Annotated in this window: 50 protein-coding genes, 1 tRNA gene and 5 pseudogenes (1 of these 56 running past the window's edge); 33 read left to right on the top strand and 23 right to left on the bottom strand. The window is 68.9% G+C overall.

Translation table 11 applies throughout. From position 1 onward, the window contains the following. Positions 1-672 carry the 3' portion of a COG1470 family protein gene (locus C1N81_RS06030; RefSeq protein WP_394427552.1) on the top strand. Its footprint begins 681 nt before the window's first position, so only the last 672 of its 1,353 coding nucleotides appear in the window; its start codon lies beyond the left edge, outside the window; it ends in the stop codon at positions 670-672. A gap of 437 nt (positions 673-1,109) precedes the next feature. Here the strand turns inward: C1N81_RS06030 and C1N81_RS06025 are convergent, their stop codons facing one another. Both C1N81_RS06025 and C1N81_RS06020 read right to left on the bottom strand, forming a co-directional pair. After that, entirely contained in the window at positions 1,110-1,820 is a 711-nt protein-coding gene (locus tag C1N81_RS06025) for an alpha/beta fold hydrolase (RefSeq protein WP_394427551.1), read from the bottom strand. A gap of 48 nt (positions 1,821-1,868) precedes the next feature. Next, positions 1,869-2,033: a hypothetical protein gene (locus C1N81_RS06020; RefSeq protein ID WP_394427550.1), complete on the bottom strand. Its 165-nt coding sequence runs from the start codon at positions 2,031-2,033 to the stop codon at positions 1,869-1,871. A gap of 329 nt (positions 2,034-2,362) precedes the next feature. Here C1N81_RS06020 and C1N81_RS06015 point away from each other — a divergent pair, with 329 nt between their 5' ends. The 4 genes from C1N81_RS06015 (at position 2,363) to C1N81_RS06000 (ending at position 6,372) form a co-directional block, all read left to right on the top strand. Beyond that, a complete protein-coding gene (locus C1N81_RS06015) occupies positions 2,363-3,181 on the top strand; it encodes a DUF1684 domain-containing protein (protein ID WP_394427548.1) in 819 nt (272 codons plus the stop codon). A 386-nt stretch (positions 3,182-3,567) separates the two neighbouring features. Beyond that, positions 3,568-4,443, top strand: coding sequence for an ABC transporter permease (locus C1N81_RS06010; protein ID WP_394427547.1), 876 nt, complete (start codon positions 3,568-3,570; stop codon positions 4,441-4,443). Between the two features lie 71 nt (positions 4,444-4,514). Continuing rightward, entirely contained in the window at positions 4,515-5,567 is a 1,053-nt protein-coding gene (locus C1N81_RS06005) for a taurine ABC transporter substrate-binding protein (RefSeq protein ID WP_394427546.1), read from the top strand. Beyond that, entirely contained in the window at positions 5,554-6,372 is an 819-nt protein-coding gene (locus C1N81_RS06000; protein WP_394427544.1) for an ABC transporter ATP-binding protein, read from the top strand. Before C1N81_RS06005 ends, C1N81_RS06000 begins: the two co-directional genes overlap by 14 nt. 300 nt (positions 6,373-6,672) lie before the next feature. On the opposite strand, the gene C1N81_RS05995 is transcribed toward C1N81_RS06000, so the two are convergent. The 7 genes from C1N81_RS05995 to C1N81_RS05965 all read right to left on the bottom strand — a co-directional run bounded on the left by C1N81_RS05995 (position 6,673) and on the right by C1N81_RS05965 (position 13,739). Next, positions 6,673-7,650 (bottom strand): AraC family transcriptional regulator, encoded by a 978-nt coding sequence (locus tag C1N81_RS05995; RefSeq protein WP_394427541.1) that lies wholly within the window; start codon positions 7,648-7,650, stop codon positions 6,673-6,675. 71 nt (positions 7,651-7,721) lie between these two features. Beyond that, complete coding sequence (locus C1N81_RS05990) at positions 7,722-8,630, bottom strand: zinc-binding dehydrogenase (protein WP_394427538.1); 909 nt, start codon at positions 8,628-8,630, stop codon at positions 7,722-7,724. 702 nt (positions 8,631-9,332) lie between these two features. After that, positions 9,333-10,286 carry an alpha/beta hydrolase family protein gene (locus C1N81_RS05985; protein WP_394427535.1) on the bottom strand — a complete coding sequence of 318 codons (954 nt, stop codon included), beginning with the start codon at positions 10,284-10,286 and terminating at the stop codon, positions 9,333-9,335. Positions 10,287-10,682: 396 nt separating this feature from the next. Next, positions 10,683-11,624, bottom strand: a complete 942-nt coding sequence (locus C1N81_RS05980; RefSeq protein WP_394427533.1) for an NADP-dependent oxidoreductase — start codon at positions 11,622-11,624, stop codon at positions 10,683-10,685. Positions 11,625-11,790: 166 nt separating this feature from the next. Then, complete coding sequence (locus C1N81_RS05975) at positions 11,791-12,621, bottom strand: helix-turn-helix transcriptional regulator (protein ID WP_394427531.1); 831 nt, start codon at positions 12,619-12,621, stop codon at positions 11,791-11,793. A 740-nt stretch (positions 12,622-13,361) separates the two neighbouring features. Further along, positions 13,362-13,607, bottom strand: coding sequence for an STAS domain-containing protein (locus tag C1N81_RS05970; RefSeq protein WP_394437761.1), 246 nt, complete (start codon positions 13,605-13,607; stop codon positions 13,362-13,364). 3 nt (positions 13,608-13,610) lie between these two features. Next, complete coding sequence (locus C1N81_RS05965; protein WP_394427530.1) at positions 13,611-13,739, bottom strand: hypothetical protein; 129 nt, start codon at positions 13,737-13,739, stop codon at positions 13,611-13,613. A 263-nt stretch (positions 13,740-14,002) separates the two neighbouring features. Here C1N81_RS05965 and C1N81_RS05960 point away from each other — a divergent pair, with 263 nt between their 5' ends. Continuing rightward, positions 14,003-14,446: an ATP-binding protein gene (locus C1N81_RS05960; protein ID WP_394427528.1), complete on the top strand. Its 444-nt coding sequence runs from the start codon at positions 14,003-14,005 to the stop codon at positions 14,444-14,446. A 93-nt stretch (positions 14,447-14,539) separates the two neighbouring features. Here C1N81_RS05960 and C1N81_RS05955 read toward each other — a convergent pair whose 3' ends face one another. The 3 genes and pseudogenes from C1N81_RS05955 to C1N81_RS05945 all read right to left on the bottom strand — a co-directional run bounded on the left by C1N81_RS05955 (position 14,540) and on the right by C1N81_RS05945 (position 19,367). Then, entirely contained in the window at positions 14,540-16,405 is a 1,866-nt protein-coding gene (locus C1N81_RS05955) for a SpoIIE family protein phosphatase (RefSeq protein ID WP_394427526.1), read from the bottom strand. A 904-nt stretch (positions 16,406-17,309) separates the two neighbouring features. Continuing rightward, a pseudogene (locus C1N81_RS05950) lies at positions 17,310-17,501 on the bottom strand (transposase); the annotation flags it as partial. A 504-nt stretch (positions 17,502-18,005) separates the two neighbouring features. Then, a complete protein-coding gene (locus C1N81_RS05945) occupies positions 18,006-19,367 on the bottom strand; it encodes an extracellular catalytic domain type 1 short-chain-length polyhydroxyalkanoate depolymerase (protein WP_394427524.1) in 1,362 nt (453 codons plus the stop codon). A gap of 639 nt (positions 19,368-20,006) precedes the next feature. Between C1N81_RS05945 and C1N81_RS05940 the strand changes: the two genes are divergently transcribed. From C1N81_RS05940 to C1N81_RS05910, 7 genes and pseudogenes are all read left to right on the top strand, one after another. Further along, positions 20,007-21,299, top strand: coding sequence for an NAD(P)/FAD-dependent oxidoreductase (locus C1N81_RS05940; protein WP_394427522.1), 1,293 nt, complete (start codon positions 20,007-20,009; stop codon positions 21,297-21,299). 8 nt (positions 21,300-21,307) lie between these two features. After that, a pseudogene (locus C1N81_RS05935) lies at positions 21,308-21,601 on the top strand (ISKra4 family transposase); the annotation flags it as partial. Between the two features lie 32 nt (positions 21,602-21,633). Further along, on the top strand, positions 21,634-22,167 hold the full coding sequence (locus C1N81_RS05930; RefSeq protein WP_394427520.1) for a CbrC family protein: 534 nt from the start codon (positions 21,634-21,636) through the stop codon (positions 22,165-22,167). Between the two features lie 326 nt (positions 22,168-22,493). Then, the gene (locus C1N81_RS05925) at positions 22,494-23,111 is read left to right on the top strand and encodes a TetR/AcrR family transcriptional regulator (RefSeq protein WP_394427518.1); all 618 of its coding nucleotides are present in this window, start codon (positions 22,494-22,496) and stop codon (positions 23,109-23,111) included. Between the two features lie 191 nt (positions 23,112-23,302). Continuing rightward, complete coding sequence (locus C1N81_RS05920; protein ID WP_394427516.1) at positions 23,303-24,325, top strand: NAD(P)-dependent alcohol dehydrogenase; 1,023 nt, start codon at positions 23,303-23,305, stop codon at positions 24,323-24,325. Between the two features lie 203 nt (positions 24,326-24,528). Next, a complete protein-coding gene (locus C1N81_RS05915) occupies positions 24,529-24,882 on the top strand; it encodes an antibiotic biosynthesis monooxygenase family protein (RefSeq protein WP_394425428.1) in 354 nt (117 codons plus the stop codon). Between the two features lie 467 nt (positions 24,883-25,349). Continuing rightward, the gene (locus tag C1N81_RS05910) at positions 25,350-26,147 is read left to right on the top strand and encodes a SigB/SigF/SigG family RNA polymerase sigma factor (protein WP_394425426.1); all 798 of its coding nucleotides are present in this window, start codon (positions 25,350-25,352) and stop codon (positions 26,145-26,147) included. A gap of 554 nt (positions 26,148-26,701) precedes the next feature. Here the strand turns inward: C1N81_RS05910 and C1N81_RS05905 are convergent. Next, complete coding sequence (locus C1N81_RS05905) at positions 26,702-28,384, bottom strand: ISAzo13 family transposase (RefSeq protein WP_394427512.1); 1,683 nt, start codon at positions 28,382-28,384, stop codon at positions 26,702-26,704. Between the two features lie 124 nt (positions 28,385-28,508). Between C1N81_RS05905 and C1N81_RS05900 the strand changes: the two genes are divergently transcribed. Beyond that, positions 28,509-29,332, top strand: a protein-coding gene (locus tag C1N81_RS05900) for an IS5 family transposase (RefSeq protein ID WP_394427514.1) whose coding sequence is annotated in 2 segments (ribosomal slippage) — positions 28,509-28,851 and positions 28,851-29,332 — 825 coding nt in all. Because the reading frame shifts where the segments join, the coding sequence is not laid out codon by codon here. A gap of 582 nt (positions 29,333-29,914) precedes the next feature. Next, complete coding sequence (locus C1N81_RS05895) at positions 29,915-31,597, top strand: ISAzo13 family transposase (RefSeq protein WP_394427512.1); 1,683 nt, start codon at positions 29,915-29,917, stop codon at positions 31,595-31,597. A 54-nt stretch (positions 31,598-31,651) separates the two neighbouring features. On the opposite strand, the gene C1N81_RS05890 is transcribed toward C1N81_RS05895, so the two are convergent. The 3 genes from C1N81_RS05890 to C1N81_RS05880 all read right to left on the bottom strand — a co-directional run bounded on the left by C1N81_RS05890 (position 31,652) and on the right by C1N81_RS05880 (position 32,867). Continuing rightward, a tRNA-Leu gene (locus tag C1N81_RS05890) sits at positions 31,652-31,725 on the bottom strand. A 96-nt stretch (positions 31,726-31,821) separates the two neighbouring features. Beyond that, positions 31,822-32,238: a hypothetical protein gene (locus C1N81_RS05885; RefSeq protein WP_394427509.1), complete on the bottom strand. Its 417-nt coding sequence runs from the start codon at positions 32,236-32,238 to the stop codon at positions 31,822-31,824. Positions 32,239-32,453: 215 nt separating this feature from the next. Beyond that, a complete protein-coding gene (locus C1N81_RS05880) occupies positions 32,454-32,867 on the bottom strand; it encodes a carboxymuconolactone decarboxylase family protein (RefSeq protein ID WP_394427507.1) in 414 nt (137 codons plus the stop codon). A 266-nt stretch (positions 32,868-33,133) separates the two neighbouring features. On the opposite strand from C1N81_RS05880, the gene C1N81_RS05875 reads away from it, so the two are divergent. Continuing rightward, positions 33,134-33,472, top strand: a complete 339-nt coding sequence (locus C1N81_RS05875) for a hypothetical protein (protein WP_394427504.1) — start codon at positions 33,134-33,136, stop codon at positions 33,470-33,472. Between the two features lie 243 nt (positions 33,473-33,715). Then, positions 33,716-34,456 (top strand): hypothetical protein, encoded by a 741-nt coding sequence (locus tag C1N81_RS05870; protein WP_394427502.1) that lies wholly within the window; start codon positions 33,716-33,718, stop codon positions 34,454-34,456. Positions 34,457-34,930: 474 nt separating this feature from the next. Here the strand turns inward: C1N81_RS05870 and C1N81_RS05865 are convergent, their stop codons facing one another. After that, positions 34,931-35,500: an SMI1/KNR4 family protein gene (locus C1N81_RS05865; protein ID WP_394427500.1), complete on the bottom strand. Its 570-nt coding sequence runs from the start codon at positions 35,498-35,500 to the stop codon at positions 34,931-34,933. Between the two features lie 309 nt (positions 35,501-35,809). Between C1N81_RS05865 and C1N81_RS05860 the strand changes: the two genes are divergently transcribed. From C1N81_RS05860 to C1N81_RS05820, 9 genes and pseudogenes are all read left to right on the top strand, one after another. Beyond that, entirely contained in the window at positions 35,810-36,100 is a 291-nt protein-coding gene (locus C1N81_RS05860) for a hypothetical protein (RefSeq protein ID WP_394427498.1), read from the top strand. Positions 36,101-36,236: 136 nt separating this feature from the next. Then, a pseudogene (locus C1N81_RS05855) lies at positions 36,237-37,105 on the top strand (TauD/TfdA dioxygenase family protein). After that, the gene (locus C1N81_RS05850) at positions 37,053-38,114 is read left to right on the top strand and encodes a radical SAM protein (RefSeq protein WP_394427496.1); all 1,062 of its coding nucleotides are present in this window, start codon (positions 37,053-37,055) and stop codon (positions 38,112-38,114) included. Before C1N81_RS05855 ends, C1N81_RS05850 begins: the two are co-directional and overlap by 53 nt. Beyond that, positions 38,111-39,205 (top strand): hypothetical protein, encoded by a 1,095-nt coding sequence (locus C1N81_RS05845; RefSeq protein ID WP_394427494.1) that lies wholly within the window; start codon positions 38,111-38,113, stop codon positions 39,203-39,205. Before C1N81_RS05850 ends, C1N81_RS05845 begins: the two co-directional genes overlap by 4 nt. Beyond that, positions 39,202-40,086, top strand: a complete 885-nt coding sequence (locus tag C1N81_RS05840; protein ID WP_394427493.1) for a TauD/TfdA dioxygenase family protein — start codon at positions 39,202-39,204, stop codon at positions 40,084-40,086. Before C1N81_RS05845 ends, C1N81_RS05840 begins: the two co-directional genes overlap by 4 nt. A 33-nt stretch (positions 40,087-40,119) precedes the next feature. Next, positions 40,120-40,920, top strand: a complete 801-nt coding sequence (locus tag C1N81_RS05835; RefSeq protein ID WP_394427491.1) for a TauD/TfdA family dioxygenase — start codon at positions 40,120-40,122, stop codon at positions 40,918-40,920. Next, the gene (locus C1N81_RS05830) at positions 40,917-44,798 is read left to right on the top strand and encodes an amino acid adenylation domain-containing protein (protein WP_394427489.1); all 3,882 of its coding nucleotides are present in this window, start codon (positions 40,917-40,919) and stop codon (positions 44,796-44,798) included. The genes C1N81_RS05835 and C1N81_RS05830 overlap by 4 nt, the downstream gene beginning before the upstream one ends. Further along, positions 44,795-46,051 (top strand): MFS transporter, encoded by a 1,257-nt coding sequence (locus C1N81_RS05825; RefSeq protein ID WP_394427487.1) that lies wholly within the window; start codon positions 44,795-44,797, stop codon positions 46,049-46,051. The genes C1N81_RS05830 and C1N81_RS05825 overlap by 4 nt, the downstream gene beginning before the upstream one ends. Positions 46,052-46,321: 270 nt before the next feature. Beyond that, complete coding sequence (locus tag C1N81_RS05820) at positions 46,322-46,738, top strand: hypothetical protein (protein ID WP_394427486.1); 417 nt, start codon at positions 46,322-46,324, stop codon at positions 46,736-46,738. A gap of 330 nt (positions 46,739-47,068) precedes the next feature. Here the strand turns inward: C1N81_RS05820 and C1N81_RS05815 are convergent, their stop codons facing one another. Together C1N81_RS05815 and C1N81_RS05810 are read right to left on the bottom strand one after the other, a co-directional pair. Next, positions 47,069-47,698: a cytochrome b/b6 domain-containing protein gene (locus C1N81_RS05815; RefSeq protein WP_394427484.1), complete on the bottom strand. Its 630-nt coding sequence runs from the start codon at positions 47,696-47,698 to the stop codon at positions 47,069-47,071. After that, entirely contained in the window at positions 47,682-48,335 is a 654-nt protein-coding gene (locus tag C1N81_RS05810) for a molybdopterin-dependent oxidoreductase (protein WP_394437759.1), read from the bottom strand. Before C1N81_RS05810 ends, C1N81_RS05815 begins: the two co-directional genes overlap by 17 nt. Positions 48,336-48,765: 430 nt before the next feature. On the opposite strand from C1N81_RS05810, the pseudogene C1N81_RS05805 reads away from it, so the two are divergent. Both C1N81_RS05805 and C1N81_RS05800 read left to right on the top strand, forming a co-directional pair. After that, a pseudogene (locus tag C1N81_RS05805) lies at positions 48,766-49,221 on the top strand (winged helix-turn-helix domain-containing protein); the annotation flags it as partial. Further along, a complete protein-coding gene (locus C1N81_RS05800) occupies positions 49,221-49,844 on the top strand; it encodes a transposase (RefSeq protein ID WP_394427482.1) in 624 nt (207 codons plus the stop codon). The pseudogene C1N81_RS05805 and the gene C1N81_RS05800, both read left to right, overlap by 1 nt. Before the next feature lie 556 nt (positions 49,845-50,400). Here C1N81_RS05800 and C1N81_RS05795 read toward each other — a convergent pair. Both C1N81_RS05795 and C1N81_RS05790 read right to left on the bottom strand, forming a co-directional pair. After that, complete coding sequence (locus tag C1N81_RS05795) at positions 50,401-52,143, bottom strand: endo-1,4-beta-xylanase (RefSeq protein WP_394427480.1); 1,743 nt, start codon at positions 52,141-52,143, stop codon at positions 50,401-50,403. 282 nt (positions 52,144-52,425) lie between these two features. Next, the gene (locus tag C1N81_RS05790; protein WP_394427478.1) at positions 52,426-52,821 is read right to left on the bottom strand and encodes a hypothetical protein; all 396 of its coding nucleotides are present in this window, start codon (positions 52,819-52,821) and stop codon (positions 52,426-52,428) included. A 209-nt stretch (positions 52,822-53,030) separates the two neighbouring features. Between C1N81_RS05790 and C1N81_RS05785 the strand changes: the two genes are divergently transcribed. From C1N81_RS05785 to C1N81_RS05775, 3 genes are all read left to right on the top strand, one after another. Next, entirely contained in the window at positions 53,031-53,387 is a 357-nt protein-coding gene (locus C1N81_RS05785; RefSeq protein WP_394427476.1) for a transposase family protein, read from the top strand. A 374-nt stretch (positions 53,388-53,761) separates the two neighbouring features. Then, positions 53,762-54,403, top strand: coding sequence for a hypothetical protein (locus C1N81_RS05780; RefSeq protein ID WP_394427473.1), 642 nt, complete (start codon positions 53,762-53,764; stop codon positions 54,401-54,403). Between the two features lie 150 nt (positions 54,404-54,553). Further along, positions 54,554-55,093, top strand: coding sequence for a barstar family protein (locus C1N81_RS05775; protein ID WP_394427471.1), 540 nt, complete (start codon positions 54,554-54,556; stop codon positions 55,091-55,093). 74 nt (positions 55,094-55,167) lie between these two features. On the opposite strand, the pseudogene C1N81_RS05770 reads toward C1N81_RS05775, so the two are convergent. After that, positions 55,168-55,884, bottom strand: a pseudogene (locus C1N81_RS05770) (transposase). A 46-nt stretch (positions 55,885-55,930) separates the two neighbouring features. Here C1N81_RS05770 and C1N81_RS05765 point away from each other — a divergent pair. Further along, positions 55,931-56,248 (top strand): DUF6221 family protein, encoded by a 318-nt coding sequence (locus C1N81_RS05765; protein ID WP_394427468.1) that lies wholly within the window; start codon positions 55,931-55,933, stop codon positions 56,246-56,248. A gap of 51 nt (positions 56,249-56,299) precedes the next feature. Then, positions 56,300-56,920, top strand: coding sequence for a hypothetical protein (locus C1N81_RS05760; protein WP_394427467.1), 621 nt, complete (start codon positions 56,300-56,302; stop codon positions 56,918-56,920). Positions 56,921-56,998: 78 nt separating this feature from the next. Here the strand turns inward: C1N81_RS05760 and C1N81_RS05755 are convergent, their stop codons facing one another. Beyond that, positions 56,999-57,640: an SMI1/KNR4 family protein gene (locus C1N81_RS05755; RefSeq protein ID WP_394427465.1), complete on the bottom strand. Its 642-nt coding sequence runs from the start codon at positions 57,638-57,640 to the stop codon at positions 56,999-57,001. Positions 57,641-57,671 lie beyond the last annotated feature (31 nt).

Here is a 57,671-nt window from a genome sequence, read left to right as displayed (position 1 = left end):
GACGCCGAGTTCGTGCAGATCCCCATCTTCCCGAAGTGGCTCCTTGCGGTGCTCGCCGCGCTGCTCGCGCTGGTGATCGCCTGGTTCACCCTGGTGCGGCCCGCGGTGCGCAGCACCGCCAAGGAGGCGGCCGACGAGGTGGTCCAGCCGCGCCCGACACCAGGCAGTCCGGACGACACCGGGAGCGGCACCGGCGCGGACAAGCAGCCCGGTGGCAGCGGCTCGGACACCCAGCCGGGCGGGGGCGGCGGCTCGGGCGACGGGGCCGGGCCCGGCACTGGCACCGGTACTGGTACGGGCACCGGGAGCGCGGGCGGACAGCAGAGTTCGGCTACGATCGACCTGGAGACCGCCGGCGGTACGAACAAGACCGGCACCTACACCGTGCCCGAGGGCAAGGTGTTCGGCATCACGGACATCGTCGTCGCCAACTTCCAAGGTGACGAAGGGGTGTTGACCATCAACTTTGGCGAGCGCAAGATCACGACGATCGCGCTGGAGACGTTCCGGAATCAGGATTACCACTGGGTCACCCCCATCAGGATCACTGAGAAGGACACGGTGACAGCCCAGGTGACCTGTGCGAAGCCGGGCACGCCCGCAACGGGTCGCCGTGCGCAGGAATGCCACGAAGTGCTCAACGTGAGCGGGGTGCTCAGCAACACCAATTGAACCGGGCGTCACCTCCATCGTCGATGAGACGGGCCGCCGTGCAAAGGGAAGCGGTTGTTCGGCGTCCGAAAAGCGGGCCTGCTACGGACTTCGCCGAATGTCCACCTTCATGTATTTCGTTCTGATATCAACGTCCAGATACCCGACTGCGCCGCCCAGGTGACACCGTCGGGTACGCGGATAATTTGGCCGGATCGGGGCGTTACCTCTGGAGCAGAAGGGTCAGGACGAGGCGGTTGCCGGGCTGGCTGTCCGGCGTGAACGGGCCTTCCCAGCACCGCTGTTGCCATGCGCTTCGTCTTCCCGGACCACGGCACGACATTGCGACGGCTGGCCGGGCAAGCGCCTCGATCGGCATAGCCCGGCCCCCACCCCGCCGATACCGCCTCCTCGTGGCGCGGACAGTTACATCCGCTTCCCTTGCCGCGACCGTGCCGCTACGAGTGGGCGCCGGGTGAGCCGGTGGAGGCCTGCTCGATGACGTCGACGACGGCGTCCGGCTGTGAGAGGTAGACGGAGTGACTCGCGTCGACCTCCACGGTGGTGGCCTTCATGCGCTCGGCCATGGCGCGCTGCGCGGCCGGAGGAATGATCCGGTCGGCGGACGTCACCAGGTACCAGGAGGGCTTGGTCTGCCAGGCCGCCTGCGAGAGGGAGCCGTCGCGCGCGTCCACGCCCCAGGGCACCTGCGCGTCGGCCATGAACCTCGCCTGCTCGGGCGGCAGGTCCCCCGCAAACGCCTCCGGGAACCTGTGCCGGTCGAGAAGGAGGAAGCCGTCCTTGGGCGGGAGGATCGGCGGGACAACGGCACCTGGCGGCGGGTCGGCGATCAGCGTGCCCACCGACTCGCCCCTGTCCGGGGCGAAGCCCGCGACGTAGACGAGCGCGGCGACCTTCTCGTCCTGCCCGGCCGCGGTGATCACCGCACCGCCGTAGGAATGGCCGACCAGCACCACCGGCCCGTCCTGCCCGGCGATCACGCGCCGGGTGACGGCCACGTCGTCCTCCAACGACACGGTCGGGTTCTGCACCACGCTGACGTGGTGTCCGCTGGCCACCAGGCGGTCGTACACCCCCTGCCAGCCCGACCCGTCGACGAAAGCCCCGTGCACGAGGACGATGTTGCGCAATGCCGGGACAGCGCTCATGACCTACCCCTCTCGCCGACGGCAGCCGGTACGCCGGACACGTCGAGGCTAGAGAACGTGCGTGTGCGCCGCCTCTGACGATCGGCGTAGGAACAGCTCGCAGGGGTCGAGGTGTCCGGCGTAGCCCTCCTGCGCCTTCCGCGCCACCTCCACCGATGCGTGCATGACGGCCCGCGCCGCGTTGCGCGGGTCGTCGAGGAAGAAGGCGGACAAGGCGGCCTCGCTTCGATCGGATCGACCTGGTGCGCGCACACCCCTGTGTGGTTACCTGACTCCATGACCGTGCTCGTGACCCGCCGCCACGTCGACTACGTGCGTGTCACCACCACGGGTTGTCCCGCCGCGAGCTGACTCCGTCCTCCGGCGCCCGGCCGGCCCCTTCCCACCGCATCGCGCTGACCACTGCTGGAAGCGGGCCCGCTGCCGCACGGCGGGTGTTCGCCTCAGCGAGCGGCTGCCCATGTCGCTGGATGTTCCGGCCAGTACCGGCCTGTTCGCGCTTCTCTCTCTGCCCAACAGAGCAATCCTTTGCAGGAGTACACATGACCGTCCAGGAATCCTCCACCGGCATCGGCGCCTTCGCCACGGAATGGGAGGAGTGGCACCGGCGGAGAGATTCCGCCCTCGCTCACGAGCACGGATTTCTCGCCGTCACCGGCCTGCACTGGCTGTCCACCGACTCCCAGCGCTTCCCCGACGCGCCCGGCACCTGGTCGGCCGGCGACGACGGCGTCACCGTCGTGCTCGGCGAGGGGGAGGAACTTGTCGTCGACGGCACCGCGGTGCGTGGACGGCACGTTTTCGGCGTCATCCCGGAGCGCGGCGGCGTCAATGCCGTCTGGGGGAGTGCGGTGATCGAGGTCGCCAAGCGCGGCGGCCACGACCTGATCCGGCCGCGGCACCCGGAGCATCCGCTGCGCACCGCGTTCACCGGAACACCTGCGTACGCGCCCGACCGACGCTGGGCGGTCCCCGGCACGTACATCCCGTTCCCCGAACCGCGGCCGACCACCGTGGGCGCCGCGGTCGAGGGGCTGCGGCACGTCTACGACGCCCCCGGCCGGATCCGCTTCGACATCGAAGGCCGGACTCTGGAGCTGACCGCGTTCAACGGGCACGCGCCGGGCAGCCTCATGGTGTTGTTCACCGACGCCACGTCCGGCGTGACCACGTATCCGGCCAACCGCGCCCTCCACCTCGACCCGCCCGGACCCGACGGCACCGTGGTGCTGGACTTCAACCGCGCCACCAACCTGCCGTGCGCCTACACCGACTTCGCGACCTGCCCCCTGCCGCCCGCCGAGAACCGGCTCCCGATCGCGATCGAAGCCGGTGAGAAGATCCCCCGCGAGCGGCTCTGATGTGCGTGCACGGGCAGTGGAATGCCGCTGTCCGGCGGGCGAACGTCCCCTGCGTCGAGGCGGAGATGGCCCGATCCGATCCGCTCGGGCACCGGCGGCGTGCACAGCGGTGGCTCACGTCCCCATGCGTGAGAACCCCTTGGTGAAGCGCCCCGGGTGCGGTAGAAATGGGCCATGATTCCCGAGCCCTTGGTGCGACGCCTGGTCATCGACCTGTGCCGGCGCCCGGCTTCGTGTTGTTGCTGACCCGGCCTTTCTGACGCGCCCGGCCTCTCTCCTCGCCGGGCGCCCGTCCATTCCGTTCAGCATCACCCTTGCTCGGGGCCGGCCGCCCACGTCCGTCGACGGCGGCTGCTCATGTCCCGGCGTCCCATGGAGGCCGCTTCATGTCCACGACTTCCCGTCTCTCCAAGCCTGATCACGCCGCGACGCCTGTCGAGGTGCCGCCCGCGCCCCGCTCGTCCGCAGGGAGCTCGAGGGGGCGCCTGCGCCATGTCGCGCTGCCGTTCGGCTCGCTCCTGCTGTTCCTCGTCCTGTGGCAGCTCCTGGCGGCGAGCGGGACGTGGAGCGAGACGCTGGTTCCGCCGCCCGCCAAGGTGTGGGACGCGTTCATCAGCGTGTCCACGACGCACGACGGCGTACGCGGCTACAACGGCACCTACCTCATCGAACACCTGGGTATCAGCCTGCGACGCATCGCGGTCGGCGCCGGCATCGGCATCGCACTCGGGGTGCTGTTCGGACTGCTCATGGGAACCGTCGGCTGGCTGCGCTCGCTGTTCGAGCCCTGGATCACCTTCCTGCGCACACTGCCCCCGCTGGCGTACTTCTCGCTCCTCATCATCTGGCTGGGCATCAACGAAGAGCCGAAGGTCACATTGTTGGCGGTGGCCGCGTTCCCGCCTGTGGCGGTGTCCACCACCACGGCCGTCGTCGCCGTACCGAAGAGCCTGATCGAGGCCGCCCGTGCGCTCGGCGCGTCGCGGTGGGACGTGGTCAAGGACGTGATCGTCCCGTCCGCCCTGCCGGAGACGCTCACCGGGGTCCGGCTCGCCGTGGGTGTGGCCTACTCCTCCCTCGTCGCCGCCGAGTTGGTGAACGGTCTGCCCGGCGTCGGCGGCATGGTCAAGGACGCCGCCAACTACAACAACACCCCGGTGGTGCTGGTCGGCATCATCGCCATCGGCGTCTCAGGACTGATCATCGACGGCCTGCTGCTGCGGCTGGAACGCACCGCAGTGCCGTGGCGCGGTCGCGCGTAGAGCTACCCGTACCCGTACCCGTACCAGTACCCGTCTTGCCTCCCCTCCCTTTGCACAGAAACGGCTCAGCCATGTCCCGTCTCTCCCAAGGCCCCACCCGCCGACTCCTCCTCGCCGGCGCCCTGGCCGCCGTTTCCGCAGCCGTCACCGGCTGCTCCTCCGACAGCGAGGCGTCAGGGTCCGGCGGCTCCAAGCGGCTGCGCATCGGCTACTTCGCCTTCCCCAGTGGCGACTTGATCGTGAAGAAGAGGAAACTGCTGGAGAAGGCGCTGCCGGACTACAAGATCACCTGGATCAAGTTCGACTCCGGCGCCAGCGTCAACCAGGCATTCCTCGGCAAGTCCCTCGACATCGCCGCGCTGGGCTCCAGCCCGTTCGCCCGTGGGGTGTCCGGCAACTCGCCCATCCCCTACAAGGTCGCATGGATCCTCGACGTCGCGGGGGAGAACGAGGCCCTGGTGGCGCGCAAAGCCACCGGCATCACCGACGTGGCCGGGCTCAAGGGCAAGAAGATAGCCACTCCCTTCGCCTCCACCTCGCACTACAGTCTGCTGGCGGCGCTCGCGGCAGCCGGTCTGAAGTCGTCCGACGTGCACCTCATCGACCTCCAGCCCCAGCCGATCCTCGCCGCCTGGCAGCGGGGCGACATCGACGCCGCCTACGTCTGGCTGCCCACCCTGGACGAGCTGCGCAAAACCGGCAAGCAGCTCACCAGCAGCAAGAAGATCGGCGCGGCGGGCAAGCCGACCCTCGACCTCGCCGTCGTATCGGACGACCTGATCGCCAGGGACCCGCGGGCGATCGACGCCTGGCGCGAGGCGGAGGCCGAGGCGCTGCGCCTGCTCAAGTCCGATCCGGACGGCTCGGTCGAGGCCGTCGCGGCCGAACTCGGCATCAGCGTCGCGGATGCCAGGGCGCAGCTCGCGCAAGGAGTGTTCCTCACCCCGGAACAGGTGGTCTCCGCCGACTGGCTGGGCACCGAGGGCGACCCGGGCAAGCTGCTCGCCTACGTGACCGACACCGGTCGCTTCCTGGCCGACCAGAAGCAGATCGACGCCGCACCGTCCGAAGACGTCGTGCGCAAGGCGTTCTACCTCAAGGGGCTGCCCGATGTCCTCAAGTGAGCTCACACAGACCGCGGAAGAGGCCGACTCCGCGCGCGCCGGTTCCGTCCGTCTCGACCACGTCATCCACCAGTACGGCCGGGGCGGCGATGCCTTCACCGCTGTCGGGCCGGTCGACCTGACCGTTCCGGCCGGAGAGTTCCTCGTTCTGGTGGGGGCCTCCGGCTGCGGCAAGAGCACGCTGCTGCGGCTGATCGCCGGGTTCGAGCGGCCCACGCACGGCCAGGTACGGGTCTCCGGCACCGAACCGCGCCCCGGCGGGGCGGCCGGAGTGGTGTTCCAGACGCCGCGGCTGTTCCCCTGGCGGACCGTGCGGGGCAACATCGACCTGGCGTTGCGGTACGCGGGTGTGGAGCGCGCCCAATGGGCCGAACGGCGAACGGAGTTGCTGCACCGGGTCGGTCTGGAAGGGACCGAGAAACGACGTGTCTGGGAGATCTCCGGCGGCCAGCAGCAGCGCGTCGCCATCGCCCGGGCCCTCGCCGCCGAGAACCCGCTCCTCCTGCTCGACGAGCCCTTCGCGGCGCTGGACGCGCTGACGCGGGAGCGGCTGCAAGAGGACGTCCGCCGGGTCACCGAACGGACCGGGCGGACCGCGGTGTTCGTGACGCACTCGGCGGAGGAGGCGGTGTTCCTCGGCTCCCGCATCGTGGTGCTGACCAAGAGCCCGGGCACCGTGGCCCTCGACCTGCCGATCACCCTGCCGCGGGGCGACGTCGACGCCGAGGAACTGCGCGGTTCGCGCGAGTTCGCCGAACTGCGCGCGCAGGTCTCCCACGCCGTCAAAGCAGCCGCAGCGGTTTGATCCTTGCGGGGCCGCCGCCCGCCCTCCTTTCCGGACGCTGGGCGGGCGGCGGCCCGCCGCAAGCCGCTGCGGGCGAGCTCCGCGGGCTCCTGGGACTGGAGCAATCCGGAAGTTCCCGCGCCCTGGGGCGTACCACCTCGGTCACCGAAGTCCGGCGCGAGCGCGTGCCGCCGCCTGCGGCCTGTGGTCTGCGGCCTGCGGCCTGTGGTCTGCGGCCTGCGCAGACAGTGGAATCGACGTGATCTGGCGGTTGGCACGCCCTGGTTCACCCGTCAGCGGTGTCAACCGAGTGCTGAGACTTCACATGACACTGGGGCCGATGGGGGCGCCCGCCGCGTTCTGTCCTCCCGTGAGCCCGGAATATAGGCGAAGTCGAGAACGGTATTCGCCCGGGGCCGTGCCCCGGGCACGTCTGAAGGCACGGCTGAACGCGTGCGGAGAGCCGTATCCGACCGCGCCGGAGATCGACTCGACCGACTCATCGGTATCGCGGAGCCGGACGGATGCCAGGTCGATGCGCCATTGAGTGATGTACGCGCCCGGAGTCTGCCCGAGGGCCGACCGGAAACGCCTGGACAGCGTCGCCCGGGAGACGCTCGTCGCGGCGGCCAGGGTCTCCGTGGTCCAGGGATGCCCGGGTCGAGTGTGGACACATGCCAGCGCGTCGCGCACGACCGGATCACGGATCGCTCCCAGCCATGAGCCGGACCGCTCCTGCGGGTGGCGGGCCAGCCAGGCGCGCACGAACTGAACGAGCAGAAGGTCGACGATGCTGTTGATGGCGGCGGTGGTACCGATCTGCGGCTGTGCGAGCTCACCAGCGAGAAGTTCGGCGGTCCGTCTGAACTGCGCGTTCTCCCGCGCTGTGACGTGCATCGGCCGGGCGAGGGAGCTGAGCACCGATGTGCGCACCTCCGGGTCCTGCTCGTAGTGCAGGACGATCACTTCCGTCTGCACCGGCGCCGAGCCCAGCCGTAGGGCCCGGCCATCGCCAAGGGCCCGGGCCGCCTCTTCACGGTCGCAGGAGCCCATCGTCACGCTGGCGCCGCCGGCTATCCCGTGTGCGGTGCCCGGTGACACCAGGACGGCGTCTCCGGCCTGTACCTGAAGAGGTTTCTCGCCCGGGACGTGAAGCCACATGGTGCCGCGGGACACCACGTGCAGTGCTGCTCCTGGATAGGAGTTCAACCACAGGCCCCAGGTTCCTCCTGCCTCCAGCCTGACCCCGAGCGCCCCACGCGCACCCGAAACACGCAAGACCTCCGCCAACACATCCATGGGTCCATTCTCATCCACCGCCGCGAACCGCCCCCGGGCGAGTGACGGCGCAGGTGTTTTCGTCCGTGGCGTCAGGCCACGTCAAGAACGACTTTTCCGTGCACCTTCCGCGCGAACAGCGCCTGGACTGCGTTGTCCACGTTCTGCCAGTCGCCTCGGAGTCCGACCGGTGCCGAGAGTCTGCCGGCAGCCATGAGGCCCAGCAGATCCGTCAGCTCCCCGCCGGTCGGCGTCATGTCACCGTAGGTGGCGATACTGCGGGGTTCGCCGAAGCCGAACAAGGCCCCCGACGGGAACGTGGTCTCCTGCCCCGAGGAGTAGCCGACCAGGTGGATGGTGCCGCCCTCGGCGAGGGAACTCCACGCCTGGGCGACCAGCGGCCCACCGACCGTATCCAGGACGAGGTCAAACCGGTCCCCGGTCTCGGCCAGGTCGGTCAGGACCTTGTCGGCGCCGAGTTCACGGAGCCCGGCGGCCCGCTCCGGCGATCCGACGAGTGCCGTCACACGGGCGCCCGCAAGCGCCGCCAGTTGAACGGCGAAGTGCCCCACACCCCCGCTGGCACCGGTGATCAGCACGTCGCGTGCCAGCAGGGATCGCTTGCGCAGGACCCGGAGGGAAGTGACTCCGGCGATCCCCAGCGCGGCGGCGTCAGCCAGGTCCACACTCTCGGGGACGGCGCCGAGCGAGGCCGGGCTGACCGCCACCCGCTCCGCCCACGCGTGGGAGGCCATTCCCAATGCGACGCGCGTCCCTTCGGGCGGGCCCGAGCCGTCGGATGCGGCGCGCACCACGACGCCGGCCGCGTCGTGACCGTGCACAGCGCCGTCGGGCCACTGGTGCACGTAATTCAGCTCTCCGAAGTTGAGAGAGATGTGTCGTATCTCCACCAACGCGTCACCGGTGGACGGTACGGGTTCATCGACATCGGCGAACCGGACGGGTCCGGCCTCACTGTGATCGACCACAAGGGCGCGCATAAGGGGTGTGTTTCCTTCTCTCGTAGATGCGCCTGAACACTCGGCGCGGCAGCAGATCAAGTGCGCACATGCCGCACCGCCGCCTTCTGGGAACCATTTCGCAGGACCGAGGCAACGACCAGACCAGTGAGGATCAATCAGTTGACCATCTGTGTCAGTGTCACTGGCGGTGCGTCGAGCACCCCTCTGGTGGATGCCGTGGTGACAGGCAGCAGCGGGCTCCGGGCAGCAGGTGGCCGAAAGTCCCGCGCCAGTCACCGATCCGCGGTCGCGGCTTGCCGCAGGGGGACCGGCGATCAAGGTCCGCTGCAACGTCTCGACCCCCGATCCTGACTCGGCTTCCCTTGAGCTCGAAGTGATCAACACGGGGAGAGGCGACACGACGATCAGCGCACACCCGCACCCCGCACAGCCCCACTCCCGGGCCCTGTACGACCAGGCGCAGCGCTTGACCGAGGCTGGTGCTGCAGCCATGTAGTTGGCAATGCGGCTTCAGCCGTCTTGGCAGCAGTGGTTCGGAGGCCGGGAGCTTCGCGGGCCCGACGTCGAGCCGGTACTCGGGTGGAGAGGCACTGCCGCCCCGCCGACGAGTTTCAGCGCCGCCCGACGACATGAAATGGACGCGGGGCCGGGCGAGGGAAGCCCCGCCCGGCCCCACCCCTCAGGCGGTCACCTTGCACCGACGCCGCGCCCGCACAGGACCTACTTGCTTTCGACGCGTCCCGCCGGGGCGGCGTCGGCCGTGAGTGCCTCGCACGTGGTCTGCCAGGCGTTGTCACCGGGGTGGAGCCGGCTGCGGAGGTAGGCCGAGGTGAGCTGTCCGACGGCGGCCACCCGCTCGGGGTTCTCGTCGGTGGTCTCGGCGGCGTCGTACCCGGGGATTCCGCCCAGTGCATGCCCCGCGCCGAACAGGGTGAGCAGGGACTTGGGTCCGGGGCTGAGGGTGTAGGGGTCGGCGTGCCAGTCCGGCCCCATGTCCGTGAAGTGCTGGGAGTCGTCCTCGTCGCCGGCGACGATCAGCGCGGGGGTGGTCATCGTGGAGAAGTCGATGGACTTGAAGTACGGCACTGCCTCGCCCATGGGGCCGTTGATCGCGTCGCCCCTGCCGGGCGCGGCCAGCAGCACGCCCGTCCTGAGACGGGGTTCGAGGAAGCTGATTTCCTCCCCGGTGTCGGGGTCGGTGACCTTCGCCCCGAGCAGGGTGCTCGAGGTGAAGCCGCCGAAGGAGTGGCCGGCGATGGCGACCTTGGTGTGGTCGATCCGCCCAGCGAGCAGCGGCACACTCTTCTCGATCTCTTCGAGCCGGTCGAGTATGTGGGTCATGTCCTGGGCGCGTGAGCGCCAGAAGAAGGGAGCCCCGGGGGCGTCGGCGACCAGGTGGCTCAGGGTCCTGGAGGCGAGATGGGTGGGCTGGATGACGACGAAGCCTTGGGCAGCCCAGTAGTTGACCAGCGGCCCGTAGCCGTTGAGCGAGGAGATGTTGTTCGAGGGGCCCTGGCCGTGGGAGAACAGGATGACGGGGAGCCCGGTACCGGTCTCGGGCGCGGAGACACGGACCTGGAGGTCCACGGGCCGTCCGGGGACGGACAGGACCACTGGGCTGTAGGACAGGACGGGGACAGGTGTGCCCTGGGTGTCGGTGGTGGCTGTAGTCATGATGCGTGGTTGCCCTTCAGTGGTGTGTGCCGCCCGGCGGGTCGGTTCGATCCGCGTGGCGAGGCGGCCAGGGGGTTTCGCTTCGGCTGACATGAAGTGGCGCATCGTTCCGGTCGTTGGACGGAGCGGGGCTCTTTGTGGGCCGAAGCGGGTGGGAGGTGCGGCCGGTGTGCATCAGCTGGACCACGATGCGGCCGCTCTGGTGGGGAGAGCGTTGGACCACGATGCGGCCGCCCTCGGTGGGGAGGGCGTCGGTGGCCATGCGTCAGGCGGTGATGTGCGATCAGGGCCATGGATGCCTGCTGCCGGTGGTCCTCGGCGGAGGCATGCTGCCGGTGGTCCTCGGCATTTGGACGAGCTGCCGACGGGCGTCATGCGCGGCTTAGGGGGAAAGGCTTAGGCGGGAGTGGCAGTGGAGGCAAGGACGAGAACCTTGCCGGAGAGCGTGCCCTTGGCGGCTTCGGCGTGTAGAGCCGGGAGCCCGGCCAGCGGCACCCGCCGGGCGATGTCGATGCGCAGAGCCCCGGAGTCGACCAGCGTCACCAGTCGCGCCAGTTGTGCGGCGTCACTCCTGACGAAGAGGTCGACGCCGCGCACACCGCGTTCCTTGTCGAACGGTGCGGGCATCCACACCGTCGTGTTCACCACGACACCGCCGTCGCGCACCACGGAGGTCAGCGCGGCCAGTTCCATCGGGGCGACGGGCGCGAAGTTGAGCACGACGTCGACCAGCGCCGACAGCTCGGGAACCCCCTGGCCGAAAACCTCGTCGGCACCGGCCGTCCTGGCTCGCTCGCTGCTGCGCGGCCCAGCCGTGGCGATCACGTAGGCGCCGGCGTGCTTGGCCAGCTGTACGGCATAACTGCCGACCGCGCCGCCCGCGCCGTTGATCAGCACGCGCTGGCCGGCGGTCAGCCGGGCGTGGTCGAAGAGGGCCTGCCAGGCGGTGAGGCCGACCAGCGGCAGCCCGGCCGCGTCGGCCAGTGGGGTGCTTGAGGGCGCTGAAGTCAGCAACTGGGCCGGGGCCAGGACGTATTCCGCCGCCGCGCCGGAGGCGGTCATCGGCAGGAAGCCGACGACAGGGTCGCCCGTCCTGACGTTTTTCACGCCCTCGCCCAGCGCGTCGACCGTGCCCGCGACATCGATGCCGGGGGTGTGCGGCAGGGTCACCGGGATGGGGCCCTGCATGAAACCGGCGCGGATGGTGCCGTCGACCGGGTTGAACGAGGTCGCGGCGACCCGGATCCGCACCTGTCCTGCGGCGGGCACCGGCTGGTCCACGTCCTCGTAACGCAGGACGTCCGCTGCGCCGTACTCATGGAAACGTACTGCCTTCATGGCAGACCTACTTTCATGGCAGCTCTCATGGCGGGAAACGTGCTTCGACTTCGCAGGCATGAGGAGATCGGGGCACACCCGTGCTTCGAGGTGGTGCCGCCAGGTGTGTGGGGGCCGACCGCCGGCAGTCGATGGCCGCCGGTCGCTGGTCGTGGCTGGTGAGTCGCTAGTCGCCGACAGCGGCCAGGAGCGCGAGCTTGTCGTGACTGGGGGAGCCCGGTTCGGCGCTGAAGACCAGGAGCGTCTGGTACTGCTCGGGATCCAGCAGCATCTCCGCGTACAACTTCAATTCGCCCAGTTCCGGGTGGAGATAGCGCTTGAGGTCGTGGTGGTGGGTCACGCCCACCTCGTGCAGCCGCCAGATGTTCGCGAACTCCGAACTGGCCTCCAGAAGCGCCGCGACGATCTCACCGGCCCTCCCCGTGGGGTCGGCCGTGTACGCCTCCCGGATCTCCGCGGCGAAGACCCGGCCCCGTATCGGATGGTCCTCCACGGGGTAGAGGCCGCGCGTTCGCGGATCACCGGTGAACCAGCGGTAGACCAGGTACCGCGAGAGGCCCGAGTACTGGGTGAGGTCACCGAGCAGGGCGATGGCGGGACGTGTCTGCAACAACGCCTCACCGAACCGGGACAGCACGACGGCGGGCACGTCCGAGAGCCCGGCGACGACCCGCATCATCGTGGGACCGACGTGATCATCGCGCAGGACCCGCCGCCGTGGCGTCGACAGGCCACCGAGAGCGAACAGGTGGTCCCGCTCGCTGAGGTTCAGGCGCAACGCGCGGGCGAGCGCACCGAGCATCCGCTCCGACGGCGCCGGGCCACGCTGCTGCTCGATCCTGCCGTAGTAGTCGGCCGACATGCCGGCCAGCGCGGCCACCTCCTCGCGCCGCAACCCGCCGGTCCGGCGCCGCACCCCGCGAGGCAGCCCGACGTCCTCCGGCTGCAGCGCCTCACGGCGCGCACGGAGAAAATCTGCAAGCAACGCCCGGTCCATCGTCCGGCCTCCTCTGTTCGACAGGGCCATCGTGACGTGAACCGGAAGGCGGATGAAGGGCGACTTCATCCGGGGACAGATCGTCCCTGGCTGACCCCCACTCTACGGACGGCCTCCGCCGGCGCCCCCAGATGTGCTGGGTGCACCCGGCACCGGCGGGCTGGTCGCTGCTACTCAGGCCCCGTACACCCATGGCGCGGCTCCTACGGGGGCGTGTCCGTGATCGCGATGATCCGGTCGAGGCGGTGCCGGGCAGCCTCCAGTTCGTCGCTCTTGGCGCGAGTGCGCTCGGGCTCAACATGGCTTGCTGTTCGGCGTCGGTGTGCCCGCAGTCCCGGCACAACAGGAGGTCGGTGATCCGCCGGCTGGTCAGGTCGGCGGCGGACGTCTCGGGCCTGACCTGGCGTGTCACCCGGGTCGGCCCGCGGGTGTCGCGGCGGGCGGGAGGACGAGGACCGTGACCCCTTCCACGCTGTTCACCGACACCGTGGCGCGCTGGAAGGCACGCCGTCGTACTCCGGCAGACCCCATTCGGCGGCGGCGCCGGGGGCACGAAGGCATCGGTGACCCCGCCAGACAGGAAGCCCCGGATCAGTCCCTTCTGGGGAGTGGGGGCGGGCCCTCACCGCAAGACCCGCCCCGGGGGAGGCGCCCAGAGGGGTCGCCGCGCTCAACCGCCTCGTGCATGCCGTCAACGCGGCGCGCCAGAGCCGGGCGGGCACTCTTGGTGGTCGGTCGGGTCAGGGGGCGAGGGCCTGGTCGACGGTGGCGTGGAAGGGGAGGATCTGGTCGAGGTCGACGAGGGTGAGGGTGCGGGTGACCGTCTCGGGGGCGGCGGCCAGTCGCAGCCAGCCGCCGGCCGGGGTGAGCTGCTGGTAGGCGGTGAGGAAGCGGTTGATGCCGCTGGAGTCCATGAAGGTGAGCTGGTGCAGGTCGCAGATGATGCGGCGTGGGGCGGGATCGGCGGTGTCGAAGGCGCGGCGCAGGACTTATGCGCTGTTGTGGTCGAGGTCGCGCGCCGGGCCGAGGACGAGGACGCCTTCGCGAAGGTGGGTGGTGACGGTCAGTCCGCCCGGCTGGGCCGGGCCGGCGGATCCGGGCTCGCTGTCCGGTCTCAAGCCCGGGATGCTCCCACACCCGCGCCCGGCCCCGTGTATGCCGGTTGACGCCGGTGCGGCCTTCGAACCGGCATGTTGGCACGGCCACAATCCGGCGGCCGGTACGGCCGGTACGGCCGGTACGGCCGGTACGGCCGGTACGGCCGGTACGGCAGGTCGGCGGGCTCGGTGTAGGCAGGGGCGGCGGGGGTACACGCGGCGAGAAGCCAGGGGAGTAGGGCGGAGCAGGAAGCGCCGCGCACCCCTGTGAGGAAAGCGGCATCGTGACCGATACGGACGGCCGGCACGCCACCCTGGCCCTGGAGGGCGACGGCAGCTGCATCGCCCAGGCCCGCAGCTTCTGCCTGGACTTCCTCACCCATGCCCGCGGCCGCGAGGTCCCGGTCTCGACGCGCGCGGTGGAGGTGACGCAGCTGGTCGTCAGCGAGCTGGTGACCAACGCCTGCAAGTACGCGCCAGGCCCGCTGCTGATGGACCTCACCCTCCTCAAGGACACGGTGCGGGTGGAGGTGTGGGACTCCGACTCGGTGCTGCCGTTGGCGCGGGCCGCGGACACAGGCCGGGTCGGCCAGCACGGCCTGGAGATCGTCCTGCTGTGCGCGCAGAGTTTCGCGGCGCGGCGTGAGCCGGTCGGCAAGTGCGTGACCGCCACGGTTGCGCTGGCCGACGCTTTGGACGGGGCGGCGTCCGGCCACCGCCCGCAGTGAACACCCGCCTGAGCCGACGCTCCGCTTTTCTCAAGGTGCAGCGGCATGCTGACTGGACCCCGCGTGCAGGCAAGTCACTGCAGAACAGGTCTTTCAGGGGTGGGGGATGCGCAGGGCGAGCATTGCGATGTCGTCGTGGGCGTCGCTGCCGGCGACATGGTCGGCGAGTTGGCGCAGAAGGTCGGGCAGGGGCTGGTCGCGGTGGTGGGTGAGGAAGCGGATGACGGCATCGATGGCGGTGTCGATGTCGCCGCGGGCCTCTTCGATCAGACCGTCGGTGTAGAGCAGCAGCAGGCTGCCCGGGGCCAGCAGGGTCCGCTGATCGTGCCGGTCGGGGCGGGGCAGGCTGGGGAAGACGAGCATGCCGTGCCCGGTCAGGCGCGCCGCTGTCCCGTCGGGGGTGAGCAGGAGCGGAGCGGGGTGGCCGGCGTTGGTGTAGGTGAGTTCCCAGGAGCCGGTGTCGGGTGCCGGGCAGGGACGCAGGTGGGCGTGGATGAGGGTGCCGGTGGCGTTGATGCCCAGGTGGGCGTTGGCGTGTTCGAAGGCGGTGACGGCGCGGGCCGGGCCCTGCCCCGCGTGGTCGAGGTCGGCCTGGCGCAGCATGCTGCGGGCCTGGCCCATCAGCGTGGCGGCGTGCAGGTCGTGGCCGGTGATGTCGCCGACCGAGACGGCGAGGGCGGCCGGGACGGCGGAGTTCTCGCCGCCCTGGGCGGGGGTGGGCAGCGGGTAGGCGTCGTACCAGTCACCGCCGACCAGTTCACCATCGGCGGCCGGCCGGTACAGGGCGGCCAGCTCCAGACCGGGCACGGCCGGCAGGTCGGTGAGCAGCGCCGCCTGCATCTGCGTGGCCGCGCTCACGCGGCCGTCCACGAACAGGGCGCGCTCCACCGCCCGGGCGGTGTATCCGGCGAGCGAGACCAGCAGGGCCTGCTCCATGATGTCGGGCTCGTGGCCGTGGTCCCAGCCCAGCGCGAGGGCGCCCAGCGGGAGGGTGGGGCCCGGCAGCGGCACGCACACCGCGCTGGCCAGCCCGAGGCTCGTGAACGCCGCCACCGCCTCGGGCCCGTACTCCTTCGCCAGCTGCGCCAGACTGGTGACGGTGATCGTGCGGTTCTCCCTGGCAGCCCGGGCGCTCGGCCAGGGGGCGGTGAGCGAGAAGGTCCCGAACTCCCGCTCCATGGGCGCGTTGCCGTCGGCATCGACCAGTCGGCGCATCCGGTCCCTGCCCTCGACGAGGATCAACCCCACGTAGACGGGTTTGAGATCACCGCTGACCAGGTCGCGTACCTGCTGACGCACCTCGGCCAGGCCGGTGGTGTCGGCCAGCGCGTCCGCGGAACGCAGCAGCAACTGCAACCGACCCAGCGCGGTCTGCAGCCGCCCGGCCAGCTCACCGGCCTCGGCCCGCGCCTGCTCACGCTGGCGCGACACCACCCGCAGCCGCAGTTCCGCCGAACACGCTGCCGCCAGGTCCTTGAGCGCCCGCAGCTGCCCGGCGCTCCACTGCCGCGGCTGGGTGTCGATCGCGCACAGTGCGCCCAGCACCCGCCCCTCGGTGTCCGTCAGCGGCATGCCCGCATACCCCACCACACCCAGATCCTCGATCGCGGCACTGTCACGGGTCCGCGCTTCGGCCCGTGCGTCGGCCACGGTGAAGGGCTCCTCGTCGGCGACCACGTGCTGGCACATCGAGTGCGTCAATGGCGTGCGCCGGAGGGACGCCCACGGCTCCTTGAGGCCGATCATGCCAGGGAAGAACTGCTCTCCCTCGACGACCAGCGACACCAGCGCGACGGGCACGTCGAGGAGTTCGGCCACCAGACGCGCGAAACGGTCCATCCCCGCGTCCGCGGCAGCCGACAGCCCCGTCTCATGGACCGCCGCCACCCGCCCCGGCTCCGAGAGCGCCGTCAGGTCCTGCTCCGGCGTATCGGAGCCGCTCGCGCTCGGTCCTGTCACAGCCTCTCCCGGCAGACGCCCACACCCACACCTACACCCGCAATTGTTTACGCGGGGCAACCATAACCGCCTTGCCCGTCCCTACTCGTCCACGCCGTGCAGCCACACTTAAGTGTGACCTGTGTAGCCGGGAGGGGCCGGTCCACACGAGCAGGTCGTGTCCGTGGCGGCTGGTGACGGACAGCGCCAGGGCGCCGTCGGCGCCGAGCCAGAACTCGAAGACTCACTGCACGCGGTGCGTGCCTGGTCCGGGCAGACAGAGCACGTGGCCGTGCGCGGACAGCCTCACCGACGACCGCGAGGGACAAGCCGCCAAGATCTTCCGCCTCCAAGCGAATGCAGGCGGGTACTACAGCCTGCGGTCCGCCCCCTACGCGCGGGGACGTCGTCCGCTGGGCGGGGGACGTCGTCCGCTGGGCGGCCTGCCGGAGCGATCACGAAATATGACGAGCTGAAGCCGCTTCCCCACCGCCGCTCGAAGGAACGCGGGAAGCGAACGACATGCTCAGCACGGCAACATGGCAGCCTGGCATGCCCCCTTCAGGGGCGTGCTCTGAGCTTGAGCTTCAACCTCGGGGTGAGATGAGACGGGCGACTGCATCGGCGGGCCGGCAGATCCATTCGAGTAGAGGGTTGGTGACCACGAAGTAGTGGACGCTGACCTGGCCCCGCCCCTTGTTCAGGATCTGCGGGGCATCCTCCCGATGGATATAGCGGAGGTATCGGCGACGAATCGGTGGCCCTGCTATCAGCAGCACTGGTGAGGAGACAAGGATGGCCACCGGGACCAGGACCCTCACTGCTGTGAGCTTGGCTCTCTCCTCATATCGCATGTACTCAGTGTGCTGATCCTCGTTCGTGCTTGTCAGCCCGTCCTGCGGTGATTGGTGCCGATCTTGATGGTGGGTCGGCGGTTCTTCGAGCCCGGTGGTCGTCCGGGGCAGGGTCTGGAGTGTTTCGGCACTTCGGCTGGCGTGGAGATCTTGGCGTGCAGATGTCGGAACCCGCGGCGGACCCGGGCAGGGGTGAGCCTGTTCGAGGGGGCGGATCGTTCCCAGGGACATCGCAGGTCGACGGCCAGGGGGGCGGCATGGCGATGGAAACGGTCCTGGCAGCGGACTTCCACACCATGCCGACCAGGGCACCCGACGCCGGCCGCATCGAGCGGTAGGTGAGCAATAAGGGCCGGTAGCGGCGCCCCTTCCTTCACACCCTGTCCGGGGAACTCCAGTTGGCGCACGGTCGGCCTCTTCGAGGAGGGGTGGGCGCGACGGCACCCGCCCCGCAGGAACGGGCGCCGGGCGTCCCCGAAGAGGCGTGTGCCTCGGCCCAGGCCCTCGCCGCGGTGAGGCCGTACGGGTCGAGTCCGAGCTGGCTGGCGGGTTGCCGCCCGGTCGCCCCACGGGAGGCGGCGGGGCGAACGCCAGTGGCCGGAGAAGCATCCTCCGGCCAACGCGCCGACACCTCGCCGACCGGCTCGGCGGCCCGGCCGGATCGCCATCGGGCCGGATCGCCATCGGGCCGGATCGCCGTCGGGCCGGCCGAACCGGGCAGGTCGTACGGAGCGCTCGGCCGGACGGACCGCGGGCCGTCGGTTCGCTCAGGCGGTCGTGCAGACGCTGCCGTTGAGCGTGAGGGCACTCGGCGGCCCGCTGTTGCCGCCGTGCGTCGCCTGGTAACCGATCGACACGGTGGCGTTCGGTGCGATCGTGCCGTTGTACGAGACGTTGGTCGCCGTCACCGCCCCGGAGGACGGGGCGTATGTGGCGCCCCAGCCGTTGGTGATGTTCTGGCCGCCTGGCAGGGCGAAGCCGAGCTTCCAGCCGTTGATCGCGGTGGTGTCAGTGTTGGTGATGGCCACGGAGGCAGTCAGGCCGGTGTTCCAAGCGGAGACGTTCACGGTCACCTTGCAGCCGGACGGCTGGGGCTCGGGACCAGGACCGGGAGTCTGGCCGTCCAAGCCGAAGAAGGTGAGCACGCGGGCGCCCATGCCATAGGCGTACACGTTGTGTCCGATTCCCTGAAGACTGATGGCCTCGACCGGCGCGCGGTCACCGGTGGCGCCGTAGCGGGTGCGGGTCCAGCCGCTGACAGGGCTGTCGGTGGACGCCGGATTCTGGCTCACACCCAGGACGTTCGTCCACTGCTTGATCGCTTCACCGAAGTTCGGGTAGCGGAGTGTGTCGTCCTGGGTGCCGTGCCAGAGCTGCATACGGGGGCGCGGGCCGGTGTACCCGGGGTAGGCGTTCCGGACCAGATCGCCCCACTGCTGCGGAGTGCGGAGCACGTTGCCATTGGCGCAGGCGCTGTTCCACTCGGAGCCGTCGGTGGTGGCGAAGCAGCCGAACGGAACCCCGGCAAAGGCGGCGCCGGCGGCGAAGACGTCCGGGTAGACGCCCAGCAGCACGTTGGTCATCATCGCGCCGGAGGAGATGCCGGTGGCGAAGACGCGCTGGGGATCGGCGTGGTACGTGCCCAGCACCCAGTCGACCATCGACTTGATGCCGACCGGGTCGCTTCCGCCGCCTCGCCGCAGGGCCTGCGGCGAGGAGACGTCGAAGCACTTGCTGGACCGGGTGACGGACGGGTAGACGACGATGAAGCCGTAGCGGTCGGCGAGCGAGGCGTACTCGGTACCGCTGTACATCGCCGGCCCGGAACCGGTGCAGTAGTGGACGGCGACGAGGACCGCCGGGTTGGCGGTGACCTTCTCGGGGACGTACAGGTACATCTGGAGATTGCTGGGGTTGTCGCCGAAGTTCGTGACCTCGGTGAGGGCCGCGTAGGGCACGTCGGCGGTGTCGGTGCGGGCGGCGGCCGCGGGAGCGCCAATGAGCAGCGCGGCGAGCAGTGGCACCAGCGCTCCGTAGAGCGCGGCGAGCGTCGTTCTCAGTGGTCTCCTCGCGGTGTTGCCTGCGGTGACGGACACAGGGGCGTCCCTTCCTGTCGCGGCTGGGGTCATCGCTGGAAGCACCTGCGTGACGGCAGGCGCACGGCTGCCGTGGTAGCGCTCCCACACCATCACACGGACGCCGCACGCAAGTCGTTCACCACCGCGGCAGCGCAGCGGGCAGGTCGCTGCGCACGTACTTACGCGGGTGACAGCTACGTCACCGTGGCTCGTGGAGTGGTTGGGGTCAGGTGCTTCTGGGTCCCGATGTGCACCGGCGCTTCGCCACGTCGCCCTCCACCTCACACGCTGGGGCCACACCGGCGATCTGGTCGCCGGCCTGCGCACTGACTCCTACCGCTGGCGCAACACGCCCCCGCGCCCTCGGGCGGCCGATAGGAGCGCTCGTGCGGCTGCACACGTTCCGCGCGCGCCTGATCCTGAAAGCGCCGGCAGCGCCGGCAGCGCCGGCCGAGCGGGCGGGCGGGCACGAGCACACCAGGCGTGTGTCGCTGGTGACGGGTGCGGGCCGGCGGGAAGCGTGGCGAACAGGGTGAAAGGAGAGGCTCGAGGGATGTCACTGCTCAGCTGGGATGGGCGGGCACGGCAGGATTCGTGGACGCCCCGGCCGGAGCCGGCGCACGGAAGGGTGCCGGCAGCAGCCGGGCAATGACGTTCCTGTCGGCCCTCTGGGGCCTGTGAGGTGGTGCTGTGCGTCGGCATGCCGATGTGTTGGTCGTGGGGGCCGGTCTGTTCGGTTCGGCGGCGGCCAAGTACCTCGCTCGTTCCGGAGTCCGCACCCTGGTGATCGGCCCCGCGGAACCCGCCTCCACCGCAGGTGCAAGTCTGGCGCAGTTCGGTGCATGGCAGGACGAGTCACGGATCGCGCGCTGTTTGGGCTGGGACCGATTCTGGGGGGCGGTGGACACCCGCTCCACTGCCCGGTACCGCGGCATCGAGGCCGAGTCCGGGGTGGGCTTCTTCCGCGAGTGCGGGGCCCTGGCACTGATCGCCCGGTCCCTGGGCAAGCGGACGGAGGCAATGCTCACAGCGGGCGATCAGGCCGGTGTGATGGCCGAGCGGATGCCCGCGGCCGCGCTGCGGCGCGCGTTCCCCGCCCTGCACATGCCCCCGGTGGACGGCGGCGTGGAGGGGCTCTGGGAACCCACGAGCGCCTACCTCAACCCGCGCCAGCTGGTACACGCCCAGCTGCGCCTCGCCACCGCGTCCGGCGCCGAGCTGCTACGCGGAACGGTTCGGTCGATGCACAGGGACCGGCCAACGGGCCCGTGGCGAGCGGAGGTGGACGGCACCGAGGCCGGCGGCACGGTGACGGTACAGGCCCCGAGGGTGCTGCTCGCGGCAGGCGCCCTGGTCAAACACAGCAACGCGCTGCCCGCCCCTTCAGCGCTAGACCTGCAGATTTTCACCGAACCCAACCTGCTCTTCGAGGTCGCGGGCGAGCAGCTCGCACGCCACGCGGACCTGCCGACCGTGGTGACCATCGATCCCGCCGACACGGGCAACGACAACATGTCCGCCTACCTGATGCCGCCCATCCGCTACCCGGACGGCAAGTGGTACCTGCGGATCGGACCGGCGATGCAGCCACTCGTCCACGAGCTGCGCACCCCCGACGCGATGTGCGCCTGGTATGCCGAGCAGCGCATCACCACCGAGCAGTCCCAGTTCCTTGCCCGGATGATGCGGCTGCTGCTCCCCGGCCTGGAGCCGGTCTCCGTCCGCGAGGCGTGCTGCGTCGTCGACAAGACACGCACGCGCTACCCGTACATCGGACCGTGGCAGGACACCACCCTGACGGTGGCTGTGGGCGGCAACGGGCACGGCGCCCGGGGCTCCGACGAGATCGGGCGGCTCGCCTCCACCGTCGTCCTGAACCAGCCCTGGGACTTCCCCCTGCCGCAAGCGGTGCTCAGCCCGGCAAACGCCACCACGCCGACGTGCTCACCGGAATACCTCCAGCCACCCTTCGGACTGTGCTGAGGCAGCTCTCCTGCAACCGCTACCTCACCGGCCACCTCGACAAGTGCCACTACGACACCGCACTCGAAATGGGCTGGCCGATCGCCACCGTAGTCATCGAGGGCGTTTGCTGGCAGCTGATCGCCGACCGCCTCGACATCACCGGCGCCCGCTGGGGACTCACCGGCGCCGAAACCGTCCTCCGACTTCGCGCACTGATCACCAACGGTGACTTCGACGACTACTGGGCCTTCCACGCAGCCCGCGAACAACAGCGCCTCTACCCGGTCCCGGACCAGCGGAGATTCACTCTGACAGCTTGATCGCGGGGCTGTCTTACGAACACACTGCCCTGGTGAGCTCCGACCTACCTGCCTTTCGATATCACCCGAATCCCGTTGCCAGCGGATCCATTCGTCAAAGCCCCGAGACGTGCGTGGGCTGCGACCGCACCACGGGGTGGATCTACACCGCGACCTTCTACACGGCCCATGAGGTGAGCGGAAGCTTCTGCCCCTGGTGCATCGCCGACGGCAGTGCCGCCGAGCGGTTCGCCGGCGAGTTCACGGACTCGTACGGCCTGGACGGCGTCAGCGAGGAGATCTTGCACGAGGTCACCCGCCGCACCCCCGGCTTCCACGCCTGGCAGGACCCACGCTGGCTCGTCCACTGCCACGACGCGGCGGCCTTCATCGGCGAAGTCGGGTACAGCGAGCTGGTAGCCCACCCCGAGGCCCTCGATCAGCTCAGGCAAGACCTACGCCCCGGCGGCTGGCACGACGCAGCCCAACTCGAGCAGTTCCTCACCCACCTTGGCGAAGCTGCTACCGCGATGCTCTTCCGCTGCACCGTCTGCGGCACCCACCTCGCCTACACCGACGCCTCATAACAGCCACTGAGCTCGGCGTTCAGCGAGACCGCACTGAGCATCCCTTTAAAGGAACCGCATCCTTCCAAGATTGCGGCCGTCATGGCCCCCGCGCCAACGGCACGACCTTCCCACCCGATTACCCGCCCACGGGCCGAACGGGCACCTCGAAACAACATGCGGCCCTGCCCGGGTGGGTCCAAAAAGCACTGCCAGAACATGCCCGGCCGACCTACAGAACGTCCTTGCAGCCCTGACGGCCCGGGAGCCATGGCTTGGCTTGCTTGACATACTTTGCCAAGGTCGTAAACCATGGTCGTGCGGTCCGATGTAGGGAGGCACTGGGTATGGCGGGCAGAAGCGTTGAGGGCGACGCGCGTAATGAGGGCGGTACGGCCGTCACGTCGAGCCGCGAGGAGGAGATCCTCGACGCGGCTCTGCGGGTTTTCCTGCGGTTCGGCTATCGCAAGGCCTCCATGGACGAGGTCGCCCGGGGCGCGAGCCTCTCGCGCCAGGGGCTGTATCTGCACTTCTCCAGCAAACAGGCCCTGTTCCACGCCACCATCGAGCGCATGATCGGCCAGGTGCGCACCGCGACGCTGACCGCTCTGGAGCGCGAGGACGCCGACCTCGCCCAGCGGCTGGCCGACGCCATGGCCGCCCTGCACGGGAGCGCGGCCGGTGCGGACCGTGACGTGGTGGGTGAACTCCTGGGCGCGGCCGCCAATGTAAGCGGCCCGCTGCTGGACAAGCTTCACGACGACGTGGTCGACAGGGTCGCCGACCTGCTGCGGGACAGCGGCGTCGAAGACGCGTGGCGGGATGCCGGACTGAACGCCGTCGACCTGGCCGAGCACCTCTACCTGATCACCCCGGCTGTCGCCCAGTCCGGTGGCGACCTCGCACGGCAGTACCAAGCTCTGCATACCGCCGCCCGCATCGTCACCCGAGGGCGTTCCGGCTGAGCGGCTGGCAAGGCCCGTCGCGAGCCCACCCGCACAAGCGAGCCGCACAGTGAGCCGCAGAAAGGCCGGCAATGGTTCTGCCGGCCCCTGCCTCGCCCGCGGCCCTCGGCCTGCGCTCGCCCCCGGGGCCCGCCCGTGCCGCCGGGTGCCGCCGACGACACAACTACCGCGCATGGAAAGGAAGTAGCGCCATGACCGTACGTGCCCATGCGGTGCAGCACGCGAGTGGACCGACCCAGATCCACGAGTACGAGCCACCGCCGCTCGGCCCCCTTGAGGTAGATGTCACCGTCACCCACAGCGGCATCTGTCAGACCGACGTGGGGATCATCGACGACCACCACGGTGCCGCACGATTCCCACTGGTGGCCGGGCATGAGGCTGTCGGCATCGTCCGCGCCGTCGGCTCCGCCGTCGACCCTCGACACCTGTCGGTCGGCCAGCGCGTCGGTGTCGGCGCCATCGCCGGCTCCTGTTTCCGCTGCGAATGGTGCCTCACCGGGGCGCAGCACCTGTGCCCGGAGCGGGACGACACGGTGCTGCGCGGCATGGGAGGAACGTTCGCGAGCCAGGTCCGCGCCAGCGACTGGCGACATGTGCCGCCCGTACCCGACAGCCTGTCCTCCCAGGAGGCCGCCCCGCTGCTGTGCGCCGGAACGACTGTGTTCAACGCCATTGTGGGGCACGACGTGCACCCCACCCACACCGTCGCCGTGGTCGGCATCGGGGGCCTGGGACACATCGCATTGCAGGTCCTGGCCGCCTGGGGCTGCCATGTCACCGCCATCTCCACCAGCGACGACAAGGCCGAGGCCGCACACCGCTTCGGCGCCCACGCCTTCCTCAACTCCCGTGACCTGACACGAACGCGTGACAGGTTCGACTTCATCCTCGACACGGTCGGCGCCGACCTGCCCTGGGACGACTACTTCGCCGCACTGCGTCCGCGCGGCAAGCTGTGTGTCGTCGGTGTGCCGACCAGCGCCTTCACCATCAACCCGATCAGCGTCCTGCCCGCCGAGAAGAGTCTGGTCTCGGCCGTCGTCGGCCCCCCGTCCATCACGCGCCGACTCCTCGAATTCGCGGCCCTGCACGACATCCGCCCCGAGGTGGAGGTCTTTCCCTCCGCACGGCTCGACGAAGCCATCGATCTCGTCCGCAAGGGCGGGGCCCGCTACCGTGCCGTCGTCGACTTCACGACCACGGATACGTGACCCTGGTGCGGGCATCGCTCCGCACCACGTGTCCCGGTACAGGAATGCGCGCGCCGTGCGCAGAACGGGACGGCAACGACCGCGACCCCTTGCCCCACCTGGTCGTACCAGCCGCGTTCGACCAGCCTGATGCTTATCAGGTCGATCATGACGTTGTTCGAAAAACGCTCGATCGTCGCCCCGTCCCGTCTTACGGTGCGGTCATGAGCGATCACTCGGAAGTGCCTGTCGCGCCCGTCGAGGCCTTCGAACCTCCCTACTACGTGGCTGTCTTCACTACAGTGCGGACCCAGGAGCAGAGCGGCTACAGCGAGACCAACGCACGTATGGAAGACCTGGTGAAGGGCGTCCCCGGGTTCCTGGGGATGGACCACGCGCAGACTCCTGGCGGGCTGGGCATCACCGTCGGGTACTTCCGCGATGCTGACGCACTCACGGAGTGGCGGAGCAACACCGAGCACCGTGCCGCGCAGAAGCGCGGGCGAGCCGAGTGGTATCAGGGCTACACGCTGCATGTGGCGAAAGTGGAGCGGAGCCACGGGTTCACGCGAGCATGACGTCCGTGGGGCGTTCCCTGGCCGGTGATGGCCGGTGATGGCCGGTGATGGCCGGTGATGGCCGGCCGCCCGACCCAGACCCCGACTTCCGCTGCTGCGACGGTGTTCGGCAAGCCTGATGGCTTCCGATGTCCGGGGGTGACAGGGCGCCTGGGCCGCCGGGCCTCGGGAGGTTCCCTTCGAGTGGCACGAACCTGCCCTCGTACTCGGTATCGCCCATCCCTTCACCGCGTCGGCAGGGGCGTATGGGGGTGCCCCACGGGTCGGGGGACAGGACCGGCACGTCTGGGCATCTGGGGGGCGGGACCGACCGGCTGGCCTGCTGCGTTTGCGCGGGGTGGGGCCGGGCAGGTGCGTCGGTGGTGCTTGGGATGACAGGCGCAGGCCGCGGCAGCGGTGTGCCTGGACGTCCGGTTGCTGCTGTGCGTGGTCACTTTGCCCGCAGCAGCGAAAGGCCGTACCTGCCCATGCGCACACCCCGGACACACCATGACGCACCTGAGACCGCTGAGGCGTTCCGCCGCCTGGCCGCCGCCCCCGCCGGGCCCGAACATGACTTGCTGGGTGAGGAGTTGGTGACGGCGTGGCTGCCGATGGCGCACCGGCTGGCCTGGAAGTACCGCGACCGCGGCGAGAGCATCGAGGACCTGCAGCAGGTCGCCGCCGTCGGTCTGATCAAGGCGGTCGAGCGCTATGACGGCGACCAAGGCGCGTTCGAACCGTATGCGGTGCCCACCATCACCGGGGAGATCCGCCGTCACTTCCGCGACCGCACCTGGGACGTGCGCGTGCCACGCCGCATCCAGGAACTGCGCAACAAGGTCCGCTCCGCCCGCCGCGAGCTCATGGAGCAACCGGGGCAGGCGGGCGAACCCCGCCCGGAGGCCATCGCCGCCCAGGCCGGACTCACAGTGGACGAGGTCCGCGAGGGCCTCGAGGCCCTGGACAGTTATGCGTCGCTGTCCCTGGACGCCGAAAGCGGCGGGCAGGACGGAGCGGATCTGACTCTCGCCGACACCCTCGGCCAAGCCGAGCCGGCCTACGACACGATCACCGACCGCGAGGCGGCCAAAGCCGGCCTGAAGGTACTGCCGGAGCGCCAGCGCACCATCCTCTACCTGCGCTACTTCCAGGACATGACCCAGGCGGCGATCGCCGAGCGGCTCGGCATCTCCCAGATGCACGTCTCCCGCCTGCTCACCCGCGCCTGCGCCCAGGTCCGCCGGTACGCCGACCGTCCCGCCGAGCCGCCGCTGGCCGCCTGACCGGCACAGCCGCCCGCTCCGTCGCAGCGCTCGGGGAAACCCGTATGCCGCACCTCGCTGCCGGTACCACGCATGTGCGCTCTGGTCTGGTCGCGGGCCTGCCCCGGTCGCGGGCCTGCCCCAGTGCCCGGTCGGCCCCGACGGCGATGCCCGGCGCACCCGTGCCCCGGGCGGTGGCACGGGCAGGGAGAGACAGGGACATGACGGACAGGGACGGGAACTGGACTCTCCTGACGCACCATGCGCGGGTGTTGCGGGTCATTGCCCGGGACCCGGGGACACGGCAGAGGTCGATTGCCGCGGTCTGCCGGACCAGTGAGCGGACCGTGCAAAGTGTGATCGCCGACCTCGGGGCGGCCAGCCACCTGGACCGCAGGCGAACCGGCCGACGCACCCGGTACCGGCTTCGCCTGAACAGGCCGTTTCGGCACCCAGCAGAGGCCGGGCTGCGCGTGAGCGCGCTCCTCGACCTCGCCGCCGAAGACCCGGCGGCGGCCCCGGGCGGGCGCCGCCATGCAACGCACGTCCGCGTCGCGCTTAGGGCCTGCCGGTAATCAACTCGTTGATTTGATCTTGAAGCTGCCGGGGTCAAGGAACCGGGCGATGTCATCTGGTGTGCGGAAGCGGGCTGTTGAGGCGGAGACTCGAACGCCTTGAACGGCCAGGAGCGGGCGGACGCCTTTCGCAGCCCGGCTGACCGTCATGGCGGTGGTGTTGAAGAGCTGACCCAAAAGGTCCATGGTCGCGATCTTCCGCAGGTGGAGCACGGTGACCAGGACTCTATCGGCTGGGGTGAGCTTGGCCTTGGCGCCCGCGCCGGGGGCCACCAGGCGCTCGTGGCCTCGACATGTGCGGAGCACTTGTTCGCGTTGAATCTCCATCGCTGGAGTCAATGTGTCGATGAGTTCGCTGAGGTGCTGACGGGGCATCCCGGTCAGTTCCGGGTCCTGGAGCTCATGCCGGGAGAGGCACGTCGGTCTGTCTGACAGGGCATTTTTCGGAGTGCTGCCGGTGGTCGCGGCGTCCGTCGGACGGTGAGGGTGGAGGGTGTAGTTCCAGTCGCCGTGGAAGCGATGGCGAGTGATGGGCAGGGAGGCAATCTCGTCGTCGCTGATGCGGATGCCGGTGGGGTACTCACCGCGGTCGAGTTCGGCATGGACGGTGAGGCCGGTGCGGCTGGTGGTCGCGGCGATCGTCTGGAGCATGACTTCGTGGCTGGTCAGGGGTCTGCCACGCCAGTTCATGGTGATGTGGGAGAACAGCCGGTGCTCGATCTTGTTCCACTTCGAGGTGCCTGGCGGCAGGTGGCACACCGTGATCTCAAGGCCGGTCGCGACAGCGAGGCCAGCGAGATGAGTCTTCCAGCCGCGGGTGCGGTAGCCATTGGAGCCTCCGCCGTCCGCAGTGATGAGCAGTCGGCGAGCGCTGGGGTAGTCGTGCCGGCCTTGGGCCTGCCACCAGTTCCGGATCGAGGCGACGGCGAACGCCGCGGTGTCGTGATCGTTTCCGATGCTAACCCAGCCGGCGTTCGCGGCCATGTCGTAGATTCCGTACGGGATCGCCTTCTCGGCCTGGCCGGGGAAATCGTGGGTCTTGACCCTCACGGGCTGTGCTGTGGGCCGCCATTCCTGCCCGGCGTTCTTGTAGTCGCCGATCAGTTCCTTCTTCTTGCTGTCCACGCTGATCACCGGGTCATCGGCGTCCCTATGATCTCGGGCCTGCTCGTTGAGGTATCGGAACTGGGCATCTCTGTCGGGGTGCTGAGCGCCCTCGATGGTCTTGACGTTGGCCTGCAGACTGAAGCCTTCCTCCCGTAGCAGGCCGGCGACTGTGTCGGCGGAGACCCGGTGGCCCTGCCGGGTCAGCTCCGCTGCCAGTTTCCGCGTCGACTTCGTCGTCCACCGCAGCGGTGACATCGGGTCACCGCGTTCGTCGGGCTCAACCAGCGCAAGCAGAGCCGGTCGCAGCCCTGGATCAAGGTCCACGGCCTTCTTCCGGCCCCCGCCAGGCCGGCGGATCCGCCCCAGCGGAGCTTGACCAGAGTCCAGTTCAGCCGCTCCGCGGGAGACCGTGCCTTCCCGAACCCCGGCTGCGGCAGCGACGAGCCTGATCCCGCCATGCCCCAGCGACAGTGCCTCCGCACCTATGGCCAGCCGACGCTGGCGCTCATCCAGATGCGGCAGCAACGCCTGGAACTTCGCAACCAGGACGCCCTCGATCCCCTCCAGTCTCCCCATACCAGAACAACGAGTTCCGCAGCAGGAAGCCACGACTTGTTTCCCGGCAGGCCCTTAGAACTCCTAACAAAATGATCTTCGAGGTGGTTGGATCGCTCCGGAACCGTTGATCCGGGGGTGTGGGGTGGCTCGGCCAAAGCCATGGCATGTCGAAGACGAGCTGTGGGCGGTGATCGAGCCGCTACTGCCGAAGGTGGAGCGGCGGGCCCGGCATCCGGGACGCAAGCGGCATCCGGACCGGCTGGTGTTACAGGGCATCCTGTTTGTGCTGCACACGGGGATCTCCTGGGAACACCTCCCGCAGGAACTCGGCTTCGGCTCGGGCATGACGTGCTGGCGCCGCCTGGCTGAGTGGACCGAGGCCGACGTGTGGCCCCGGCTGCACGAGGTCCTCCTTGCAAAACTGCGCGGTGCGAACGCCCTGGACTTCTCTCGGGCGGCGGTCGACGGCTCCCACATCCGGGCGTTAAAGGGGGATCCAAGACAGTACGAAGCCCTGTCGACCGGGGCAGAGCGGGCAGCAAACACCACTTGATCACCGATGCCACCGGCATTCCGCTTGCGGTCACGCTGACCGGCGGCAACCGCAACGACGTCACCCAGCTGATCCCACTGCTTGAGGCGGTGCCGCCGGTGCGGGGCAAGCGCGGCCGGCCTCGGCGCCGACCGGACGTGGTGCTGGGTGACCGCGGCTACGACCACGACAAGTACCGCCGCTTCGTCTGGAGCCTCGGTGTGAAACCGATGATCGCCCGTCGGGGCACCGAGCATGGCTCCGGCCTCGGCACTCAACGCTGGGTCGTCGAGCGGGCCTTCGCACACCTGCACTGGTTCCGCCGCCTGCGGATCCGATGGGAGGTCCGCGACGACATCCACGAAGCATTCCTCAGACTCGCGTGCGCATTGATCTGCTGGAGACGGCTCAGATCATCGTGTGGGCAGCCCTAGAAGGGGGACCAACAGGAACCGGGGGGAAGCGTGGGGTTAACACGATTTCCACCTCGCATCTCCAACGGCCAGCGCCGGTCAATGACGGCTGCGGTCTCCTTGCAGGCGCCACAGGCATTGCTCCGATCCGGCACCCACCAGTACGGAGAGACCGAGAGGCTCTCGTGTTCTATGCCGCACAGGGTCGCGCCGGAATCTGTGTAGGCATAGGCCGTGTCGTAGGCATGGGCCACGTCCTCAGGGAGAGTCGGTGACTCTGCCCGCTCCCAGCGCCCGTACATGGGCTGGTACTGCGGCCGTGCAACCTCGCGGGGGTCATGTCCCAGCTCGGTCCACGCGTAGCACCAGGAGCAGAACCACCGCTCCTTCACCGGCAAGTCCCACGCCATTCGGGGCTCCGGCACTGGTGCCTGCCGCATCTTGTGTCCACACACATCGCACGTCACAGCCGGATCCTGTCATGGCAAGTCCACACCTACCACCGACAGCAGGGTCCTCGACCGAACCGCATTCCGTTAGGAGTTCTTAGGGCCTGCCGGGAAACAAGTCGTGGCTTCCTGCTGCGGAACTCGTTGTTCTGGTATGGGGAGACTGGAGGGGATCGAGGGCGTCCTGGTTGCGAAGTTCCAGGCGTTGCTGCCGCATCTGGATGAGCGCCAGCGTCGGCTGGCCATAGGTGCGGAGGCACTGTCGCTGGGGCATGGCGGGATCAGGCTCGTCGCTGCCGCAGCCGGGGTTCGGGAAGGCACGGTCTCCCGCGGAGCGGCTGAACTGGACTCTGGTCAAGCTCCGCTGGGGCGGATCCGCCGGCCTGGCGGGGGCCGGAAGAAGGCCGTGGACCTTGATCCAGGGCTGCGACCGGCTCTGCTTGCGCTGGTTGAGCCCGACGAACGCGGTGACCCGATGTCACCGCTGCGGTGGACGACGAAGTCGACGCGGAAACTGGCAGCGGAGCTGACCCGGCAGGGCCACCGGGTCTCCGCCGACACAGTCGCCGGCCTGCTACGGGAGGAAGGCTTCAGTCTGCAGGCCAACGTCAAGACCATCGAGGGCGCTCAGCACCCCGACAGAGATGCCCAGTTCCGATACCTCAACGAGCAGGCCCGAGATCATAGGGACGCCGATGACCCGGTGATCAGCGTGGACAGCAAGAAGAAGGAACTGATCGGCGACTACAAGAACGCCGGGCAGGAATGGCGGCCCACAGCACAGCCCGTGAGGGTCAAGACCCACGATTTCCCCGGCCAGGCCGAGAAGGCGATCCCGTACGGAATCTACGACATGGCCGCGAACGCCGGCTGGGTTAGCATCGGAAACGATCACGACACCGCGGCGTTCGCCGTCGCCTCGATCCGGAACTGGTGGCAGGCCCAAGGCCGGCACGACTACCCCAGCGCTCGCCGACTGCTCATCACTGCGGACGGCGGAGGCTCCAATGGCTACCGCACCCGCGGCTGGAAGACTCATCTCGCTGGCCTCGCTGTCGCGACCGGCCTTGAGATCACGGTGTGCCACCTGCCGCCAGGCACCTCGAAGTGGAACAAGATCGAGCACCGGCTGTTCTCCCACATCACCATGAACTGGCGTGGCAGACCCCTGACCAGCCACGAAGTCATGCTCCAGACGATCGCCGCGACCACCAGCCGCACCGGCCTCACCGTCCATGCCGAACTCGACCGCGGTGAGTACCCCACCGGCATCCGCATCAGCGACGACGAGATTGCCTCCCTGCCCATCACTCGCCATCGCTTCCACGGCGACTGGAACTACACCCTCCACCCTCACCGTCCGACGGACGCCGCGACCACCGGCAGCACTCCGAAAAATGCCCTGTCAGACAGACCGACGTGCCTCTCCCGGCATGAGCTCCAGGACCCGGAACTGACCGGGATGCCCCGTCAGCACCTCAGCGAACTCATCGACACATTGACTCCAGCGATGGAGATTCAACGCGAACAAGTGCTCCGCACATGTCGAGGCCACGAGCGCCTGGTGGCCCCCGGCGCGGGCGCCAAGGCCAAGCTCACCCCAGCCGATAGAGTCCTGGTCACCGTGCTCCACCTGCGGAAGATCGCGACCATGGACCTTTTGGGTCAGCTCTTCAACACCACCGCCATGACGGTCAGCCGGGCTGCGAAAGGCGTCCGCCCGCTCCTGGCCGTTCAAGGCGTTCGAGTCTCCGCCTCAACAGCCCGCTTCCGCACACCAGATGACATCGCCCGGTTCCTTGACCCCGGCAGCTTCAAGATCAAATCAACGAGTTGATTACCGGCAGGCCCTTAGCCTGCTTACTGCGGTCGGGGATCGGCGGCGGGCTTGTGCCCGGGGCGGGATTCGAACCCGCACTGTTCCGCGTTTAAGGCGGCTGCGTCTGCCAGTTGCGCGACCCGGGCCCGCGCCTGCATCCTTTCGCCTCCCAACGGAGCGGCAGTCGAATGGGGAGCCAGCCGCATCCGGCATGCATCCGCACCGGCCGGGTGCGGCATCGCTCAGGAGCGGGCCAGGTCGAGGACCGTGCGACAGATCCGCACCGCTTGCTGGGTTGCCTCGGCGCACAGACGGCAGTGCTCGTGGTGGTTCGCCTGGCGCACGCACAGATCGTGGCTGCGCTGGCAGGCGATGCGGCACGCCTCTACCTGGGCCAGAAGGAGTTCGGGGTCGTGGGTGGTACCGCGGGTGAGGATGCGGCGGGTGGCCGCGGTGACGTCGGCGCAGTCGAGGTCCTGGCTGACGGCGGGGCGCAGCTCGTCGGCGTCCTTCTCGGTGAGCATGCCGACCGCGCATGCGGTGACGGTCTGCTCGCACGCGGCGAGCACGGTCACGGCCTCCGCGAGGACTTCGGCGCTGAGTGGGCTGGCGGTACTGATGCTCGCGAAGAGTTCCCGGGTCTGCAACGTGGCATCCATGGCATCCCCCCGCGGGTGACGGTGGCGGACTGTGTGCCGTCGACGCTAATACCGGCGGGGCCGTGCGGGAAGGCGCCCGGAGCGCCTTTGCCTAGTCAGCCCACGCCATGCCGCAGTTCCTGGAATTCTTCGACCTTGCTCACACCTGTCCCCCTGATCGATCGATGCCCTGAGCCTTCTCGATCTTGGCACCGACGGTGTGGGGACGGGGCGGTTCAGTGGAACTGGCCGGCCTTGTACCCGCCGCCCGGCTGGCGGGTGCTGACATTCAACCGGTTGGCCATGTTCATGAAGGATATGAGGAGCACGAGCGCGGTGAGCTGCTGCGTGTCGTAGTGGAGGCTGGCCTGCTGCCACACCCCGTCGTCGACGCCGGTAGCCGCGTCCGCGGTGCGGGTGCCCTGCTCCGCCAGGGCCAGCGCCGCGCGTTCGGCCTCGGTGAAGACCGTCGCCTCCGGCCAGGCGGCGACCAGATGCAGCCGCATCGCGTCCTCGCCGGCCGCGGTGGCGTCCTCGGTGTGCACGTCGATGCAGGCCGCGCAGCCGTTGATCTGACTCACCCGCAGCGCCACCAGCTCCCGCACCGCTGCGGGCGACGCCGTCTCCTTCAGCGCCCGTCCTGCCGCCATGACGTGGTTGAGGACGTTGCCGGCGCTGTCCTCGAAGAAGTAGTTCAGTCATGCGTCCATCGTGTGATCCTCGGGGTCGGTCGGCGTTCACCTCCTGGGACGAGGCAGGCCCGGTGCCTGTGACACGACGCGAAGTGACGCACGTCACCTCGGCTTTCTGTCTCTGGGATGTCACACGTCGGGCGGCCGCCTCGTCTCGTGCCCGGAAGCTTCGATCAAGCTCTCGTCCGCTCGCCTCAGGAAGGCGCCTCAGGAAGGTCACTGGCATGGAGACCCTTCGGTATGTGTTCCTCGTCTTTCACCTCTTCGGCTTTGCTGCGATTCTGGGCGGGCTGTTCTACCAATTGCGGGGCCAAGACCCGGTGACGGGCGGCTACATGGTCACCAGCGCGGGTGTCCAGTTGGTCACGGGTGCCGGGCTGATATGGACCCGCATGTCGCTGGACCTGCCAGTGACCGACGCGAAGATGTGGGTGAAGCTGGCCCTGGACGGCTTGGTGGCGGTGATCGCGCTGGTGGGCATGCGCAACCGGAAGGCCTGGCCCTTCTACGGTGTGGGTGCCTCTACGGCCGCCGCCGTCGTGGTGGCCGTCGCCTGGGCATAGGGGCCCGCTCGCGCCGAGGCTCCGAAACCCAGATCGCGATCGTGCCCAGAGCTACGGTCACCAGCGGTCCGATCACCAGCTGGTGGAGAACCCGGCCCAGTGGTCGCCCGCGGACTACTCCTACCACTGCACCTACGCGGTGCAGAGCCGAGTGCGCTGTCTTGGCGGTCCTGCTCTGTGCCGCCGACGTCGTTGCAGAGAGCCGTATCCGACCGGGAAATGGGGAGGCGGTGGTGGCTCGAGGTGGAGCATGATCTGTGGGTGAGGAAGGACGCAGGTGCGGGTGCGGATGGTGCCGACGATTGGCACGAGCGGCTGGGGTGGATGTTCGGGCTGATCGCCAGCGATCCGGTCGAACGTGCCGCCGCGCTTGCCCGGGTGGCTGCTGCTGAGGGGGACATCGGGGACGCCCGGCATCGGTACAACAGGACGTGGCGCCGCAGGTACTCGCTGAGGCGGCCGATGGCGCGCAGAGATTACCTGCAGGCCCTGGGACGTTCGCTGCCCGGCGGGTTGTCGGACGGGCCGACCGGTCCCGCCTTCGGCTCGTGGCCGGGTCTTCCCTATGCGCTGTGCTATTTGGAGTGGGAAGCGAGGTATCCGCAGGAGTGGACCCGGTACGCCAAGTCGTGGGGCGTGAAGGAGCGCCTCATCCGGACTCTGGCGGTCGCTGACCTCGATGAGATGGCCACAACCAAACTGGTGGAACTGATCGAGACCGTCGTCCGGCGACCCTACCGCTGCAAGGACCGGGAGTATGTGCGCGTCGCCCGGACGATGGACGGCCCGGACCTGCGCAACAGGCTCGTGAACGCCGCCCGTTCGGACGACCCGTGGGCGCGGCGACACGCCGGATACGTTCTCTGGCTCCTGGACCGTCCGGAGGTTCCCAGTACGCGTCACGTCTGGCGGACCTGGCTGGCGTCGGCGTCAGAAGAGGAAGCACCGCCTGGAGTTACCTGGGGACGACTCGATGGACGGTGAAGAGCAGCGTGCGCCAGGATGCTGAAGAGGGGCGGACGCGCCAACTGAGAGGCGCGACGCGACGGCGAATCATGCTTCTGGACGAGCCCGGCCTGAACTTGCATGCCAAAGCCCAGAACGACCTTCTGCGCTACAGCGAGGAGCGCCTAGACCAGCAGCACCAGGTCATCTACAGCACCCACTCGCTGTTCATGATCCAGTCCTCAAACTGGAACGTCGCCGCACAGTTGAGGATGTCGACAACGGCGGCACCCAGGTCAGCGGGGAACTATGGCGTGCCCGCGCCGCCACCGTCTTTCCCCTGTTGGGAGCCATCGGCGTCGACATGACTCAGACCCTGGCGATCGGGCGAAACCAGCTACTGAGCTCATTGCCGCAGTCATCCTCACCCTGGAAGGTCAACACTGAGGAGTGTCAGTGCCGTTCCAGGGTGAGGACGGATTGGCAATGGCCGTCGTCCAATTGGGAACCGTCTCACGACCAGACGAGTCGACCTTCGGCGAACCGGCAGACCGGGTAGTTTCCATCGGCGATCCTCGTCAGCTTCTCCGCCAGGGAGTCGAAATACTGGGCCATCGATTCGTACTCGCCCGTGACCGTGACCTGACCCACGAACCAGCTACCGACGCGTCCGTCCCGCACATCGACGAACTTTCCCATCCAGCCGTCCTGGTCTGACAGGAACGGGATCCACTCGTTACGCCAGAACGGATTGTCCGGCTGGTCCGGAGGGTCGAATCCACCGGGCCTGGAGCGGTTCGCGTAGAGCCTCTCCATCGCCCGGATGCCCAGAAAGAAGCTTCCCTCGTCGGGGAACCCGTCGAAGCCGCAGCACGCCACTTCGTCGTCGACGTCTTCCTCCGGCAGGTCCAGACTGTTCTGCAAAAGCCACGTCCGCAGGTCCCCATGCAGAGAGATCCCCATTCGTTCCTCGGCTGCCGCGAGGGTCTGCTCCGTGGCGGCTCCTGGCAGATGCGTGTGATCGGCCGGCGCGTGCTCCCGAAGAAGACTCATCACACGCGACCAACTGTCAGCCACACTCATCGCCCTCTGCCCTCTCTACAGGGATGTCTCCGTCCGGCTACGCCACCGCGGATGGTGGAAAGTGGCGGCCGGAGAACCTTGCAGGGATGGTACTTCGAGCATCCGTTCCATCCCTCCCTAGGGCCTTGGATCATCTTCCGCCCCGAAGCGCAGGGTCGGCCCGGCAGCGAAGTGACCGTCCGCGACTCTTCACAGACCCACTGCGCCCGACGGGCCCAGTCGAGGAGCTTCCAGGACTCAAGCGAGGGCCATGGCCTCTCCCGGGAGTGGCGAAGCTGAAAACGCTCACTGGTCGAAGGCCCATCCGACGTGGTGCATGTGACCGTGATGAGCGACCCAGTGCGGGAAGCCGGCGGCACGCCCCTTGACTCCAACTGGACCATCACCCCCGTGGGCGGGCCCGACAAGCTGCCGTCCTTCGTATCCCTGCTCGGCAGCAACAGCCTGAGCATCGCCGTGTTTCTGCCTCGGCGGCACGCAGCGGTTAACAGCGATCGCTTTGACGGTCAGGCCACATCATTTGAAGAACTGCCTGCAGTCTCCGAGTCATCCGGTACGGAAGGCGGCATATCAGATTCGGCCGCGGTCTTCCCTCGATGAAATTACCCGATTTCTCGGTGTGAGGAATCGTCCGAACTGGTAGGCAACTCCATCAGCGCGTTTGTCGCAAATTGGGCGGGGGAGGCAAGTGGTTGCATGAAGACAACACATCGCCACTTGAGATGAGTGCACGCTGATGAAGTCGCAACCTCTGCACGAGAATTTCGGCCAAGTCATCACAGATATCGATCTGCGCAGGCTTGATGACGAAACCCTGCACAAGATCCGGGTGGAGCTCGGGCGGCACGGAGTCCTGGTCTTCCGCGATCAGCTCCTGGGCGACGCCGACCTTGTGCGACTCAGTGTCCGGCTGGGGGACGGACGTCTGGAGGAGCCCGCCCGTACGTGGTCGCACGCGCCGACGAGCTCATTCCTGAGCTACCTGACGAACCTTCAGGACGCGACGGGGCGGCCGCTTGGCGTCTCCGACAATCACACTGACTACTGGCACTCGGACCAGGAGTTCCGGTGCGCGCCGGCGACACTAGCCTCGTTGTACTGCCTTGTTCCACCGCAGTCGGGTGGTGCCACCAGTTTCGCCACAACGGCGCTGAGCCGCCTCGACCTCCCCGTGGAACTGGTGCGGCGCATCCGCTCCCTGTGGTCCACCCGGCGTCCGGCGCCCACGCACGACAACGTGGACCATGTCGAGGTGTCGCATCCCGTGGTCCTCACCTCACCTCACCGCGCGGCGGCGCGGAGTACGCCTACGTGAGCGAGAACACCGAGCGTTTCATCGGCCTCTCGGAGGACGAGGGCCAGGAAATCAAGGAAGGAATTCTGGCGCGCATCCTGCATGCGTCGAACGTGTACAGCCACGAATGGCGCATGGGAGATTTCGTGGTGTACGACAATGCGCAGGTCGTGCACCGCCGGGAGCTGTTCGAGGGAAATCGTTGGATCAAGGGCACGAAGATTTTCGCCCCGGCAGAGTATTTCGCCATCCCCGCGGGTGAGGTGGTGGAAGCGCCGGCCGAAGCCCGGGACGCTCCTGCTCCCGCCTGAGAAGAACCGGCGCACGAACAGCCGATCTCGCGCAGTCCCGCAACGTCCCCTCCGCCCGCTCACCCAGGAGCCTCCCATCGAAGTCATCGAAGTCATCGAAAAGAAGAAGTCGTCCGACGGAAGCGTCAAGTACCTCTGGCAGACCGCCAGTTCCGACAGCAGCGTGGAGAGTATCTGTTTCCAGTTGGGCGGTGAACCGCACATCTGCATCTCCACGCAGGCCGGATGCAACGTCGGTTGCGTGTTCTGCGAGACAGGCAAGCAGCGCAACCTCGGGGACCTGACACCGCAGGAGATCTACGCGCAGGTCGCTCTGACGGCGGAAGATCTGCCGGACGAGGTTCCTGGCGGCCGGTTCGCGAAGGTCGTGGTGGCCGGGATGGGCGAACCCCTGCTCAACTTCGACAACCTGCGCGAGGCGGCCGGGCGGCTGCTGGCCGACGGACTGGCCGAGCAGGTGACACTGACGACATCAGGCATCGTGCCGCAGATGCGCCGGCTGGCGAGCATGCCGATCGGGACGCTGAGTGTGTCCCTGCACGCCACCACCAACGAGGTGCGCACCCGGCTGATCCCCACGAACAAGACGTATCCGCTGGAACAGGTGGTGGAAGCGGCACGGGACTACCGGCTGGAGACCGGCACTCCGGTCATCATGAACTACCTGCTCTTCGACGGCGTCAACGACACAGACGCCGATCTTGAACGCCTTACCGAACTGGTCGATCCGGCCCTCTTCTCGGTGAAACTCAAGTCGTGGAACGACGTCCCGGAAGTGGGCCTGCGTCCCTCGTCCGAAGACCGGTACGCGTACTTCAGGCAGGGGCTCGCTGACGCCGGTTTCGAAGCGAGTATCTGCGTCAGCGCCGGGAGCGACGTGGGCGGCGGTTGTGGCCAGCTGCGCAGCGTGCACCGCACTCTGAAGCGGGGAAGACGCGCCTTCGTCGGCCTTCCCACTCCGGCGGCCTCGGTCGCCCGAGCGGACGCGGACACCGGGAGCGCCACATGAGGTCCTCCGGCGCCGGGGCGGGCGCCGCTGAAGAGGGTCTGCCCGCGCCGGGAGACTCCGCCGACCAGGCCGGCCGCCGCCTGCGGCGCCTGGTCTCCCGGGCCTACGGGCACTACGGCGCGCAGAAGTCCCTGAAGGTTCCGCGCGGAGGCCCGATCAGGGCGGGCCGCGCGGGCGGGCTGCCGTTCGACTCGCTCACCAGCGATCTGATGCTCGGATGCCTGCCCGCCACCCAGATCTGCTACGGCAACTGCTTCGCGGCCCGCGCCGCCTTCGAGTCCGGGTACGACTTCGGCACGCGCGTGCCGAACGTTCTCGACGAGGAGACGTTCCGTGCGGACCTTAACGCCCTGCCCGAGGACCAGGGCTATCTGCGCAACGGGTGGAACAGTGACGCGTCCTGGGACTGGGCGACAGCAGCCCGCCTGACCGAACTGATCCACGCGTCGGGTCGTCACACGGTCTTCATCACGAAGGTCTTCCGCCCCGTTCCGGAGGAACTCGCCACGCGGATGGCCGCGCTCGGGGCCGAACTGCGCATCTCCGTCAGCGCCTTCGACACCGAGGCACAGCTCAGGCTCCGGACGCGGACGAGTGTCCAGTACCGCGCCGCGGGCGGTGTGGTCGTCCCCGTCATCATGACCAGCCGGTTTCGGGACGCGGAGCTGGCGCACCGGCAGGACCTCATCGTGGACTACTTCCGCGAGCGCGACTTCCCGCTCGGCGAGAACAGCCTGCGCTTCGTGCCCGGTTCGCCGGTGCTGGAGGCGATCGAGACGGATGCCCTGCGCAGCACGTCGGACACGGGCGACCTGTGGAGCGGGCGGCTGTACGAAGACCTGCCGGTCCCCACATTGACGTCCGTCCCCGCGCAGTACCGGGGGCTGGCGAGCGGCTACCTGTCCGAGAACGACGCCGGCTCCCTCGCGGCACTTTGGCACGAGCCGGTGCCCACCCACACCCAGGTGCTGTCCCCGGCCCGGCAGGCCAAGCCGCGGCAATGCGGGGTAGCACTGGACTGGCCGCGGGGTGCCGCGGAGGCCGGGCCCGGCGGCGGACCGATCGCACCGCTCGGCCAGGAGGAACGATGACCACGTCCCAGTCCTCGACGCCGCAGACCGCCGCGCCCCTGACCGTGCGGCCACTCGGCGGCGCGTTCGGCGCAGAGATCCACGGCATCGACCTCGCGGAGGAGGACGCGAGTCTGCACCAAGCTCTTGCGGACGCGCTCGCGGAGCATCATGTGCTGTGCGTGCGGGAGCAGAATCACCTGTCCCCGGCCGCCTTCCTGGCCTTCGCACGGCGCTTCGGGCGTGCGACGCGCTACCCGTTCGGCCGCACCATGGACGGCTTTCCGGACGTGCTGCGCATCATCAAGGAACCGGCGACGGAAGCCAACTTCGGCGGCGTGTGGCACACCGATTCGCCGTATCACGAGATCCCGCCGTCGCACACCGTGCTGCTGGGCATCGACATCCCCGACACCGGAGGGGACACCCTGGTCGCGGACATGTGCGCGGCCTACGAGGCGCTGGACGAGGCGACGAAGGCCCGCATTGACCACGTCGACGGGGTGTTCTCGGCGGCCAAGGTGCACGGCAGCCGCTCCGAGGACCTGCGCCTTGGCGACGTGGTCCGGGTCGACGGTGGACCGCGGGCGGACCAGGAGTTCCACCACCCCATCGTGCGCACCCACCCGGTCACCGGCCGGCGCGGGCTGTACGTGAGCGCCTGCCACATGACCGGCCTCGCCGGGATGGCGCCCGAGGAGGCGGATCCGCTGATCGCCTTCCTCACCGAGCATGTGGTGCGGCCCGAGTTCACCTCCCGGATCCGCTGGGCGCCGGGCACGGTCGTCGTCCTCGACAACCGCTGCGTCCAGCACAAGGCACTCAACGACTATCCGGGCCGCCGCCGCGAGATCCACCGCATCCAGATCAGCGACGACCGCCGCCCCGTCCGCCTTGCGTAGCTCGCGCCCGCTCCACAACGAAGGAACCGCCTCATGGTGACCGGCTTCCACACGTCGGTGCGCTTCAAAGACCCCGCCCAGTGCACGGCGGACGTCCGCGCCGCGCTCGCGTCCCACCGCGTCGTCCACCTTACGGACGTCCCCGCCGACATCGAGCACGGCGCCTTTTACCACGCGCTGGCCACGCAGCTGGGGACCTTCCACTTCAAGGACGAGGACGCAGCGACGGCGTCCTTGGAGCGCGACGGCTGGCTGGACATCCGCTACGACCCGGCCTCCGTCGACCGGTCCCCATACCGCTACGGCGACACCCGGATGCCGCTGCACATCGACGGCGCCTACACCGACGTGGACTTCGATGTCTTCTTCTTCTACTGCGCCGAAGCCGCCCGGTTCGGCGGCGCCACGGTCGTCGCGGACGGCATGGAGATCTGCGCCTACCTCTCCGCTTGCGCCCCGGATCTGCTGCGCCAACTGCTCGACACCCCAGTGGTCTTCGAGAAGGGCCACAAGCGGCGGACCAGCCCGATCATCCGCTACGAGGGCGGGCTCCCGGTGTTCAACTGGAGCAGCACCCGCGTCTCCCGCGAGAACCCGGCGCACGTACGGGAGATGGCCCAGCGCTTCGCCGACTTCTGCGAACAGCGGATCGTGGACGGTGGGCTCGCCAGGCCGGTCCTGCTGGCGCGCGGCGAGGCGGTGTTCGTCCACAACCGGTACGTCCTGCACGGCCGCACCTCCTTCTTCGGCAACCGGTGCCTGATGAAGGGCGTCCTGCGGTTCGCGCCCGAGGAGGCCGAACCGAGTCAGGTCCCGGCGGGAACGCTCGCATGACCACGGACGAGAAGCTGCACGGGCGCGATGACCTCGGCGGGCTGTCGTCGGCGCAGTGGGAGGTCTGGCTCGGGCACGAACTCGACGCCACGGGCGCGCTGTGGAACATCGCCCAGTACTGCGAGCTTCCCGCAGCCATCGACACCGGCAGGTTCGCCGATGCCGTGGCCCAGGTCGTCGCCGAGACGGACGCACTGCACACAGGCGTCGTTACGCGCGAGGGCCGGCCCTACCCGGTCACCCGCCCTCCGCGCGGCTGGAAGATCGAGACGCTCGACCTCTCCACCACTGCGGACCCCCACGGCGCGGCTCTCGCCTGGATGGAGGCCGATGTCGCCGAGCCCGTCGACCTGGCCGCCCCGCCTCTGTTCCGGTACGTGCTGATCAAGGTGTCCGGCGACCGGTACCTCTGGTATCTGCGTCACCACCACGTCCACTTCGACGCCTTCTCGATGTGGCTGGTCGCACGGCGCGTGAGCGAGCTGTACCGTGCGGCGGGCGTGCCGGGCGGCGGACTGGAACCGACCGCTGCCCTGCTGCGCCACGAGAACGCCTACCGCTCCTCGCCGCGCCACGCTGCGGACCGCGCGTACTGGCTGGACCGCCTTGCCGGGGCGCCCGAGCCGGTCGGTCCTGCGCGGCGGTCGGTCGGCGCCGTCCCGGGCCCCCGTGCTGCCCGGACCACACTCACCCGCGACGTCATGGTCCGGCTGCGCGACGCGACGGCCGGCCGCACCTCCGTCGAGTTGCTGACGGCGTGCCTGGGCGGCCATCTGGCCCGGACGACGGGGACCGAGGACGTGCTCCTCGACTTCGTGGTCAGCGGACGGACCGACCCGGTCACCCGCCGCACCCCGGGAATGGCCGCCAACCGCCTCCCCCTGCGCCTCGTGGTGCACGCGGGCGCACCGTTCAGAGCGCTCGTCGCCACCGCGGGCGACGAGATCCGCTCCCTGATGCGCCGTAGCACCCACCCCGGTCAGGAGTTGCGCCGCGCCGCGCACACGGACTCGGGGCACATGCCGCGCACGACTCCTGTCGTCAACTTCCTGCTGTTCGACTACGACGCCGTGCGCTTCGAGGACCGCGCGGTCCGGTGCCACTACGTGCGGACGGGACCCATCGCGGATCTCCATGTCAACATCACCAGGTCGCGTGGGGAGTTCGTCGCCGAGTTCACGGGCAACCCCCAGCTCTACTCGGACCAGGACCTCAAGAGCCACGCGGAGGCGTTCCGTGAGCTGGTCGAGTCCGTCGCGGACGCGCCGGAGCGGGCCGTCGTCCAGCGCTCCGCACCGGTTCCGGAGCCGTCTCAGGACATCGACCGCGCGCCCCCGGCGGCCACCTGGCCAGCCCTGTTCGAAGCGCAGGCCGCCCGCACGCCGCTGGCCACCGCCCTCTCCTGCGCGTCCCGATCCCTGTCGTACGCCGAACTCGACGCGCGCGCCGACGCCCTGGCACACCACCTGACGGGCCTCGGGGTAGGAAGCGGCGACCTGGTGGCGATCGCCTGCGGGCCGTCCGAGGACATGGTCACCGCGGTCCTGGCCGTGCTGAAGTCCGGCGCCGCCTACGTCCCGCTCGACGCGGCGCACCCGGCCGCACGGACGCGGTTCGTCACCAACGACTGCGCGCCGGCCGGCCTTCTGGCGGACGCGGAACCCACCGGGGGACTGGCGGCGTACGACTGGGACTGGGTGATGCCCGCACCGATGTGGCCGCGGACACCGCCGGGCGAGGCGCCGGAGGCCCGACGCCCCGGATCGCTCACACCCGACAGTCCTGCCTACGTCATCTACACGTCGGGATCGACCGGCGTCCCCAAGGGCGTGTCCGTGTCCCACCAGGGCATCGCGAGCCTCGTCGCCGCACAGCGCGAACGGCTGGCGCTCACCGCGCACTCACGGATCCTGCAGTTCGCCTCCCTCACCTTCGACGCCTCCGTCTTCGAGTTCTGCATGGCTCTGCTGACCGGCGCCACCCTGGTTCTCGCCGACCGGGAACGGACCCGTCCCGGAGACGACCTGGTGCGGCTGGTCGACGCCGAGCGCATCACCCACCTCACGCTGCCGCCGTCCGCGCTCGCCGTTCTGCCGCCGGACGCGATGCCCACCCTGGAAAGCGTGGTCGTCGCGGGCGAGCCCTGCCCGGGTGCCCTGGCCGGGCGCTGGTCACACGGGCGCCGCCTCATCAACGCGTACGGTCCGACCGAGGCGACGGTCTGCGTCACGATGAGCCGTCCGCTCTGCGGCCCGGACAAGCCGCCCATCGGCAGCCCCATCACCGGCGCTCGTACCTACGTACTCGACGACCGAAGGAAGCCTGTCGCCCCCGGCACCACCGGCGAGCTGTACGTGGGCGGGCTCGGCCTTGCCCTCGGCTACGTCAAGCGGCCGGACCTCACCCGCGAGCGGTTCCTCTCCGACCCGTTCGCGCCGGGCACCCGGATGTACCGCACCGGAGACCTCGTCCGCACCCGCCCGGACGGCGAGTTGGAGTACGTGGGCCGCGTCGACCGCCAGGTGAAACTGCGCGGCCACCGGATCGAACCCGGCGAGATCGAGGAGACCCTGTGCCGCCACCCGGCGGTCGCACGCTCCGCGGTGTTCGTCCGTGAGGACGACGGCACCCCGCGCCTCGCCGCCTACGCCCAGCCCGTCGCGGGGACGGCCCCCTCGGCCGCCGACCTGCGGGCGCACCTCAAAGAGGCACTGCCCGCCTACCTGGTGCCCGACCTGATCGACGTCGTCGGCCGCATGCCGCTGACCGCCAACGGCAAGACCGACCTCGGCGCGCTGGGCGCCCTGCCACCGCCGCCCAGCGGCACGGCCGTACCACGTACCCCGCAGGAACACGTCCTCTGCTCGGTCTTCGCCGAAGTCCTCGGCCGCGACCGCGTCGGGGTGGATGACGACTTCTTCACGCTCGGCGGTACGTCGCTGCGCGCGGTCGAGCTGATCCGGCGCATCCGTACGACACTGGGCGCGGACCTCTCGATGCGCACCCTGTTCGACGCCCCCACGGTCGCCGCACTGGCCCCGCAACTGGGCATCCCCACCACCCCCGAGATGTCCCTGGACGTCCTGCTGCCCGTGCGGCCGCACGGCGCGCGCGCCCCTCTCTTCTGCGTCCACCCGGCCCTCGGACTGAGCTGGGGTTACGCGGGTCTCGTCCGCCACCTCGCGGACCGCCCGCTGTACGGGCTCCAGGCGCGCGCACTCACCGTCCCCGGAGCGATGCCAGAGTCGGTCGAGGCGATGGCCGCCGACTATCTGCGGGAGATCCGGCGGATCCAGCCCGCCGGCCCCTACCACCTGCTGGGCTGGTCTTTCGGCGGACGCGTCGCCTTCGAGATGGCCCGACAGGTGAGGAGGGCGGGCGAGAGCGTCGGGCTGCTGGCGCTCCTCGACTCCAACCCGCCCCCCGCACGCCCGAGTACGGCCTCCACCGACGGCTTCGTCCGCGAGGACGCGATCACGTCGTACTTCCTCACGATGCTGGGCGAACTCGACCCGGCCGAAGCGGTACACGCCATGGGGCGCACGCCGGACTTGGACGTGCTGCATGCCCGGCTCGTAGCGCTCGGCAGCCCGTACGCCCTGCTGGAACGGCGCCACTTCCACCGCATGTTCGACCTCCACCGCGACCAGTACGTGCTGTCCCGGAAATACGTCCCGGCCACGCCGTTCGACGGTGATGTGGCCTACTTCTCCGCATCCGAGGACGCCCCGAGCGAGCGCACTCACGAGAACTGGCAGCGATTCGTGGACGGCAAGGTGACCGGATACCCCATCGCCTGCGGGCACCTCACCATGACCAGCCCGGTACCACTGGCCGCGATCGGAGGCATCCTCCACGGCCTGCTCCAGGGCCGTTGACCCCGCCGCCTGGTGCCGACGGCATCCGCGCGGCGCTGGGCCCGCTGCGCTGCCGGCCGTACCGGTACTTCTGGAGCGGGCAGATCCTGTCCCAGCTGGGATCCGCGGTGTCCACCGTCTCGCTGCCCTTCGCCGTGCTCCAGATCGGCGGCGGCTCAGGAGACCTAGGACTCGTCCTGGCGGCCCGAATGCTCCCGCAACCTTTGCTGGCACTGCTCGGCGGGACCCTCACCGACCGCACGTCCGCACGGCGCGTGATGGTCCTCGCCCACCTGGTGTCCGGCCTGACCCAGGCCGCGGCGGCGGTCCTTCTGCTGACCGGCGCGGCACGCGTGTGGCAGCTGGCCGGGCTCGCCCTGCTCACCGGGGCGTCCACCGCGTTCTTCGCCTCGGGCGAGCAGGCGGCGATCCCGCGCCTCGTCGACGCCGCCCTGCGCCAGAAGGCCACGGCACTGCAGCGCCTCGCACAGAACGGCTGCAAGACCATGGGCCCGGCGCTCGGCGGGCTCCTCACCGCCGCCGCGGGGCCAGGCTGGGTCACCGCGTGGGACGCCCTGACCTTCCTCGGCGCCGCGCTCCTGCTCTCCCGCATCGATCTGCCGCTGCCCGCCGTCCTGCGCCGAAGCGGCGTGCTGGCCGAGATGGGAGAGGGCTGGCGGGAGTTCCGCGGCCGGCGCTGGTTGTGGACGCTCACCCTCCAGAACGCCGTGACCTTGACGCTGTGGCTGGCCGGCTTCCAAGTGCTGGGGCCCCTCTACGCGACACAGACGCTCGGCGGCGCCCGCCCCTGGGGCCTTGCCGTCACCGCGCTCGCGGCGGGCCTCGCGGCCGGAGCGGCCACTGCCCTCTTCTGGCGGCCCGCCTCCGTGGGGGTACTGACCTGCCTTGGCACAGCCGCGATGGCGCTCCCGTTCCTCGCAATGGCCGGCGGCAGCGGTCTGCCCGTCCTGCTGGCATCCATGGTGGTCGCCGGCGCGGGCATGGACCTCGCAATGGTCAACTGGACATGCCTCGTGCAGGAACGCATCCCCGTTGAGCGCCTCGGCCGCGTGATGTCGCTGTGCGGCACGGGCCCCCTGCTGCTCGTCCCCGTCGGCTACGCGCTGATCGGCCCCGCGGCCCACCTCTTCAGCCTGCGCGGCACTCTCGCTCTCAGCGCCACGGCGATCATCCTGTGCAGCACGGCACCCCTGGCCTTGAGCGACATTCTCCGCCTGTCCCGGCCCAGTCCCGAAGCTCCGGAACAAGCGTGACGGTACGGAACTGTCCAGCTGTGCACCGGCCGCTGCCGCCCACCTGTCGACGTAGCGCACACGACGATCCACCATGACGCCCGACGGATGTCCCTCACGGCGGCTGACCCGCAGACGTGTTCTCACTGGTCATCGATGCATCCTCCACGATCGGGAGTTACACCGAACGTCTTGCAGTCCCGACGGAATCTCCCCGCAGTCGATGATGGGGGACAGGTAGGCGATGCACTCCTTTGTAGCCTGGCTGCTTTACGCCAAGAGGAGTTGAACGTGGAGAACATCCTGTCCGTGGCCATCGGGGCCGCTATCGGCCTCATAGGAGCGGTGTTCGGTTCGTGGTTCACCGCACGCCGTCAGGACCGCATGTGGCTCCGCGTGCAGAAGCTCAAAGCCGGGGTCGGCTTCAACACAGCCGTAGTTCAGCTGCTGGACTACCTGAAGGAAACACAGCTGAGTGACGACGGCCCCGGAGCCAATGAGTTGGCGAACCAGATGCAGGAAGCACGCTCGGCCCTCTACCTGCTCTGCGCCGGCGACACCGTCGATCTCGCCGATGCTCTCGCGCGCCAGGTCTGGAGCACCCGGCCCAGCGACGGAAGCGACGGCCGCCGGGCCGAGTTTCGAGAGACGTTGGGCCTCCTGCGTCGCTTCACCCACCAGCTCCGACAGGAAATCGCCCGATCGTAGTCCCCGCCTTCTCCTGTCCGTCCGCGCGGGCCGACGCGTTCCTGAGGCTGACCTTGCCCGGTCAGCAAGGTGATGTCGCACCTGGCCCTGACGCTGGGCTGGGACGCCGAGGGGTACCAGAAGGCAGTGGTCACTCCGTCATTGAGAAGTCCGTAAACCTCTGACTTGGGAGCTCGGGCCTCGACGTCGGGGCGGTAAGTTTGCATCTCTCAGGGGTGTCGGTGCGCCACCGAGTTGGCGGACGAAGCGTGATGGTCGACCAGCGACTGCTGGCCCGCCTCCTGAGTGGGTCGTCCGGGACTCAGCTTCCTGACCAATGCCTGACGCACGTCACGGCAGCCACTCGCCGTGCTCCCGCCGCGCCCAGTCGCGGCGTACGAATCCGGTGCGCATCCCCCTGCGGGCCTCGGGGTCGGCCACGGCCATCCCGATGTGCCCCGCGACGACGATGCCGAGCGCGAGGGCCAGCCAGTCGTGGACGAAGGTGCTGCCACTTCGCCAGGACAGCGGGGTGAGGTGGGTGAACCACATGAGCAGGCCCGTGCCGAGCATCACCAGGACCGCGCCGGCCAGCCAGGCCGCCCACACCTTCTGCCCCGCGTTGAACTTGCCCGCCCTGCGGTGGTGTTCGCGTCGCAGGGCCGCGCGCAGCCACGCGGCGTCGTGGGGGCCGAACCGGTTGAGGCGGCGCAGGTCCGCCCGGAAGGCGCGGGAAGCGAGGCCCAGCAGAAACGGGACGGGCAGCAGCAGCCCCGACCACTCATGGACGGTGACGACGAGCTCCCGGCGCCCGACGAGTTCCGCGAGCTGGGGCAAATACAGGCAGGCGGCGCTGAGCACGCACACGCCCATGAGCGCGGCGCTCGCGCGGTGCACCCAGCGTTCGGACCGGGTGAAGCGCCGCACGCGGTCCGCGACGCCGACGTCCGTGTCCGGGTCCGTGTCAGGCAGTGGGCGCATCGTCCCGCCCGTTCGAACGGCCGACCCAGGCGTCGACGTCATAACCGCGTTCCTCCCAGTAGCCGGGCTCGACATGGTCGGTGACGGTGATGCCGGAGAGCCACTTGGCCGACTTGTAGAAGTACATCGGGGCCACGTACAGCCGCACCGGCCCGCCGTGGCTGTGGCCGAGGTTCTTGTCCTGCATGCGCAGCGCCACCAGCACGTCGTCGCGGCGCGCCTGGTCGAGGGTGAGGCTTTCCGTGTACGCGCCGTCGAAGCAGGACAGCCGCACGGCCCGCGCGGTCGGACGCACCCCTACGGCGTCCAGGAGCCGCGAGAGCCGTACGCCCTCGAAGGGGGTGCCCGGCACCCGCCAGCCCGTGACGCACTGGATGTCGCGGACGAGGCGGGTCTGGGGCAGCGCCCGCAGTTCGGGCAGCGTGTACGAGGCGGGCTCATCGACCAGGCCGTCGACGGTGAGCCGGTAGCTCCGCTCGTCCTTGTGCGGGACGGAGGCGGTGACCGAGTAGTACCGGAAGCCGCCGCCGGCCGGGAGCAGGCCGGTGACGCCGGTGGGGTCCTTCGAGGTGACGCTCTCGACGGCGCGCTGGAGCACGGGCGCCGCCGCGACGCCGAGCGCTCCCGCGCCGAGCATGCCGAGGATCAGGCGGCGCCCTACGGGGGCGCCGCGCGCGGTGTCTGTGCCGGGGCCGTCGTGCGGGTTCACGCTGTGATTCCAGCACGTCCGCCGCGGCCGGACCACGGCCCGGGCGGCTCCGTAAGGGTTCCGTCATCTTTGGTGCGCCCCCCGCTGCGCACCGAGCTCCACCACCCGCCGCGCCACCTTCCCGTGCCCACCACCGGCCGGTAACCGCGCCCCCGAGCCCGGCTGCGCCCGCCCGTGTCCCGCGCCACTCTGGCAGATGAGGTGCGACCAGTCTCAGTTCTCAAGGGCGTTGAGCACGGCGGCTTCCTGCTCGGCGTACAGCCGGCGGGACGGGGGCACCTTACTGACTTCGGCTCATTAGGGTGATGTTCCTGGATGTACCTGATGAGGCCAGGCGGCGGGCTGTATTTCGTGTTGTGTGAGATACGCGGATGGGGGCGGGCTGACCGCTGTGGGGCGCCAGCGTCGAGAGGCCGTGCGGCGGCGGGCGGCCGAGCTGTTCGAGCGGGAGATCAGGCCGCTGGAGGTCGCTCAGCGCCTGAGGGTGAGCCGGAAGTCGGCTTACCGGTGGCACCAGTTGTGGCGGGACGGCGGGATCGAAGCGCTGGTCTCGCGCGGACCGAGCGGATCGCGGTGTCGTCTGTCACCGCGCTGTCTGGACAAGCTCGCCGGGTATCTCGCAGAGGGGCCGGCGGCTCATGGCTGGGTGGAGAACCAGGTGTGGACTGCCGCGCGGGTGGCTGCGTTGATCGGCCGGAAGTTTCACGTCTCCTACAGCGTCTCGGGCGCCACCCGGCTGATGCACCGGCTCGGGTTCTCCCCGCAGGTGCCCGTGCGGCGGGTGGCCGAGCGCGACGAGGAGGCCGTGCGGGTGTGGAAGGAGGCGACCTGGGCGGAGGTAAAAGGACCAGGGCGGCCTGCGGGGGCTACCTCTGCTTCGAGGACGAGGCAGGCTTCACCCGCAGGCCGCCGCGGGGCCGGACCTGGGGCCGACGCGGTCGCACGCCGGTCGTGACGGTCAGCGGACGGCGCTCGGGACGGCTGTCGGTGGCCGGGCTGATCGCACTGCGGCCCGGCGCACGGACCCGGTTGTCCCACCGGCTGATCGCGCACCCGGCGGGCCAGGGCAAACGCCGCAGCATGAGCGAGGGTGACTTCATTGCCCTGCTCGACGGCGCCCACCAGCTCCTCAAGGCACCCATCGTGCTGGTCTGGGACCGGCTCAACACTCATGTCTCCCGCAGGATGCGGGAGTTGATCGACGCACGCCAGTGGCTGACGGTCTTCCTACTGCCCGCCTACTCGCCTGACCTGAACCCGGTCGAGGGCGTGTGGGCGCACGTCAAACGCAGCCTGGCCAACCTCGCCGTTGTCGCCCTGGACCGCTTGGAGGTCCTCGTTCGCAACCGGCTCAAACGCCTTCAGTACCGCCCCGAGACCCTCGACGGCTTCATAGCCGGCACCGGTCTCACTCTCGGAAACCCCACCTCACCCTGACGAGCCGAAGTCAGTAATGACGGGGAGCGGCGCATAGGCGCGGGGATGGTCCCGCCGGCGCAGTCCCGTACAACCGACGCCTCTCCCCGTCGGCCACGACGGTGGTGGCGGCCGCTGTGGCCGCGCGCGACCTGCCGATGGTCAGACGGTGGTGGCTGTCGTCAACGTGCGTGAAGGCGACGGGGTCTTCGGTGAGTTCGCGGCGCAGCAACCGGGCGAAGACGGCGCCAGGACGCCTGTGGCAGTTGCGAAGGCGTCAGGGCGTCAGGGCGTCAGGGAAGGTTCAGTGCTTCGGTGGCCGCCTGCAAGAAGCGCTGGCGGTGGACTGCTGCGGCGATGGCCCCGTCCCAGGATCCCTTTCAGTAGAACTCCTCTGCCATCTGAGGAGCCGCTGCTGGGTCTGGGCGTCGTTGATCTCGCGGTACTCGGCGAGCACAGCGTCCCACTGCGCTTGTGCCTCTCTCGTGATCCGCATCGCGGTGAGCTCGGCCAAGGCCTGTTCAGCAGCTGCGGTGAGGGAGGCCACCGCTCGGCCAGGGGAGCGCACTTTGCGTCCTCATGCCTCGTCGAAGGTTTCGAGCAGGCACTCGTACGCCGGCTTCGGCCGCAGGGCCGCGTCCCACGGCAGGGAATCGGCCGTGCGCGGAGGATAGATCCTGGTGTCGGCGGTGGAACCGTACCGGTCGGTGAATCCCCAGGTGGAGAACGACGTACAGGTCGGCTCCTCCAGGCAGACCCGCAGCTTGCCCGCCATCTCCTCAGCCTGCATCTGCCGCCCGTCCTCCTCGTCCGAACCGATGGGGACGTCCATCTCCGACACCCGCGCATCAACCCCGAGCTCCGCCAGATCCCGCACATGGCTGCGGAAGGTCTCCGGGTCGATGCGGTCGCCGGGCGTGTACTCATGGTTCTGGAAACCCACGCCGTCGATCGGTACGCCGCGTCCCTTGAGCCGCTCGACCAGATCGTAAAGGGCGTCCCACCGCTTGCCTTCCTCCTCGAGCCCGTACTCGTTGAGGAACAGCCGTGCCTTCGGATCGGCCCGGTGGGCGGCCCTGAACGCCTGGTCGATGTACTCCTCGCCCATGGCCTTGAACCACGGGCTCTGCTCGGAGCGCAGACCGAGATCCCCGTTGGTGTAGCTCTGCTCGTCGTCGGACATGGGCTCGTTGACCACATCCCATTCCGTGACCTTTCCCCTGAAGTGCCCGGCGACCATGGCGATATGTTGGAGCATGGTCCGGCGCACCTCCCCGGGGTCGTTGTCCTCCCGCATCCAGGTGGGCAGAGCCTCGTGCCAGACGAGGGTGTGCGCGTGCACCTTCATGTCGTTCGCGCGGGCGAAGCGTACGAGCAGGTCCGCGTCGCGGAAGTCGTAGACGTCCCGGCGGGGATGGAGAAACTGCGGCTTGAACGCGTTCTCCGGAGTGAGCATGGAGAACTGGTCCCCTGCGAGCGCCCGGTAGCGTGCGTCGGTGAGCAGCGGGTTCTCGGCCAGGGCGGCGCCGACGTCGAACGGCCGCCCCACGTCTGCGGCCCGCGCACGCAGCGAGTCCTCGGACTGCGCCTGGCGTAGCTGCGGCGCTTTGATCACGCGGAGCGAGTCGCCGCTCTCTGCCCGCGCGGTCAGCCGGGTCAGACGCCATCCCTCGCGGCGCTCGTCGTCGCCCGCGTCCGCCTCCAGACCGAACCAGACGGTGCCCTCGGCGAACACCCCCGGGTCCTGCACGGTGCCCAGCCGCCGCCCGTCGGCTTTCACGCGGAAGGTGTCACCGATGCTCGATATGGCGAGCGTTACCGTCCCAGAGCAGTCGCAATCGAAGTCTTTAGTTGTGGCCGGCTCGTCGTCCTCGCCGTCCCAGATCTGTACCTTCACTTGTCCGTCGGCCCTCACGCCGACGCGCAGTGAGGGCGGCTCCTGGCGCCACTCGTCGTAGATGACCGGCACCCGTCCGTACAGCCGCAGCCATGAGTCGCCGTCATCGTCGCCCACACCGGACATGCGCGCGGTGACGGTGAAGTCACCATCGGACCGAAGATGCGGGCCGGCCAAGTTCAGTGGGGGGTTGGGCTGGCCGCCGGAGGAGTCCTGCTCCACGATGCGCCGATCCAGTGCGCTGACTCGCAGGATGTCGTTTTGCGCGGTGGTGCCCGGCATCTGCGTCCAGTCGTGGTTCCGCAGGAGGTCTTCGTCGGATTTGCCGTCCGTGCCTACGCCCTGCCCCGTGCACCCGGTGGCCACCGCCATGACGAGCACCGCGGCGGTCAGTCGCTGCCACGTCCCCCCACCAAGGCGCACGGCCCCTCCCACTCTCCTGTTCGAGACAAGATCAACGTCGTGAAACCGGGCCACAGTTCATCACACATGGGGTGCGGTGGCCTTATGGGGTACGTCCCAGCTCGTGTGGGGGAGTGGGCCCGGATCGTTGCGGCCGGCGCGGAAGGCGCGTCAAACACGCGGGTGCCAGCGGGCTCCAGGGTATCCACGGATCATCATGCCGACGGGACCCACCTCGTGGGGCAGATCCCGTCACCCTATGGGCCGGTCACACGTTACCGAGCGCCGTGGGATGAACGTGCTCTACCCGAATGGGTTGCCGCCCTGAGCTTGAACCCCGGCAGTGGCTGCTTTCAGATAGGCGGCGTAGGTCTCGCGTTGGTTCCAGGTGAACAGGACCGTCCTGGAGTTGTTCGCGATGGCCTTCTCCGCCTCGGCGGTCGCTATGCGAAGCTGCCCGCGATCTTGTTCGGTGGCGAGCTGCACATACCCGTTCACGAGACGGGTCGGCTCCTTGCTCAGGACCTTGATGACGTCCCTGAGCGGGATCACGGAGTCTTTGGCCCCGGTGACCTTCCCCATGAGCTTGCGCTTGATCTCAGCACGGTCAGCGTGAAGGGTAACGGTCGCGACGTACCCCTTGAAGACCTGCGCTGGGGGCTGGGACGACGGTGTCCCCTTTGAGAAGTCGTATGCCATCGCTTCAGTGTGCCGCTTGGACACTTGGGTTGAGCGCGGTACGCCCGAAGCCGTACAGCTCCGTTCAGTCGCTCCTCGAACTCGTCCGAGTAGGCCAGGAGGCGCTGATGTCCGTGTGGGTGGGGAACTATCTGGCTGCCGGCGGGGAGAAATGTTGGTTCTGATCAACATCTCGTGATCACGCAGAGTGACCGTGCGTCAGATGGATCGTGGGGCGCGTGTTACGTGATCAGAAACTTGACCTGCTGCTGCCGCACCTGGCGTCCGTGACCGTGGCTGACCTCCGGCTGGTCGGCGCGATCCCGACTATTACTGCCACGACGGTCGCGGAGTCCGCGCCGTACCCGACATGTGGCGTCAACTCGCGTCGTGTGCGCGACCGCTACCGGCGAAGGCTCGCCGATGTCGCTGCCGGAGGGCGTCCGGCAAGGATCTACCTGACGGTCCGCCGGCTCCGGTGTGAGGTGTGGTCGTGTCCGCGCTGCACCTTCGCCGAGCAAGTCAAGGGACTGACGTTCCGGTACGGGCGCGCCGCAGCCAGCACCAGGAGACAATGCTGGAGGTGATTGGCAGGTTCCTGGCCGGGCGGGCCGGGGCCGCCTTGCGGCCATGCTGCACTGCCGAGTCAGCCCGAACACGCTGCTCAGCCGTTCTGAACCCTGTCGGCCGAGCCACCGGATCGAAGCCCGAGGGTGCTGGGTGCCGACGACTTCGCCCTCAAACGCGGTCACATCTATGGGACCGTGCTGATCGACATCGAGAACAGCCGCCAGTGGATGTGCTGCCCGACCGCACCGCTGAGACCCTCACTGCCTGGCTCTGGCAGCACACCGGAGCGGAGGTCGTGTGCAGGGGCTGAGCCAGCGTGTACGCGGAGGCGGTCCGCACGGCAGAACCGGAAGCGGTCCAAAGCGCAGACGAATTCCATCTCTGGCCAAACATGAGCAAGACGGTCGAGAAATGCGTCCCCGCCCACCGGCGCTGCTTCACGCCACTGCAGGACGAGGCCCAGGACGCGGTCGTGGAACCCTCCGCCGGACCACCGGCGATCGAGGGCAAGCGGGCGGCGAACACCCGGCATCACTTCGCCGGGGTCCACGAGATGCACGACACGGGTGTCGCCATCGACGTCATCTCGAAGACGCTGCGGATGGACCGCAAGACGGTCCGTAAGTACGCCCACGTGACTGCGGTAGAGGACCTGCTCGCGCCGCCCCGGCAGAGCCGCAGGATGGTGCAGCCCTGGGCCGAGTACCTCACCATGCGCTGGCAGGAGGGCTACACCGACAGCAGACGAGCCTTCCGCAAGATCCTGGAACGCGGCTATCGCAGTAGCAGCCGCAGTGTCCGGCGCTGGCTCGAACCCCTGCGCTCAGCCGGGGCGCCGACCCCGAGGCGGTCCGAACCACCCACCGTCCGGCAGGTCACCGGCTGGCTCACCCGCCACCCGACAACCCCAGCTCCGGTCAGCAGCTTCGCCTCAAGTACCTCCTGGCCCGCTGGATCAAGGCCGCCGAGGGCAGCGACCTGCCGCCTCTGCGGAATATCGCCCGCAACCTCGCCAAGGATTTGGATGCCGTGACCGTCGGCCTCACCCTGTCGTACTCCAGCGGCATCGCCGAAGGACACGTAAACCGGGTCACATTTCTCAAACGCCAGGTTACGGCCGGGCCAACATCGACCTCCTCCGACGCCGCATCCTCCTCACACCCTAAGCAACTAGGGTCACAACATGACCGCTTTCACCCCCGATGAAGAGATGAACGCCGACCTTGCCTTCCGCCTGATGGCGAACGGCTTCGTCACGCTCTTCTGCCGCCGCGGCCAGCTGGAGGAGCACACCTCCTGGCTGGACGACCACGGCTACCACGTCACGGCTCTGGAGGCGGCAGCCTGGTCATCGCAGGAAGACCTCCTCATGGGGATCGGCGCGGCTCTGGACTTCCCCGACTACTACGGACGCAGCCTCGACGCGTTCAACGACTGCTTCGGCGATGTCGCCTCCTACGCTGCCTACGGCATGCCCCCAGAGGCCACCGGACTGGTCCTGGCCCTCACCGACTTCGACACGTTCACCGACGCCCATCCGGAGACCGCCCAGACCTTCCTGGACATCATTGCCGACAACGCCCGCCGGGCCGCATTGTTCGGACGCCGCGTGATGTGCCTGGTCCACAGCTCCGACCCCCAGATCAAGTTCGCCCCCGTCGGAGCCATGCCCGTCATGTGGAACGACGCCGAAAGCCTCGACGCCACACGTCAGGCCGACTGACCTTCCCAAAGACCTGTCCCGTAAATGATCTGTGGCCGGTGCGGACGTGGTCGGTGACCGACCCAACTGCTCGCCTATCCGGCGAGGTTGAGATTGTGTATCCGGGCGATTCCGAGCCAAGTATTCATACGGGCGAAGACGCGCTCGACGCGGGCGCGGACCTGCTTGTGGGACTTGTTGTGCACCTGTTTCCAGTCGGGCAGCTCCTCGTCTTTGTAGCGTCGGTGGGGCATCACGAGCCCGGTGCCCGGATAGCCGCCGTCGGCGCTCGTGATGGTCTTGCCGACTGCGGTCTCCGCGCCGGACTCCTCCCACGCCTTACAGTCGTTGCGATTTCCGCGCAACGGTCGGCCGACCGCGACGACGAGCCGGGTGTCGGCATCGATGACGACCTGGTGATTCGTGAAGTGCCGGTGATTCTTGGACTGCTCGGCGATGGCGTCATCGCGGGTGGGCGCCAGGGTGCCGTCCACGATGAGCACGGTGTCCTTTGCGAACCGCTTGCGTGGCTGGAGGGCGAGCATCGGCGCGAGGTGATCGATTATCCGGCCCGCGGCCGACTTGAACACTCCGAATGACGGGACCATCTGCCGCACGGTCAGATTTGTGCGCCAGTAGTCCGCGACCAGCAGAGCCCGGTCCTCCAGCCGCAAGCTCCACGGCCGGCTCCTGCGGACCGCGTCCGCACCCTCACGCCGCAGAAGTGTCACCTACTTCCGGAACAGACGAGGGCTCAGCCCGGTGAACGGGCCTATCCATGACGGCTCCGACGCCGCGATCACACCAGACACCACAAGATCATTCCATGATGCCCAGCACAGCATTGAGAATGTCCAAATGACTAAAGAACTGGTGAGGTTCATCGAGGCGCGGCTGGACGAGGAGGCCGACTTGGCTCGGCGCTGCGACGGTGACGGATGCGGGCAGTGGTCGGCCCACGGTCACACGGTCGACTTCTGTCAGGTTGACCTGTCTGGCTTCCACCCCACGATTGCTCTGCATGTTGCTCTGCACGATCCGGCCCGCGTCCTGCGCGAGCTCGAGGCCAAGCGGCGCATCCTGGCCCGTCACGCCAGCGACCCCTGGCCGTGCCACGACCTGTATGACCTTGCCTCGCCCTACACCGACCATCCTGACTTCCCCGCAAGGGCCTGAAGCGGCGCAGAAGACGAGTGCACGGCGAAGTACCCGGCTGCTGCCGCGCACGTGTGGCTGATCCAGAACAAGTCGAAGACGAAGGGAACGGGCAAGTCCGTCGCCGACCCTCTGCAGTATCCGCCGGCCAAGGCCCGTAACGAGTCCAGCTATGAACGGGACAACAACCGCGACAGAGTGATGTGCCCTCTGCACGCCGGGAAGCGGATGGACGGCTGGGTCCCGCAGAAGCGGTTCGCCAAGCACGCGTGGACAGCCCTCCACCCGGAGCTGGACGGTCCTGCCGAGACGGTCTCCTGCGACGAGTTCCCCTTCTCCGCCACCTACCAGTCACCCGGCGTCCCCGTGGCGAACGGCGGACAGAACACCGCAGGCAAGAACGGCGGTGCCGAATGCATCCAGACCGTTGCGGCCAAGACCGACGACGGCAGTGAGCACCTGCTCGACGACACCCGCTACGCCGCTCCCAGCTTCGACGAAAAGTGCGGGCGGTCGTCGATGTCCCTGAAGGTCAACTCCGGTTCGATGAAGTCGGAGCTGTTCTACGAAGGGTTCCTCAAGAAATCCCGAATCCTCGGTCAGGACTACTGCACCGTGGACCCGGGCAACGCCTGGTTCAACGGATGCGACACGTCCAAAGCTCAGATCATCTGCACGATGGCGAAGCCCTGATCTGAAGGCTGCGGCCTGACGCACCGGTCACGACGGGTCCCCTCCACCTGCAAGGCATGCGGCGAGGGGGCCCGCTCTTCAGTGCACTGGCCTCCAATGCTCGAACGCCTCCTCCATACCCGGGCTCTCCGGGTCGTCCCACACAAGGCAGCCCCATACGAGACCGGGCACGTCGTCGCCCATCAGGTTACCGGGGCCCTGGGTCACGGTGCGGTGAACGGTGCGCAGGTATGCAGCGACAGACGGGTACACAGGTGCTGTTACCGGCTCGTCCACGAGGGACCATTTGCCGACGCCGTCATCACCGGCGTAGTGGCCGTGTAAAGGCCCGGCCTCGTCCCGCGTCAGCCATGGCACCACCGGAGCCCCTCCCCACCCATCACGCTCGCCATGCGAGGGAAGCCGCAACCCCAGCGCCCGAGCCGGGGAGAACAGCACCCCGCCCGGAAGGAAAGCTCCAGAGGCGACCTCTCCCTCCTCGTCCGCCTCGACAAGCTGATGCTCGACGCCACCGCACAGCCGCCACAGCGCCTCGAGTTCTGAGGGAAGACCGAAACCGAGAGACTGCCTCAACTGAGAGTCGGCTGCGGCAATGTCGGCATCCGCGGCAGGTGGCAGAAGGGAGGCGTACGAGACAGGGGCGTGCTCGGCAAGCCAAGCGACCAGCTCCTGCCAAACCACGGTGACTGCGTCGCCCGCCCTCTTTCGTTCATCAGACATCCGCCCACGCTAGTCGGATGTGCGGGACCTT

Source organism: Streptomyces sp. SGAir0957 (assembly GCF_043523415.1).
This window is presented reverse-complemented; position numbering and strand designations above follow the sequence as displayed.

Coding starts and splice junctions, on each gene's coding strand:
- C1N81_RS06005 (WP_394427546.1), top strand. CDS start 4,515: ATGTCCCGTCTCTCCCAAGGCCCCACCCGCCGACTCCTCCTCGCCGGC.
- C1N81_RS06025 (WP_394427551.1), bottom strand. CDS start 1,820: ATGAGCGCTGTCCCGGCATTGCGCAACATCGTCCTCGTGCACGGGGCT.
- C1N81_RS05910 (WP_394425426.1), top strand. CDS start 25,350: ATGCGCACACCCCGGACACACCATGACGCACCTGAGACCGCTGAGGCG.
- C1N81_RS05915 (WP_394425428.1), top strand. CDS start 24,529: ATGAGCGATCACTCGGAAGTGCCTGTCGCGCCCGTCGAGGCCTTCGAA.
- C1N81_RS05895 (WP_394427512.1), top strand. CDS start 29,915: ATGGGGAGACTGGAGGGGATCGAGGGCGTCCTGGTTGCGAAGTTCCAG.
- C1N81_RS05815 (WP_394427484.1), bottom strand. CDS start 47,698: ATGCGCCCACTGCCTGACACGGACCCGGACACGGACGTCGGCGTCGCG.
- C1N81_RS05975 (WP_394427531.1), bottom strand. CDS start 12,621: ATGGACCGGGCGTTGCTTGCAGATTTTCTCCGTGCGCGCCGTGAGGCG.
- C1N81_RS06010 (WP_394427547.1), top strand. CDS start 3,568: ATGTCCACGACTTCCCGTCTCTCCAAGCCTGATCACGCCGCGACGCCT.
- C1N81_RS06015 (WP_394427548.1), top strand. CDS start 2,363: ATGACCGTCCAGGAATCCTCCACCGGCATCGGCGCCTTCGCCACGGAA.
- C1N81_RS05995 (WP_394427541.1), bottom strand. CDS start 7,650: ATGGATGTGTTGGCGGAGGTCTTGCGTGTTTCGGGTGCGCGTGGGGCG.
- C1N81_RS05880 (WP_394427507.1), bottom strand. CDS start 32,867: ATGGCGGCAGGACGGGCGCTGAAGGAGACGGCGTCGCCCGCAGCGGTG.
- C1N81_RS05755 (WP_394427465.1), bottom strand. CDS start 57,640: ATGTCTGATGAACGAAAGAGGGCGGGCGACGCAGTCACCGTGGTTTGG.
- C1N81_RS05810 (WP_394437759.1), bottom strand. CDS start 48,335: ATGCTCGGCGCGGGAGCGCTCGGCGTCGCGGCGGCGCCCGTGCTCCAG.
- C1N81_RS05780 (WP_394427473.1), top strand. CDS start 53,762: ATGAGCAAGACGGTCGAGAAATGCGTCCCCGCCCACCGGCGCTGCTTC.
- C1N81_RS05990 (WP_394427538.1), bottom strand. CDS start 8,630: ATGCGCGCCCTTGTGGTCGATCACAGTGAGGCCGGACCCGTCCGGTTC.
- C1N81_RS05765 (WP_394427468.1), top strand. CDS start 55,931: ATGACTAAAGAACTGGTGAGGTTCATCGAGGCGCGGCTGGACGAGGAG.
- C1N81_RS05865 (WP_394427500.1), bottom strand. CDS start 35,500: ATGAGTGTGGCTGACAGTTGGTCGCGTGTGATGAGTCTTCTTCGGGAG.
- C1N81_RS05845 (WP_394427494.1), top strand. CDS start 38,111: ATGAGGTCCTCCGGCGCCGGGGCGGGCGCCGCTGAAGAGGGTCTGCCC.
- C1N81_RS05920 (WP_394427516.1), top strand. CDS start 23,303: ATGACCGTACGTGCCCATGCGGTGCAGCACGCGAGTGGACCGACCCAG.
- C1N81_RS05925 (WP_394427518.1), top strand. CDS start 22,494: ATGGCGGGCAGAAGCGTTGAGGGCGACGCGCGTAATGAGGGCGGTACG.
- C1N81_RS05905 (WP_394427512.1), bottom strand. CDS start 28,384: ATGGGGAGACTGGAGGGGATCGAGGGCGTCCTGGTTGCGAAGTTCCAG.
- C1N81_RS06000 (WP_394427544.1), top strand. CDS start 5,554: ATGTCCTCAAGTGAGCTCACACAGACCGCGGAAGAGGCCGACTCCGCG.
- C1N81_RS05775 (WP_394427471.1), top strand. CDS start 54,554: ATGACCGCTTTCACCCCCGATGAAGAGATGAACGCCGACCTTGCCTTC.
- C1N81_RS05945 (WP_394427524.1), bottom strand. CDS start 19,367: ATGACCCCAGCCGCGACAGGAAGGGACGCCCCTGTGTCCGTCACCGCA.
- C1N81_RS05830 (WP_394427489.1), top strand. CDS start 40,917: ATGACCACGGACGAGAAGCTGCACGGGCGCGATGACCTCGGCGGGCTG.
- C1N81_RS05835 (WP_394427491.1), top strand. CDS start 40,120: ATGGTGACCGGCTTCCACACGTCGGTGCGCTTCAAAGACCCCGCCCAG.
- C1N81_RS05985 (WP_394427535.1), bottom strand. CDS start 10,286: ATGACTACAGCCACCACCGACACCCAGGGCACACCTGTCCCCGTCCTG.
- C1N81_RS05885 (WP_394427509.1), bottom strand. CDS start 32,238: ATGGATGCCACGTTGCAGACCCGGGAACTCTTCGCGAGCATCAGTACC.
- C1N81_RS05875 (WP_394427504.1), top strand. CDS start 33,134: ATGGAGACCCTTCGGTATGTGTTCCTCGTCTTTCACCTCTTCGGCTTT.
- C1N81_RS05980 (WP_394427533.1), bottom strand. CDS start 11,624: ATGAAGGCAGTACGTTTCCATGAGTACGGCGCAGCGGACGTCCTGCGT.
- C1N81_RS05790 (WP_394427478.1), bottom strand. CDS start 52,821: ATGGCATACGACTTCTCAAAGGGGACACCGTCGTCCCAGCCCCCAGCG.
- C1N81_RS05840 (WP_394427493.1), top strand. CDS start 39,202: ATGACCACGTCCCAGTCCTCGACGCCGCAGACCGCCGCGCCCCTGACC.